The 57,027-nt window shown below is 64.3% G+C and carries 51 protein-coding genes and 1 pseudogene (1 of these 52 only partly in view); 29 read left to right on the top strand and 23 right to left on the bottom strand.

Annotation, left to right across the window (positions count from 1 at the left end; genetic code table 11):
• From LJ655_RS20255 to LJ655_RS20215, 9 genes are all read left to right on the top strand, one after another.
• Positions 1-577, top strand: partial view of a DUF502 domain-containing protein gene (locus LJ655_RS20255; RefSeq protein ID WP_230563005.1) — the 3' portion only. The gene continues 80 nt to the left of window position 1, outside the view; the window shows 577 of its 657 coding nt (coding positions 81-657); the start codon falls outside the window, past its left edge; it ends in the stop codon at positions 575-577.
• Between the two features lie 75 nt (positions 578-652).
• Complete coding sequence (gene aspS / locus LJ655_RS20250) at positions 653-2,452, top strand: aspartate--tRNA ligase (RefSeq protein ID WP_230563004.1); 1,800 nt, start codon at positions 653-655, stop codon at positions 2,450-2,452.
• A gap of 221 nt (positions 2,453-2,673) precedes the next feature.
• Complete coding sequence (gene nudB / locus LJ655_RS20245; RefSeq protein WP_230563003.1) at positions 2,674-3,189, top strand: dihydroneopterin triphosphate diphosphatase; 516 nt, start codon at positions 2,674-2,676, stop codon at positions 3,187-3,189.
• Positions 3,186-4,445, top strand: coding sequence for a cardiolipin synthase ClsB (clsB, locus tag LJ655_RS20240; RefSeq protein WP_230563002.1), 1,260 nt, complete (start codon positions 3,186-3,188; stop codon positions 4,443-4,445). The genes nudB and clsB overlap by 4 nt, the downstream gene beginning before the upstream one ends.
• Positions 4,446-4,666: 221 nt before the next feature.
• Positions 4,667-5,266, top strand: coding sequence for a TetR/AcrR family transcriptional regulator (locus LJ655_RS20235; RefSeq protein WP_230563001.1), 600 nt, complete (start codon positions 4,667-4,669; stop codon positions 5,264-5,266).
• A 96-nt stretch (positions 5,267-5,362) separates the two neighbouring features.
• Positions 5,363-7,150, top strand: a complete 1,788-nt coding sequence (locus tag LJ655_RS20230; RefSeq protein WP_230563000.1) for an acyl-CoA dehydrogenase C-terminal domain-containing protein — start codon at positions 5,363-5,365, stop codon at positions 7,148-7,150.
• Between the two features lie 121 nt (positions 7,151-7,271).
• Entirely contained in the window at positions 7,272-9,707 is a 2,436-nt protein-coding gene (locus LJ655_RS20225) for a 3-hydroxyacyl-CoA dehydrogenase/enoyl-CoA hydratase family protein (protein ID WP_230562999.1), read from the top strand.
• A gap of 121 nt (positions 9,708-9,828) precedes the next feature.
• Positions 9,829-11,028, top strand: a complete 1,200-nt coding sequence (locus LJ655_RS20220) for an acetyl-CoA C-acyltransferase (RefSeq protein WP_230562998.1) — start codon at positions 9,829-9,831, stop codon at positions 11,026-11,028.
• Positions 11,029-11,134: 106 nt separating this feature from the next.
• On the top strand, positions 11,135-11,905 hold the full coding sequence (locus LJ655_RS20215) for an enoyl-CoA hydratase (protein ID WP_230562997.1): 771 nt from the start codon (positions 11,135-11,137) through the stop codon (positions 11,903-11,905).
• 66 nt (positions 11,906-11,971) lie between these two features.
• Here the strand turns inward: LJ655_RS20215 and fdhD are convergent, their stop codons facing one another.
• On the bottom strand, positions 11,972-12,856 hold the full coding sequence (gene fdhD, locus LJ655_RS20210) for a formate dehydrogenase accessory sulfurtransferase FdhD (protein WP_230562996.1): 885 nt from the start codon (positions 12,854-12,856) through the stop codon (positions 11,972-11,974).
• A 158-nt stretch (positions 12,857-13,014) separates the two neighbouring features.
• On the opposite strand from fdhD, the gene LJ655_RS20205 reads away from it, so the two are divergent.
• Positions 13,015-13,491: a nitrate reductase associated protein gene (locus LJ655_RS20205; RefSeq protein WP_230562995.1), complete on the top strand. Its 477-nt coding sequence runs from the start codon at positions 13,015-13,017 to the stop codon at positions 13,489-13,491.
• Positions 13,492-13,716: 225 nt separating this feature from the next.
• On the top strand, positions 13,717-16,827 hold the full coding sequence (locus tag LJ655_RS20200; protein ID WP_230562994.1) for a sensor domain-containing protein: 3,111 nt from the start codon (positions 13,717-13,719) through the stop codon (positions 16,825-16,827).
• Between the two features lie 53 nt (positions 16,828-16,880).
• On the opposite strand, the gene LJ655_RS20195 is transcribed toward LJ655_RS20200, so the two are convergent.
• Positions 16,881-17,492: a glutathione S-transferase family protein gene (locus tag LJ655_RS20195; protein WP_230562993.1), complete on the bottom strand. Its 612-nt coding sequence runs from the start codon at positions 17,490-17,492 to the stop codon at positions 16,881-16,883.
• Between the two features lie 122 nt (positions 17,493-17,614).
• On the bottom strand, positions 17,615-18,010 hold the full coding sequence (locus tag LJ655_RS20190) for an acyl-CoA thioesterase (protein ID WP_230562992.1): 396 nt from the start codon (positions 18,008-18,010) through the stop codon (positions 17,615-17,617).
• A 197-nt stretch (positions 18,011-18,207) separates the two neighbouring features.
• Between LJ655_RS20190 and LJ655_RS20185 the strand changes: the two genes are divergently transcribed.
• Positions 18,208-20,106, top strand: coding sequence for an ABCB family ABC transporter ATP-binding protein/permease (locus LJ655_RS20185; RefSeq protein ID WP_230562991.1), 1,899 nt, complete (start codon positions 18,208-18,210; stop codon positions 20,104-20,106).
• A 3-nt stretch (positions 20,107-20,109) separates the two neighbouring features.
• Here LJ655_RS20185 and murU read toward each other — a convergent pair whose 3' ends face one another.
• Both murU and LJ655_RS20175 read right to left on the bottom strand, forming a co-directional pair.
• Complete coding sequence (murU, locus tag LJ655_RS20180; RefSeq protein ID WP_230562990.1) at positions 20,110-20,823, bottom strand: N-acetylmuramate alpha-1-phosphate uridylyltransferase MurU; 714 nt, start codon at positions 20,821-20,823, stop codon at positions 20,110-20,112.
• Positions 20,824-20,826: 3 nt separating this feature from the next.
• Positions 20,827-21,906: an aminoglycoside phosphotransferase family protein gene (locus tag LJ655_RS20175; protein WP_230562989.1), complete on the bottom strand. Its 1,080-nt coding sequence runs from the start codon at positions 21,904-21,906 to the stop codon at positions 20,827-20,829.
• A 224-nt stretch (positions 21,907-22,130) separates the two neighbouring features.
• Here LJ655_RS20175 and LJ655_RS20170 point away from each other — a divergent pair, with 224 nt between their 5' ends.
• The 4 genes from LJ655_RS20170 (at position 22,131) to rsmA (ending at position 27,900) form a co-directional block, all read left to right on the top strand.
• On the top strand, positions 22,131-24,503 hold the full coding sequence (locus LJ655_RS20170; protein ID WP_230562988.1) for an LPS-assembly protein LptD: 2,373 nt from the start codon (positions 22,131-22,133) through the stop codon (positions 24,501-24,503).
• 65 nt (positions 24,504-24,568) lie between these two features.
• A complete protein-coding gene (locus LJ655_RS20165; RefSeq protein ID WP_230562987.1) occupies positions 24,569-25,933 on the top strand; it encodes a peptidylprolyl isomerase in 1,365 nt (454 codons plus the stop codon).
• Positions 25,934-25,946: 13 nt separating this feature from the next.
• Entirely contained in the window at positions 25,947-26,957 is a 1,011-nt protein-coding gene (gene pdxA, locus LJ655_RS20160; protein ID WP_230562986.1) for a 4-hydroxythreonine-4-phosphate dehydrogenase PdxA, read from the top strand.
• A gap of 100 nt (positions 26,958-27,057) precedes the next feature.
• A complete protein-coding gene (gene rsmA, locus LJ655_RS20155) occupies positions 27,058-27,900 on the top strand; it encodes a 16S rRNA (adenine(1518)-N(6)/adenine(1519)-N(6))-dimethyltransferase RsmA (RefSeq protein ID WP_230562985.1) in 843 nt (280 codons plus the stop codon).
• A 130-nt stretch (positions 27,901-28,030) separates the two neighbouring features.
• Here the strand turns inward: rsmA and gloA are convergent, their stop codons facing one another.
• Positions 28,031-28,426, bottom strand: a complete 396-nt coding sequence (gloA, locus tag LJ655_RS20150; RefSeq protein WP_230562984.1) for a lactoylglutathione lyase — start codon at positions 28,424-28,426, stop codon at positions 28,031-28,033.
• 351 nt (positions 28,427-28,777) lie between these two features.
• On the opposite strand from gloA, the gene LJ655_RS20145 reads away from it, so the two are divergent.
• The 5 genes from LJ655_RS20145 (at position 28,778) to LJ655_RS20125 (ending at position 32,647) form a co-directional block, all read left to right on the top strand.
• On the top strand, positions 28,778-29,614 hold the full coding sequence (locus LJ655_RS20145; RefSeq protein ID WP_230562983.1) for an ABC transporter substrate-binding protein: 837 nt from the start codon (positions 28,778-28,780) through the stop codon (positions 29,612-29,614).
• Between the two features lie 51 nt (positions 29,615-29,665).
• Complete coding sequence (locus tag LJ655_RS20140) at positions 29,666-30,382, top strand: amino acid ABC transporter permease (RefSeq protein WP_230562982.1); 717 nt, start codon at positions 29,666-29,668, stop codon at positions 30,380-30,382.
• Positions 30,383-30,403: 21 nt separating this feature from the next.
• Positions 30,404-31,048 (top strand): amino acid ABC transporter permease, encoded by a 645-nt coding sequence (locus LJ655_RS20135; protein ID WP_230562981.1) that lies wholly within the window; start codon positions 30,404-30,406, stop codon positions 31,046-31,048.
• Positions 31,045-31,797, top strand: a complete 753-nt coding sequence (locus LJ655_RS20130; protein ID WP_329959715.1) for an amino acid ABC transporter ATP-binding protein — start codon at positions 31,045-31,047, stop codon at positions 31,795-31,797. The genes LJ655_RS20135 and LJ655_RS20130 overlap by 4 nt, the downstream gene beginning before the upstream one ends.
• Positions 31,798-31,897: 100 nt before the next feature.
• A complete protein-coding gene (locus LJ655_RS20125; RefSeq protein ID WP_230562980.1) occupies positions 31,898-32,647 on the top strand; it encodes an IclR family transcriptional regulator in 750 nt (249 codons plus the stop codon).
• 40 nt (positions 32,648-32,687) lie between these two features.
• On the opposite strand, the gene LJ655_RS20120 is transcribed toward LJ655_RS20125, so the two are convergent.
• From LJ655_RS20120 to LJ655_RS20085, 8 genes are all read right to left on the bottom strand, one after another.
• Positions 32,688-33,581: a M48 family metallopeptidase gene (locus LJ655_RS20120; protein ID WP_230562979.1), complete on the bottom strand. Its 894-nt coding sequence runs from the start codon at positions 33,579-33,581 to the stop codon at positions 32,688-32,690.
• Between the two features lie 48 nt (positions 33,582-33,629).
• Positions 33,630-34,388, bottom strand: a complete 759-nt coding sequence (locus LJ655_RS20115) for a lysophospholipid acyltransferase family protein (protein WP_230562978.1) — start codon at positions 34,386-34,388, stop codon at positions 33,630-33,632.
• A 40-nt stretch (positions 34,389-34,428) separates the two neighbouring features.
• A complete protein-coding gene (gmhB, locus tag LJ655_RS20110; RefSeq protein ID WP_230562977.1) occupies positions 34,429-34,983 on the bottom strand; it encodes a D-glycero-beta-D-manno-heptose 1,7-bisphosphate 7-phosphatase in 555 nt (184 codons plus the stop codon).
• 10 nt (positions 34,984-34,993) lie between these two features.
• The gene (gene glyS, locus LJ655_RS20105; RefSeq protein WP_230562976.1) at positions 34,994-37,093 is read right to left on the bottom strand and encodes a glycine--tRNA ligase subunit beta; all 2,100 of its coding nucleotides are present in this window, start codon (positions 37,091-37,093) and stop codon (positions 34,994-34,996) included.
• Between the two features lie 15 nt (positions 37,094-37,108).
• Positions 37,109-38,116: a glycine--tRNA ligase subunit alpha gene (gene glyQ, locus LJ655_RS20100; RefSeq protein WP_230563142.1), complete on the bottom strand. Its 1,008-nt coding sequence runs from the start codon at positions 38,114-38,116 to the stop codon at positions 37,109-37,111.
• Between the two features lie 219 nt (positions 38,117-38,335).
• Positions 38,336-39,946 carry an FMN-binding glutamate synthase family protein gene (locus LJ655_RS20095; protein WP_230562975.1) on the bottom strand — a complete coding sequence of 537 codons (1,611 nt, stop codon included), beginning with the start codon at positions 39,944-39,946 and terminating at the stop codon, positions 38,336-38,338.
• Positions 39,947-40,209: 263 nt separating this feature from the next.
• Positions 40,210-41,457, bottom strand: a complete 1,248-nt coding sequence (gene mnmA, locus LJ655_RS20090) for a tRNA 2-thiouridine(34) synthase MnmA (protein WP_230562974.1) — start codon at positions 41,455-41,457, stop codon at positions 40,210-40,212.
• 58 nt (positions 41,458-41,515) lie between these two features.
• Positions 41,516-41,995 (bottom strand): NUDIX hydrolase, encoded by a 480-nt coding sequence (locus LJ655_RS20085; protein WP_230562973.1) that lies wholly within the window; start codon positions 41,993-41,995, stop codon positions 41,516-41,518.
• A gap of 277 nt (positions 41,996-42,272) precedes the next feature.
• Here LJ655_RS20085 and LJ655_RS20080 point away from each other — a divergent pair, with 277 nt between their 5' ends.
• The 3 genes from LJ655_RS20080 to LJ655_RS20070 all read left to right on the top strand — a co-directional run bounded on the left by LJ655_RS20080 (position 42,273) and on the right by LJ655_RS20070 (position 45,266).
• Positions 42,273-43,415, top strand: coding sequence for a Re/Si-specific NAD(P)(+) transhydrogenase subunit alpha (locus LJ655_RS20080; RefSeq protein ID WP_230562972.1), 1,143 nt, complete (start codon positions 42,273-42,275; stop codon positions 43,413-43,415).
• A gap of 70 nt (positions 43,416-43,485) precedes the next feature.
• Positions 43,486-43,815 carry an NAD(P) transhydrogenase subunit alpha part 2 gene (locus LJ655_RS20075; protein WP_230562971.1) on the top strand — a complete coding sequence of 110 codons (330 nt, stop codon included), beginning with the start codon at positions 43,486-43,488 and terminating at the stop codon, positions 43,813-43,815.
• On the top strand, positions 43,812-45,266 hold the full coding sequence (locus LJ655_RS20070) for an NAD(P)(+) transhydrogenase (Re/Si-specific) subunit beta (RefSeq protein ID WP_230562970.1): 1,455 nt from the start codon (positions 43,812-43,814) through the stop codon (positions 45,264-45,266). Before LJ655_RS20075 ends, LJ655_RS20070 begins: the two co-directional genes overlap by 4 nt.
• A gap of 42 nt (positions 45,267-45,308) precedes the next feature.
• On the opposite strand, the gene LJ655_RS20065 is transcribed toward LJ655_RS20070, so the two are convergent.
• From LJ655_RS20065 to LJ655_RS30240, 3 genes are all read right to left on the bottom strand, one after another.
• On the bottom strand, positions 45,309-46,052 hold the full coding sequence (locus tag LJ655_RS20065) for a helix-turn-helix transcriptional regulator (protein ID WP_230562969.1): 744 nt from the start codon (positions 46,050-46,052) through the stop codon (positions 45,309-45,311).
• Between the two features lie 38 nt (positions 46,053-46,090).
• A complete protein-coding gene (locus tag LJ655_RS20060; protein WP_230562968.1) occupies positions 46,091-46,474 on the bottom strand; it encodes a VOC family protein in 384 nt (127 codons plus the stop codon).
• 112 nt (positions 46,475-46,586) lie between these two features.
• On the bottom strand, positions 46,587-47,126 hold the full coding sequence (locus LJ655_RS30240) for a HAMP domain-containing protein (protein ID WP_230562967.1): 540 nt from the start codon (positions 47,124-47,126) through the stop codon (positions 46,587-46,589).
• On the opposite strand from LJ655_RS30240, the gene LJ655_RS30385 reads away from it, so the two are divergent.
• Positions 47,103-47,324 carry a helix-turn-helix transcriptional regulator gene (locus LJ655_RS30385; protein WP_425605824.1) on the top strand — a complete coding sequence of 74 codons (222 nt, stop codon included), beginning with the start codon at positions 47,103-47,105 and terminating at the stop codon, positions 47,322-47,324. The two genes, LJ655_RS30240 and LJ655_RS30385, sit on opposite strands and share 24 nt — an antisense overlap.
• A gap of 285 nt (positions 47,325-47,609) precedes the next feature.
• Positions 47,610-48,677 (top strand): DUF6402 family protein, encoded by a 1,068-nt coding sequence (locus LJ655_RS20050; protein ID WP_230562966.1) that lies wholly within the window; start codon positions 47,610-47,612, stop codon positions 48,675-48,677.
• Between the two features lie 497 nt (positions 48,678-49,174).
• Here the strand turns inward: LJ655_RS20050 and LJ655_RS20045 are convergent, their stop codons facing one another.
• The 5 genes from LJ655_RS20045 to LJ655_RS20025 all read right to left on the bottom strand — a co-directional run bounded on the left by LJ655_RS20045 (position 49,175) and on the right by LJ655_RS20025 (position 54,500).
• Positions 49,175-50,458 carry a THUMP domain-containing class I SAM-dependent RNA methyltransferase gene (locus LJ655_RS20045; protein WP_230562965.1) on the bottom strand — a complete coding sequence of 428 codons (1,284 nt, stop codon included), beginning with the start codon at positions 50,456-50,458 and terminating at the stop codon, positions 49,175-49,177.
• Between the two features lie 225 nt (positions 50,459-50,683).
• Positions 50,684-51,454 (bottom strand): PqiC family protein, encoded by a 771-nt coding sequence (locus tag LJ655_RS20040; protein ID WP_230562964.1) that lies wholly within the window; start codon positions 51,452-51,454, stop codon positions 50,684-50,686.
• The gene (locus LJ655_RS20035; RefSeq protein WP_230562963.1) at positions 51,451-53,112 is read right to left on the bottom strand and encodes a PqiB family protein; all 1,662 of its coding nucleotides are present in this window, start codon (positions 53,110-53,112) and stop codon (positions 51,451-51,453) included. The genes LJ655_RS20040 and LJ655_RS20035 overlap by 4 nt, the downstream gene beginning before the upstream one ends.
• The gene (locus tag LJ655_RS20030; protein WP_230562962.1) at positions 53,105-53,755 is read right to left on the bottom strand and encodes a paraquat-inducible protein A; all 651 of its coding nucleotides are present in this window, start codon (positions 53,753-53,755) and stop codon (positions 53,105-53,107) included. The genes LJ655_RS20035 and LJ655_RS20030 overlap by 8 nt, the downstream gene beginning before the upstream one ends.
• 7 nt (positions 53,756-53,762) lie before the next feature.
• Complete coding sequence (locus LJ655_RS20025; RefSeq protein WP_230562961.1) at positions 53,763-54,500, bottom strand: paraquat-inducible protein A; 738 nt, start codon at positions 54,498-54,500, stop codon at positions 53,763-53,765.
• Between the two features lie 329 nt (positions 54,501-54,829).
• Between LJ655_RS20025 and LJ655_RS20020 the strand changes: the two genes are divergently transcribed.
• The 3 genes from LJ655_RS20020 (at position 54,830) to LJ655_RS20010 (ending at position 56,644) form a co-directional block, all read left to right on the top strand.
• The gene (locus LJ655_RS20020; RefSeq protein WP_230562960.1) at positions 54,830-55,390 is read left to right on the top strand and encodes a cytochrome b; all 561 of its coding nucleotides are present in this window, start codon (positions 54,830-54,832) and stop codon (positions 55,388-55,390) included.
• 8 nt (positions 55,391-55,398) lie between these two features.
• Positions 55,399-55,962 carry a YceI family protein gene (locus tag LJ655_RS20015; protein ID WP_230562959.1) on the top strand — a complete coding sequence of 188 codons (564 nt, stop codon included), beginning with the start codon at positions 55,399-55,401 and terminating at the stop codon, positions 55,960-55,962.
• A gap of 112 nt (positions 55,963-56,074) precedes the next feature.
• Positions 56,075-56,644 carry a YceI family protein gene (locus LJ655_RS20010; protein WP_230562958.1) on the top strand — a complete coding sequence of 190 codons (570 nt, stop codon included), beginning with the start codon at positions 56,075-56,077 and terminating at the stop codon, positions 56,642-56,644.
• 152 nt (positions 56,645-56,796) lie between these two features.
• On the opposite strand, the pseudogene LJ655_RS20005 reads toward LJ655_RS20010, so the two are convergent.
• Positions 56,797-57,027: pseudogene (locus LJ655_RS20005) on the bottom strand (IS5/IS1182 family transposase); the annotation flags it as partial.

Genomic DNA, 57,027 nt, shown 5'->3' with positions numbered 1-57,027 from the left:
GGTGCTCGGCCTCATCATCGGCGAGATGGACCAGACACTCTTGCTGCTGCCTTCCTCGTGGCAGCCGGAACGCGCGATCGGCTATCGCCTGCCCGGCCTCGGCGCGGTGCTCACGCTCGCGTTCATCTTCGTCGTCGGTCTGTTGACGCAGAACTTCATTGGGCAGAAGCTCGTGCAGTGGTGGGAACTGCTGGTCGCGCACATTCCGGTGGTCGGCCCGCTCTACACCAGCGTCAAACAGGTGTCCGACACGCTGCTCTCGAGCAGCGGCAATGCATTCCGCAAGGCGCTGCTGATCGAGTATCCGCGCCGTGGTTCCTATACGATCGCGTTCCTCACCGGCATTCCGGGCGGCGACGTGGTCAACCATCTGAAAGAAGACTACGTCAGCGTCTACGTGCCGACCACGCCTAACCCGACGTCCGGCTTCTTCCTGATGGTGCCGAAAAGCGAAGTGATCGAGCTCGACATGTCGGTCGACGCTGCGCTCAAGTACATTGTCTCGATGGGCGTGGTGGCGCCGTCCGCGCCGCCGCCGGCGCCGGTGCGCCGCACTACCGTCGAGCCTCCGCTGTAATGCCGGCGCGCTACGCTTCACGCAGGATCGTCTGCGGCGCGCCGTTCAACCAATGCAAAACGAAAGACAAACATCATGTCGATGAGATCTGAATACTGCGGTCTGGTGACCGAAGAACTGCTGGGCCAATCCGTCTCGCTGTGCGGCTGGGTAAGCCGCCGCCGCGACCATGGCGGCGTCATCTTCATCGACCTGCGCGATCGCGAAGGGCTCGTTCAGGTCGTCTGCGATCCGGATCGCGCGGACATGTTCAAGGTTGCCGAAGGGGTGCGCAACGAGTTCTGCGTGCAGGTCAAGGGCATCGTGCGCGGCCGTCCGGAAGGCACGACCAACGCCTCGCTGAAGAGCGGCAAGATCGAAGTGTTGTGCCACGAGCTGATCGTGCTGAACGCGTCGGTCACGCCGCCGTTCCAGCTCGACGACGACAACCTGTCGGAAACCACGCGCCTCACGCATCGCGTGCTCGACCTGCGCCGTCCGCAGATGCAGCACAACCTGCGTCTGCGCTACCGCGTCGCGATCGAAGTGCGCAAGTACCTCGACGAGCAGGGCTTCATCGACATCGAAACGCCGATGCTCACGAAGAGCACGCCGGAAGGCGCGCGCGACTACCTCGTGCCGTCGCGCACGAACCCGGGCCAGTTCTTCGCGCTCCCGCAGTCGCCGCAGCTGTTCAAGCAGTTGTTGATGGTCGCGAACTTCGACCGTTACTACCAGATCACCAAGTGCTTCCGCGACGAGGACCTGCGCGCCGACCGTCAGCCGGAATTCACGCAGATCGACTGCGAAACGTCGTTCCTCTCGGAACAGGAAATCCGCGATCTGTTCGAGGCCATGATCCGTCACGTGTTCAAGACGACCATCGGCGTTCAGCTCGACGAGAAATTCCCGGTCATGGAATACGCCGAAGCGATGCGCCGCTTCGGTTCGGACAAGCCGGACCTGCGCGTGAAGCTCGAATTCACCGAGCTCACCGACGCAATGCGCGACGTCGACTTCAAGGTGTTCAGCACGCCGGCCAACACCAAGGACGGCCGTGTCGCGGCGCTGCGCGTGCCGAAGGGCGGCGAGCTGTCGCGTGGCGACATCGACAGCTACACGGAATTCGTGCGCATCTATGGCGCGAAGGGTCTCGCGTGGATCAAGGTCAACGAAGCGGCGAAGGGCCGTGACGGTCTGCAAAGCCCGATCGTCAAGAACCTGCACGACGAAGCGCTGAAGGCGATCATCGAGCGCACCGGCGCGCAAGACGGCGACATCATCTTCTTCGCGGCGGATCGCGCGAAGGTCGTCAACGACAGCCTCGGCGCGTTGCGTCTGAAGATCGGTCATTCGGAATTCGGCAAGGCCAACGGTCTGGTCGAGTCGGGCTGGAAGCCGCTGTGGGTCGTCGACTTCCCGATGTTCGAATACGACGAGGAAGACAACCGTTACGTCGCCGCGCATCACCCGTTCACGAGCCCGAAGGACGAGCACCTCGAGTACCTCGAAACGGACCCGGCGCGCTGCCTCGCGAAGGCCTACGACATGGTGCTGAACGGCTGGGAGATCGGCGGCGGCTCGGTGCGTATCTATCGTGAGGAAGTGCAAAGCAAGGTGTTCCGCGCGCTGAAGATCAACGCGGAAGAAGCGCAGGCCAAGTTCGGCTTCCTGCTCGATGCGCTGCAATACGGCGCGCCGCCGCACGGCGGTATCGCGTTCGGTCTGGACCGCATCGTCACGATGATGGCCGGCGCCGACTCGATCCGCGACGTGATCGCGTTCCCGAAGACGCAACGCGCGCAGGATCTGCTCACGCAGGCGCCGAGCGAAGTCGACGAGCGGCAGCTGCGCGAGCTGCACATCCGTCTGCGTACGCCGGAACCGAAGGTGTAACGCCACGGCCGCTTCGCGCGGCCGGCAAGCCGTCTTGCAGGCGCCGGCCATCGAGCCGGCGGCCGCGAAAAAGCTGCACGAGCTCAACGAAAAGGCGCTGAGGTGATCTCCACCTCAGCGCCTTTTTCTTTTTTTGCGTTACAGTGAAGCCACCGCTTTCCAGACCCTTTCGACCGTCATCCGACATGTACCGCGCGTATCGTCGCGCCCAGTTTTGAGCCATGCCGAAACCGCCGAAAATTCCGCAGTCCGTTCTCGTCATCATTCATACACCCGCGCTCGACGTGCTGCTCATCGAGCGAGCCGATCATGCGGGGTTCTGGCAATCGGTAACGGGTTCGAAGGACCGGCTCGACGAACCGCTCGCCGACACGGCGGTGCGCGAAGTCGCCGAGGAAACCGGCATCGCGATCGGCAGCGCGCAGGTGCCGCGCAGCGCATTGTTCGACTGGCAATACTCGATCGACTACGAGATCTACCCGGAATTTCGTTACCGCTACGAAGCAGGCGTGCTCTACAACACCGAGCACTGGTTCAGTCTGCAGGTCTCCGGGTGCATCGACGTGAAGCTCGCGCCGCGCGAACACACCGCCTATGTATGGCTCCCCTATGAAGAGGCGGCATCGCGCTGCTTTTCGGCGTCGAATGCCGATGCGATCCTGCAGTTGCCGCGCCGGCTCGCCGCGCGCCCGGTCGAGCTGCAAGCCGGTCCGCAGGCCGGGGAGCGCGGCCAGTGAGCGCAGGCGGCTCAGGCCGTTTCGCCCGACTGCGGCAAACGTTGCTCGGCCGCCGTTATTGGCAGCGCTACCGCTTCACCCGTCACAACGAGGTCGAGCTGCTGCGCTCCGGCGACGAGTTCTTCGACGCGCTGATCGGCCGTATCGACGCAGCCGAGCACGATGTCGCGCTCGAAACCTACATCTTCTGCGACGACGATGCCGGCCAGGCGGTCAGCGGGGCGTTGCTGCGCGCAGCCGCGCGCGGTGTCCGGGTCCGCGTGATCACCGACGGCGTCGGCACCGCGCGCCTGAAGATGTTCGAGCAATGGCCGGCCGGCGGCATCGAGCATCGGATCTATAACCCGCATCTGTTTGGCCGCTTCGGCTTTTCCCGCACGCACCGCAAGCTCGCCGTGATCGACGACCAGTTCGCGTTTTGCGGCGGCATCAATATCGTCGACGACTACGAGAACAATGGCGAGAAGCTGCCGTACCGCCGCTGGGACTTCGCGCTCGAGCTGCGTGGGCCGGTGGTCGCGGACGTTCGTTATGCGATCGATGTCCAGTGGCGGCGGATTCACGTCGGCCATCGGCCGCTCGAATCGATGAAACCCGACCTCTCGCCGCACGACGCCTACTCGCTCGGCAGTCTGCGGCGGCGCCGGCGGCGCCGCAACGAGGCGCTGTGGGCGGCCGGCGAGCCGTGCGTCGCGTTCGTCGCGCGCGACAACCTGATCAACCGACGCGCGATCGAAAAAGCCTATCTGGCCGCGATCGGCCAGGCGCGCCACGAAATCCTGCTTGCCAATCCTTACTTCATGCCGGGGCGCAAGCTGCGGCGCGCGCTGGTGTTCGCGGCGCGGCGCGGCGTGGTGGTGAAGCTGATCATCGGGCGCAAGGAGTTCAGGGCGCTCGATTACGCGGTGCCGTTCCTGTACAACGCGCTGCTGCGCGCGGGCGTGCAGATCGCCGAATACGAGAAGACGCTGCTGCACGGCAAGGTCGCGGTGGTCGATTCGAACTGGGGCACGGTCGGGTCCTCGAATCTCGATGCGCTCAGCCTGATGCTCAACAACGAAGCGAACGCAGTGCTCGTGAACGATCCCGCGATTGCCAGACTGCGCGACGCGATTCTCGACGCGTTCGCGGACGCTCGCCCGATCGATGAAGCGCACTACGAATCGCGACCGGCGCGCGTGCGCGCGCTGAGCTGGATCGCGTACACGAGCTACCGCGTAGCGATGAAGCTGCTGACGGTGGGCGGCTACGACTAGCACTGGGCAAAGAACCAGAACGCACGCCCCAATCGGCGAGCAGCGATTCAGGGCAAACGCCTCTAATAATCCGGTTGATCTGATTGTCGAAAGCCGCAAAATTGGAGGCCAGTTAGAAACCGGTTTCTAATAAAGTCCTTGTCGCGCGGACGGCGAGACTCAATAATAGTACGGCCGTTCGATTTTTCATTTCGGTCACATTAGAACGGTAAAAAACAGCTATGCGAAAAGGCGAACAAACCCGAGTCGCGATTCTTGATGCAGCACTCGATCTGGCAAGCCGAGACGGACTGGAAGGTCTGACCATTGGCCTGCTGGCCGAGCGCATGCAGATGAGCAAGAGCGGTGTGTTCGCGCATTTCGGGTCGCGCGAGGACCTGCAACTCGAGGTCGTGCGCGAATATCACCGCCGTTTCGAGGACGAGGTGTTCTTCCCGAGCTTGCGCGAGCCGCGCGGTCTGCCGCGTTTGCGGGCGATGATTTCGCGCTGGATCGACAAGCGCATCCAGGAAGTCACGACCGGATGCATCTACATCAGCGGGGCCGTCGAATACGACGATCGCGCGGACAGCCAGGTGCGCGAGCAACTGGTGACGAGCGTGACGATGTGGCGGGCGGCGCTCACGCGCGCGATCTCGCAGGCGATGGAAGAAGGGCATCTGCGCGCCGATACCGATCCGCAGCTGATGCTGTTCGAACTGTATAGCGTCACGCTCGGCCTGCATCACGACGCGCGCTTCCTGCATCTGCCGGATGCGGTGAGTCTCACGTGGGCCGCACTGGAAAAACTGATTAATTCGTATCAAAGCGAAAGCCGTTAGCAGCGTCGCCGGAACTTACCGAAGGCGCGCAGCGCAGAAGGTCCGTCCACGGACCCGGCCAACGGCCTGGCTTTTTGTCAAACTAGGGAGAGAGTCATGGGACAGTACGCCGCGCCGCTGCGCGACATGCAATTCGTGTTGCACGAATTGCTCAACGTAGAGGCCGAACTTCGGCACATGCCGAAGCACGCCGATCTCGACGCCGACACGATCAATGCGGTGCTCGAAGAAGCCGGCAAGTTCTGCTCCGAAGTTCTGTTCCCGCTCAACCACAGCGGCGACCAGGAAGGCTGCACGTATGTCGGCGACGGCGTCGTGACCACGCCGAAGGGCTTCAAGGAAGCCTATCAGCAGTACGTCGAAGCCGGCTGGCCGGCGCTTGGCTGCGACCCGGAATACGGCGGCCAGGGGCTGCCCGCGTTCGTCAACAACGCGCTCTACGAAATGCTTAACTCGGCGAATCAGGCGTGGACGATGTATCCGGGCCTGTCGCACGGCGCGTACGAATGCCTGCACGCGCACGGCACGCCGGAGTTGCAGCAGCGCTATCTGCCGAAGCTCGTCGCGGGCGTCTGGACCGGCACGATGTGCCTGACCGAGCCGCATTGCGGCACCGACCTCGGCATTCTGCGCACCAAGGCGGAGCCGAACGGCGACGGCTCGTACTCGATCAGCGGCACGAAGATCTTCATCTCGAGCGGCGAGCACGATCTGGCGGAGAACATCATTCACCTCGTGCTCGCGCGTCTGCCGGATGCGCCGAAGGGCACCAAGGGCATTTCGCTGTTCATCGTGCCGAAGTTCGTCCCGAACGAAGCGGGCGAGCCTGGCGAGCGCAACGGCGTGAAGTGCGGCTCGATCGAGCACAAGATGGGCATCCACGGCAACGCGACCTGCGTGATCAATCTCGACAACGCGAAGGGCTGGATGGTCGGCGAACCGAACAAAGGCTTGAACGCGATGTTCGTGATGATGAACGCCGCGCGTCTCGGCGTGGGCATGCAGAGCCTCGGCCTCACCGAGGTCGCGTATCAGAACTCGCTCACGTACGCGAAAGAGCGTCTGCAGATGCGTTCGCTGACTGGCCCGAAGGCGCCGGAGAAGGCTGCCGATCCGATCATCGTGCATCCGGACGTGCGTCGCATGCTGCTCACGCAAAAGGCCTACGCCGAAGCCGGCCGCGCGTTCTCGTACTGGTCGGCGCTGCAGATCGACAAGGAGTTGTCGCACGCGGACGAAGCCGAGCGCAAGGAAGCCGCCGACCTCGTCGCGCTGCTCACGCCGATCCTGAAGGCGTTCCTGTCGGACAACGCGTTCGAAGGCACCAATCACGCGATGCAGATCTACGGCGGCCACGGCTTCATCGCCGAATGGGGCATGGAGCAGTACGTGCGCGACGCGCGCATCAACATGATCTACGAGGGCACCAACGGCATCCAGTCGCTCGACCTGCTCGGCCGTAAAGTGCTCGGCGACATGGGCGCGAAGATGAAGAAGTTCGGCAAGCTCGTCGCCGATTTCATCGAAGCCGAAGGCATCAAGCCGGAAATGCAGGAGTTCGTGAACCCGCTCGCCGACATCGGCGAAAAGGTGCAGAAGCTGACGATGGAAATCGGCATGAAGGCCATGCAGAACCCGGACGAAGTCGGCGCCGCGGCCGTGCCGTATCTGCGCACGGTCGGCCATCTGGTGTTTTCGTACTTCTGGGCGCGCATGGCGCGCATCGCGCTGGACAAAGAGGCATCGGGCGATCCGTTCTACAAGGCGAAGCTCGCGACCGCGCGTTTCTACTTCGCCAAGCTGCTGCCCGAAACGGCGATGACGATCCGCCAGGCGCGCGCCGGTTCGAAGCCGATGATGGACGTCGAAGAAGCGTTGTTCTGACTTTCGCATGGAGAGCGAGGCGCCCGCGGCTAGCGAAACCGCGCTGCCTCGCTCAACGCCACACATCGCGCGAAGCAGGGCTGACGCTTCGCGCCATTGCACAACTCTCCGGAGAAACGACGTGAGCAATCTGATCATTCGCAAGGTAGCCGTGCTCGGCGCCGGCGTGATGGGCGCGCAGATCGCCGCGCACCTGATCAACGCCAAGGTGCCCGTGCTGCTGTTCGACCTGCCCGCTAAAGAAGGCCCGAAGAACGGGATCGCGCTGAAGGCGATCGAGAACCTGAAGAAACTGTCGCCGGCGCCGTTCGGCGTGAAGGAAGACGCGCAATACATCCAGCCCGCGAACTACGACGACGACATCGCGAAGCTCGCCGAATGCGACGTCGTGATCGAAGCGATCGCCGAACGGATGGACTGGAAGCACGACCTGTACAAGAAGGTCGCGCCGCACCTCGGCCCGAACGCGATCTTCGCGACCAACACATCGGGTCTGTCGATCACCGCGCTGTCCGAAGGCTTCGCGGACGACCTGAAGGCGCGCTTTTGCGGCGTGCACTTCTTCAATCCGCCGCGCTACATGCATCTGGTCGAACTGATTCCGACCGCGACGACGCGCCCCGAAATTCTCGACCAGCTCGAAACGTTCCTGACCAGCGTGGTCGGCAAGGGCGTCGTGCGCGCGAAAGACACGCCGAACTTCATCGCGAACCGCGTCGGTATTTTCTCGATCCTCGCGGTCATCACCGAAGCCGCGAAGTTCGGCCTGCGTTTCGACGAAGTGGACGACCTGACGGGCTCGCGTCTCGGTCGCGCGAAATCGGCGACCTTCCGCACCGCCGACGTGGTGGGCCTCGACACGATGGCGCACGTGATCAAGACGATGCAGGACACGCTGCCGGACGATCCGTTCTTCCCGGTCTACGAAACGCCGGCCGTGCTCGCCGAACTGGTGAAGAAGGGCGCGCTCGGTCAGAAGACGGGCGGCGGCTTCTACCGGAAGGAAGGCAAGGCGATCAAGGTGCTCGATCCGAACACGGGCGAGTACGTCGACGGCGGCGCGAAGGCGGACGATCTCATCGGCCGCATTCTCAAGCGCCCGGCCGCCGAGCGGCTCAAGCTGCTGCGCGAAACGCAGCACCGCCAAGCCCAGTTCCTCTGGTCGATCTTCCGTGACGTCTATCACTACATCGCCGTGCATCTGGAGTCGATCGCCGATAACGCGCGCGACGTCGATCTCGCGATCCGCTGGGGCTTCGGCTGGAACGAAGGTCCGTTCGAAGGCTGGCAGACGGCCGGCTGGAAGCAGGTCGCCGAATGGGTGCAGGAGGACATCGCGGCGGGCAAGGCGCTCGCCAACGTGCCGCTGCCGCAGTGGGTGCTCGAAGGCGCGGTCGCCGAGAAGGGCGGCGTGCACACGGCTGAAGGTTCATGGTCGCCGGCCACGCAGACTTTCGTGCCGCGCTCGTCGCTCGACGTGTACCGCAAGCAGGTGTTCCGCGCGCCGCTCGTCGGCGAAACCGGCGCCGATCCGAAGACCTATGGCAAGACGCTGTTCGAGACCGATGCGGTGCGCGCGTGGGTCGACGATCGCGCGGGCGAGGACGATGTGTTGATCGTCTCGTTCAAGAGCAAGATGAACACGATCGGACCGACGGTGCTCGACGGTCTGACGCAGGCGATCGACCTGGCCGAGAAGGACTACAAGGGCCTCGTGGTATGGCAGCCGACCTCGCTGAAGCTCGGTACGCCGGGCGGTCCGTTCTCGGCGGGCGCGAACCTCGAAGAAGCGATGCCCGCCTTCATGATGGGCGGCGCGAAGGGCATCGAGCCGTTCGTGAAGAAGTTCCAGCAGGGCATGCTGCGCGTGAAGTACGCAAACGTGCCGGTGATCTCGGCGATCTCGGGCATCGCGCTCGGCGGCGGCTGCGAGCTCGCGCTGCATAGCGCGAAGCGCGTCGCGCACATCGAGAGCTATCTGGGTCTCGTCGAAGTCGGCGTGGGTCTGGTGCCGGCGGGCGGCGGCTTGAAGGAAGCGGCGCTGCGTGCGGTCGAGGCGGCCACCCAGGTCGGCGCGACCAACGATCTGCTCAAGTTCGTGCAGAAGTCGTTCGAAAACGCGGCGATGGCCAAGGTGTCCGGCTCGGCGCTCGATGCCCGCACGATGGGTTACCTGAAGCCGTCCGACACGATCGTCTTCAACGTGTTCGAACTGCTCGACGTCGCGAAGAAGGAAGCGCGGGCGCTCGCCGCGGCGGGCTACCGTGCGCCGCTGCGCGCGACCCAGGTGCCGGTCGCGGGCCGCTCGGCGATCTCGACGATCAAGGCGTCGCTCGTCAACATGCGCGACGGCCGCTTCATCAGCGAGCATGATTTCCTGATCGCGAGCCGCATCGCCGAAGCGATCTGCGGCGGCGACGTGGAAGCGGGCAGTCTCGTCGACGAAGAATGGCTGCTGCAGCTCGAGCGGCGCGCGTTCGTCGAACTGCTCGGCACGCAGAAGACGCAGGAACGGATCATGGGCATGCTGCAGACCGGCAAACCGGTGCGTAACTGAGCGGCGACCGCACAATGTGCATGGGACCGGAGTAAGCGCTGAAGCGCCAACTAGGCAACCAGTTGCATGGGATCAGAGTAAGGCGCTAAAGCGCCAACTCTGATCGACAGAGGAGATTCAAATGGCAAAGCAATTGCAAGACGCATATATCGTCGCCGCGAGCCGTACGCCGATCGGCAAGGCGCCGCGCGGCGTGTTCAGGAACACGCGCCCGGATGAACTGCTGGTTCACGCGATCAAGTCGGCCGTCGCTCAGGTTCCCGGCCTCGATACCAGCGTGATCGAAGACGCGATCGTCGGTTGCGCGATTCCGGAAGCTGAGCAGGGCCTGAACGTCGCGCGCATCGGCGCGCTGCTCGCCGGTCTGCCGAACACGGTCGGCGGCGTCACGGTGAACCGCTTCTGCGCGTCGGGCCTGACCGCGCTCGCGATGGCCGCGGACCGCATCCGCGTCGGCGAGGCCGATGCGATGATCGCGGGCGGCTGCGAATCGATGAGCATGGTCCCGATGATGGGCAACAAGCCATCGCTGTCGCCGCATATCTTCGATCGCAACGAAGACGTCGGCATCGCGTACGGCATGGGCCTCACCGCCGAGAAGGTCGCCGAGCGCTGGAAGATCAGCCGCGAAGCACAGGACGCGTTCTCGGTCGAATCGCACCGCCGGGCCATTGCCGCGCAGCAGGCCGGCGAATTCAAGGACGAAATCGCCGCGTACACGGTGACCGACCGGGTGCCCGATCTCGCGACCGGCGAGATCAGCGTGAAGACGCGCGAGGTGTCGCTCGACGAAGGTCCGCGCGCGGACACGTCGATGGAAGGGCTCGCGAAGCTGCGCGCGGTGTTCGCGAACAAAGGCTCGGTCACGGCCGGCAACAGCTCGCAGACCTCGGACGGCGCGGGCGCGCTGATCGTCGTATCGGAAAAGATCCTCAAGCAGTTCAACCTGACGCCGCTCGCGCGCTTCGTCAGCTTCGCGGTGCGCGGCGTGCCGCCGGAAATCATGGGCATCGGCCCGAAGGAAGCGATTCCGGCCGCGCTGAAGGCCGCGGGCCTCACGCAGGACGACCTCGACTGGATCGAGCTGAACGAGGCGTTCGCCGCGCAGTCGCTCGCGGTGATTCAGGACCTCGGTCTCGATACGTCGAAGATCAACCCGCTCGGCGGCGCGATCGCTCTGGGCCATCCGCTCGGCGCGACGGGCGCGATCCGTGCGGCGACGGTGGTACACGGCTTGCGTCGCCGCAACTATAAGTACGGCATGGTGACGATGTGCGTCGGTACCGGCATGGGCGCAGCAGGCATTATCGAGCGCCTCTGAGCCGTTGATCGAAGGGGCCCCTTCTTAAAGACCGCACAACGGTTCGCAAGCCGCCCGGCTTGCGAACCGTTTTTACATTCAGCAGTAGCGAAAGGAGATGAACGGGATGACGACGGACATTCTGGTCGAGCGCGCCGACGCGGTGATGACCATGACCTTCAACCGGCCCGGCAGGAAAAACGCGATCACCGCCGCGATGTATCAGACGATGACCGACGCGCTCGTAGAAGCGCAGGGCGACACGTCGGTGCGCGCGATCCTGATTCGCGGCAGCGCGGGCATTTTCAGCGCGGGCAACGATCTCGAAGACTTCATGAAATCACCGCCGGTCGGCGAAACCCCGCCGGTGATCCAGTTCCTGCGCACGATCTGCGCGGCGGAAAAACCGCTCGTGGCGGCCGTGGCGGGGCCGGCGGTGGGGGTCGGCACGACCATGCTGCTGCATTGCGATCTGGTCTACGCGGCCGATAACGCGAGCTTTTCGCTGCCGTTCACGCAGCTCGGGCTGTGCCCGGAGGCGGCGTCGAGCCTGCTGCTGCAGCGCGTGGCTGGCTATCAGGGGGCGGCGGAAAAACTGCTGCTCGGCGAGGCGTTCGACGCGGCGGAAGCGCATCGCATGGGCTTCGTGAATCGCGTGCTGCCGGCGGCCGAAGTCGAGGCGTTCGCGGCGTCGCAGGCTGCGAAGCTGGCGGCGCTGCCGGCGTCGTCATTGCGCGTGACGAAGAGCCTGATGAAGCGTGCAAGCCAGCAGGAACTGCAGACTCAGATCGCCGAGGAAGCGGTGCACTTCGGCAAGATGCTGCTTGCGCCCGAAGCGCGCGAAGCGTTCAAGGCATTCTTCGAGAAGCGCAAGCCGGATTTCCGGCAGTTCGACTAAGGGGCGTGCGGCGCGGCGGGATTCGAGTGCATCAACCGTGAATCGTCGCTTGGCCGCTTCAGCCGTTCAAGCCTGCGGTTGCCACGTGTCGTAATCGACGTAGCCGTCTTCGCGGCAGAAGCTCACGAGCCGCACACCCGCCTCGCGCGCGATCGCAATGGCGAGCGACGACGGCGCCGAGATCGTCGCGACCATCGGCACGTCGACGCGCGCGGCCTTGCGCACCAGCTCGTAGCTGGCGCGGCTCGACAGAAACACGAAGCCGTCGCGCGTATCGACACGCTCGAGCACGAGCTGGCCGATCAGTTTGTCGAGCGCGTTGTGCCGGCCGACGTCCTCGAACGCGTAGCGGACCGCGCCTTGCGCATCGCACCACGCGGCCGCATGCAAGCCGCCTGTCAAACGCGTGAGTGCCTGGTGCTCGGGCAACGCGTGCGCGGCGCGCGCGATCGCGTCGGGCGCAAGCCGCTGCAGAAAGCCGGTGTCGGGTACACGCTGCGGTTTCAGATCGAGCAGATCGATGCTTTCGATCCCGCACACGCCGCAACCGGTGCGCCCGGCGAGCGCGCGGCGCTTTTCCTTCAGACCGGCGAACGCCTGCTGTACCACCTGCAACTGGACCTCGGCATGCGGCAGATTGCCGTGATCGTGCAATTCGACCTCGATGTCCTGAATGTCGCTGCCGCGCGAGACGATCCCCTCCGAAATCGCGAAGCCGACCGCGAACGCTTCGAGATCGCGCGGCGTGCACATCATCACCGCGTGTGAAATGCCGTTGAACACGAGTGCGACCGGCCATTCCTGGGCGACGTGATCGATGAGGGTTTCGACCGCCGTGCCGCGACGACGGCGCACTTCGAGTTGCACCGCGCCGGGTTGTTCGTCGGTGTCGAGAGCGTGGGGCTGGCCGATCGCCTGAGCATTTTCCCGCCCGTTTTCCTGTCTGTTCAAGCTGCGTTACTCCTGTGCCATGCCGCGCGTTCAATGGTCCGCCCGGCTCGCCGGGTGCATCGCGGCAGGCGCCGCGCGGGCCGCTGTCGCGCGAATAAGGTTCTAAAATACCTCAAGCGACGCCCGCACGCTGTTCGATACCGACAAGGAGCACTGTCATGGGACTCAACGAAGCACCGCTTCTGTTCGACTTCGAAGTCGCGTCTTCGGAGAATTTCACGTATATCCCCATGTCGGTGCGCTTCAATCTCGACCGTTTCGGGCTGCGCATCACGCTCGCGCAGTGGCAGCAACTGCCGCTCGAAGACCGCAAGCTGCTCGCGCGTTTCCCGGTCGACGAAGACACGCAGATCGAACCGAATTTCGATCACGCGCTGTTCGAGATGCTGCGCACCCACGCGAACATCGAACCGGAGTGGTTCACGCCGGAGGAGTCGCCAGCCTGGCGGCGCACCGACAGCGTGCCCGAAGGCGTCGCGCAGCAGGCGGGGCTGGCCGGTCTTGCCTCGCCGAGCGTCGCGTGCTGGGCCGGGCTCGATCCATTCAAGCGCTACGTGCTCGCGAAGCTGTCGCGCAAGCCCGAGGCGAACCACGATTTCCTCCCGGCGATGAAGGAGTTTGGCGCGGCCGGCTAGGCGCTGCCGGCTAGGCGCGGCCGGCCAGGCGCCCCCGGCCAGGCGCCCCCGGCCAGGCGCGGCCTTTCACCCAATCCTCATATTTTTTCACCCCCAACCCTCAACTTGCTTCCGGACGCTGCCGATATCCAAAGGATGGCGCGTAAAAGACCTGCATCGATGCGGCCCGACGCACCGACAGCTAGCACGCGCTCCCGCCCTCGGAACGATTGACGTTCGGAACCCATGATTCCTTTCTTATCGAAGCGGCTGCTGATCAACCTTGCAGTCGTGGTCATCGCGATCGGTGCAAACGCGTTCGTCGCGTACACGCAGATTCGCGGGCAGCGCGATGCGGACGAGCGCCTGCAGCGCTCGACCAGCGTGCGCCAGAATCTCGATGCGTATCACGCCGTGCTCGATGACGGGCTCGCCGTGCTGCACCGCCTGAAGGAAGCGGGCAAACCGGCGCCGCCGGACGCGGCCGATTCGATGACGAAGGCGCTCGCGAACCGCGAGCGCGCGCTGAGCGACGAGCTGGCGAGCGAGCCGCGCATGTCGGACGCGCTAGCCAGCCTGAGCGCGGCGCGGCAGGAACTGCAACAAGATATCGACGACACGCTGCGCAACAACGGCAGCGAAGCGCCCGGCGCGGCAGCCCTCGACACCCCACCTTCCCGCTTGCATCTCGCCCCCGCGCTCGAGCGCGTCGAAGCCGCGCTCGCCGCATTGCGCCGCGAGGAAGACCGCTCGCTGCAGACGTCGCTCGCGGCATCGGCGAGCGACAGCCAGCGTGCGATGTTCATGCTGCTCGTGACGATGCTCGGCGGCGGCACGCTGCTGCTCTTCACGTTCGGCGCGCGCGAGAACAGCGCGCGCAAGAAGCTGCGCAGCGCCCGCGCGCTGGTGCGCAACGACGACCGCTTTCGCAGCCTGTTCGACGATCACTCGGTACCGATGTACATCTTCGACCGCGCCACGCTGCGCTTTCTCGCCGTCAACGCGGCCGCGATCCAGCAATACGGCTATACGGAAAGCGAGTTTCTGGGCATGACGATCCGCGCGATTCGCCCGGACTCCGAAGTCGCGCGTCTCGAGAAGCACCTGCAGCGCGTCGCCGAACTGCGCCAGAGCCACACGATGGCGGGCATCTGGCGGCATCAACGCAAGGACGGCTCGATCATCAGCGTCAACGTGTCGTATCACGCGCTGAATTTCATGGGCCGCGACGCATCCTTCGTGCTGGCGGACGACGTGACCGACCAGATCAACGCCGAAGCCGAAGCACAGCGTTCGAACCAGATGCTCGAAGCGGTGATCGACAACATTCCGCAGCGCATTTTCTGGAAGGATCTGAATTCGCGCTACCTTGGCTGCAACATGGCGTTCGCTCGTGACGCGGGGCTCGCGTATCCCGAGCAGGTGGTCGGCAAGAGCGACGCCGAGCTGCCGTGGCGCGCGTTCGCCAATCTGCTGAACGAGCACGACCACGAAGTCGCGAGCACCGGCGTGCCGAAGATGAACTTCGAGGTCGACTTCGTGATCGACGGCGTCCATCGTACGAGGGTCGTGAGCAAGCTGCCCTTCACCGACGGCGACGGTCAGGTGATCGGGGTGCTCGGCTCGTACACCGACATCACTGAGCGCAAGCGTGCCGATCTCGCGCTGCGTCTGCAAAGCCGTGCGCTCGACGCGAGCGTCAACGCGATTTTGATTACCGCGCCGTCGCCGTCGGGCAATCTGATCGAATACGTGAATCCGGCGTTCATGCGCATCACCGGCTACGATCCCGCCGAAGTGATCGGCCAGGACTGCCGCGTGCTGCAACGCGACGACCGGGACCAGGAGGGCGTCGCCTTGATCCGCGAGGCGCTCGCGGCTAACCGTGAGGTCAGCGCCGTGGTGCGCAATTATCGCAAGGACGGCGCGCTGTTCTGGAATCAGCTGTTCATCGCGCCGGTGCCGGACACGGACGGCGTGATCACCCATCATATCGGCGTCATCAACGACGTGACCGAGCTGATCCGCTATCAGGAGCAGCTCGAATATCAGGCCAACTATGACGGCCTCACGCGGCTGCCGAATCGCAACCTGCTGCGCGACAGGCTCGAACATGCACTCGTCGTCGCCCAGCGGCATCAAGCGGGCGTCGCGGTCGTGTTCCTCGATCTTGATGGCTTCAAGAACGTCAACGACAGCCTCGGCCACAGCGTAGGCGACCGTCTGCTCAGCGTGGTCGCCGAACGGCTCGCGCGCTGCTCGCGCACCACCGACACGGTCGCACGCCACGGCGGCGACGAGTTCGTGATCGTGATGACCGACGTCGACGACGAGCAATCACTGATTGCGTGGATGGAGCGCGTGCGAGCGTCGATCGCCGAGCCGGTGTGGCTCGACGGCACCGAGCTGTACGTCGGCTGCAGCATGGGCGCGAGCGTGTTCCCGCAGGATGGCGACGACGCCGAGACGCTGATGAAAAAGGCCGACGTCGCGATGTATCGCGCGAAGGACATGGGCCGCAACACCTTCCAGTTCTATCAGCCGGAGATGAATGCGAGCGCGGGCGCGCGCCTGAATTTCGACCGACGCCTGCGCCGCGCGCTGCGCGACAACGAGTTCCTGTTGCACTATCAGCCCCAGGTCGATATCGGCAGCGGACAGATCGTCGGGATCGAAGCACTGGTGCGCTGGCACGATCCCGAGGTCGGGCTCGTGCCGCCGTCGTCGTTTATTCCGCTCGCCGAGGAGAGCGGGCTGATTGGGCCGCTGTCGGAATGGGTGCTGCGCGAGGCGTGTCGTCAGAACAAGGCGTGGCAGGACCAGGGACTGCCGCCGGCACGTGTGTCGGTCAACCTGTCGGCGCGGGTGTTTCAGCAGCGCGACATCGCGAAGCTCGTGATGCAGGTGCTCGCCGAGACCGGGCTCGAACCGAAGTATCTCGAACTCGAGCTGACCGAAAGCACGATCATGCGCAACGCGGAAGAAGCGGTGTCGATGCTCGAGGAACTGCACGCGCTCGGCATCGGTCTCGCGATCGACGACTTCGGCACCGGCTATTCGAGCCTCAGCTATCTGAAGCGCTTCCCGGTGGACCGCTTGAAGATCGACCGCTCGTTCGTGTCGGATATCGGCGTGTCGGGCGACGACGAGACCATCACGTCGGCGATCATCGCGCTCGCACACTCGCTGAAACTGCAGGTGATCGCCGAGGGCGTGGAGACGTCCGCCCAACTCGACTTCCTGAGGGAACGCGCGTGCGATGAGATGCAGGGCTATTACTTCGCGAGACCGCTATCGACCGAAGCGATTTCGGAGTTGCTGCACGGCGGGTTGGTGCGGGAGCTGGAGCCGGCGTGAGCGGGGCGTGACGCGCAATGGCCCCTCTCGCCCCGTGCTGAGTCAAACGCCGGTCATTGCGCCGGCGTGTCCTTGAAGACCGGCAGGCTCTCCGCGAATGCGGAAAACTGCTCGAGCCGCGGATGATCTGCCTTGCTGACCAGCTGCGGCAGCATCATGTGGGTGAACTGCCACGCGACGGCGACCGCCACGTCCGCCGCGGTGAATTGCTCCGGAGTATCGGGCAGCGGCGCTTTGCCCAACTCGCGTTCGAGTTCGTCGTAAGCGGCGAACAATTGCGTGCGCACGCGCTCGACCCACGGTTCATACTGCTTGTCCTGCGGCCGCAGATTGCGCTCGTAGACGATCTGCACGCTCTTTTCGCACGCGGCGAGCGCGAGGCCGGTCAGACGCGCGGCGCGCAATGCCGCGTCGGCTTGCGTCGGGAACAGCGGGCTGGGACCGGCGAGCGTCGCGAGATACTGCAGGATCACCGTCGAGTCCATCAGGGTCGCGCCGTTGCCGGCGACGAGCGTCGGCGCCTTGACGACCGGGTTGATCTTCGCGAACTGTTCGTAGGTGCGGAATACCGAAATCGACTCGTGTTCGAAGTCGAGCTCGAGCAGCTTCATGCAGATGGCGACACGCCGCACATAGGGCGAGTCGAGCATTCCGATCAGTTTCATCTCGTTTCCGTTAGAAGATCGACAATCGGGCGGCAGCGCCTCGCGCGCCAGGCGGCTGAATCGGCTAGCTGGCGGCGCGGCGCATGACGCGTGGAATCGCTAGCTTAAGCATCCTCGGCGGCTCAGTCCAGCACGGGCAGCGCACGCGGACGACGATCGCTGTCGGTGGCGACGTAGGTGAGGATCGCTTCCGTGACCTTGACGACTTCCTGGGTGGCGCTCATCCGCTGCGCGTAGACCTCGACCGACACCGTTATCGAAGTATTGCCGGTCTTCACGACATCCGCGTAAAAGCTCAGCAGATCGCCCACGAACACCGGTTGCTTGAAGAGGAACGAATTGACCGCGATCGTTGCGACGCGACCGTTTGCGCGACGGCTTGCCGGAATCGAGCCGGCGATATCGACCTGCGCCATGATCCAGCCGCCGAACACGTCGCCGTGAATGTTCGCGTCCGAGGGCTGCGGCATCACGCGCAGCGCGCAGGGCTTGGACGGAAGTTTAAGAGAATCGGTCATTGGGACATCCTTGAGAAACGTGCTCGCGCAGATTGCCGTACTGGGCTGGACCGGCTCGACCGTGGGCCATGAGAAGCGCCGCCAGCCGGCTTCTGCGACAATACAAAGTTCGGGAATTGTACGGGAAAGCGCCCAGTGAAGCGCGCGAGCCGCGCGCCGCTGCGAACTCCGGCAGTTCCGTCCTCTCTCCACGATCCATGCGCCGCTCGCTTCCGTCCGAACCCTCGCCGATCTCCACCCAACCCCGCAACGACTGGCAGACGATCCTGTCGCTGCTGCCGTATCTCGCGACCTACAAATGGCGGGTCGGCTTCGCGCTCGGCTGCCTGATCGGCGCGAAAGTCGCGAATCTCGGCGTGCCGATCGTGATGAAGCACATCGTCGACAGTCTCGCGTCGGTCCGGCATCTGACCGCGCTCGGCCGCGCGCAGGACGCGCCCGGCATCGTGCTGCTCGGCGGCGTCGGCCTGCTGGTGGTCGCGTATGCGGTGGTGCGGCTGTCCACTTCGTTTTTCACCGAGCTGCGTGAGATCCTGTTTTCGAAGGTGACCGAAAGCGCGGTGCGCCAGCTCGCGCTCAAGGTGTTCCGCCATCTGCATGGGCTGTCGCTGCGCTTCCATCTGGAGCGGCAGACGGGCGGCATGTCGCGCGATATCGAACGCGGCACGCGCGGCATCACCCAACTGATTTCCTATTCGCTGTACAGCATCCTGCCGACGCTCGTCGAAGTCGGGCTCGTGCTCGGCTTTTTCGTCGTCAAATACGAGGCCTATTACGCGATCGTCACGTTCATCGCCCTCGCTGTGTACATCGCATTCACGGTGAAGGTCACGGAGTGGCGCACGCACTTTCGCCGCACGATGAACGAGCTCGATTCGAAGGCGAATTCGCGCGCGATCGACTCGCTGCTCAACTACGAGACCGTCAAGTACTTCGGCAACGAAGAGTGGGAGGCGCGCCGTTACGACGAAAACCTGAAGCGCTATCGCGCGGCGGCGATCAAGTCGCAGCGTTCGCTGTCGGCGCTGAACTTCGGGCAGCAGGCGATCATCGGCACGGGGCTCGTGTTCATCCTGTGGCGCGCGACCCTGGGGGTGATGGCCGGGCGCCTGACGCTCGGCGATCTCGTGCTGATCAACACGTTCATGCTGCAGCTTTATATTCCGCTGAATTTTCTCGGTGTGGTCTATCGCGAGCTGAAGCAGAGTCTGACCGACATGGACCGCATGTTCTCGCTGCTCGGCGCGCCGCAGGAGGTGCCCGACGCGCCCAACGCGGTGGCCTTGCGGGTGAGCGGGGGGCAGGTGCGCTTCGACAATGTGAGCTTCTCATACGAGCCTTCGCGCGCGATTCTGCACGACGTGAGCTTCACGATCGCGGCGGGCACGACGACGGCGGTGGTCGGCCATAGCGGCTCGGGCAAGTCGACGCTCGCGCGGCTGCTGTTCCGTTTCTACGATCTCGACCGCGCGACGGGCGGTGCGATCCGCATCGACGGGCAGGATATTCGCGACGTCACGCAGGACTCGCTGCGCGCGTCGATCGGCATCGTGCCGCAGGACACGGTGCTGTTCAACGACTCTATCTATTACAACATCGCGTACGGGCGGCCGTCGGCGACGCGCGACGAGGTGGTCGCGGCGGCGCGCGCCGCGCATATCCACGAGTTCATCGAGAGCTTACCGAAGGGCTATGACACGCCGGTCGGCGAGCGCGGGCTCAAGCTCTCCGGCGGTGAAAAGCAGCGCGTCGCGATCGCGCGGACCATCCTCAAGAATCCGCCGATCCTGCTGTTCGACGAAGCGACGTCCGCGCTCGACTCGCGCTCCGAGCGCGCGATCCAGCACGAGCTCGACCAGATCGCGCGCGAACGCACGACGCTGATCATCGCGCACCGGCTCTCGACGGTCGTGCACGCGCAGCAGATCATCGTGATGGACAAGGGGCGCATCGTCGAGCGCGGCACGCATGCCGAGCTATTGCGCGCGAACGGCCTGTTCGCGCAGATGTGGGCATTGCAACAGCGCGCCGCGCAGACCACGGACGCGGCGGAGAGGGCGGAAGCGGTCGGCGCCGGAGAGAGCGCGGCGAAGTGAAGCTCAGCGCGCGCGCAGCAGTTGATCGAGTGCGTCCAGTTGCGCCTGCGTGCCGACGTTCTCCCACAAGCCTTCATACAGCTCGCCGCTCGCGAGACCACGCGCGATCGTCTCGCGGTAGTACGGGCTCAGCGCGCGGCGCGTGCCGCGCGGCAGATCGCGGAACATGCGGGTGTCGTACAGCCCGAAACTGCCGAACGTGAGGCGGGGCTGCGATTCGAGCGACAGCATGCCGTTGACGAGACCGAAGTCGCCGTTCGGGTGAAACACTGGGTTCGGTACCATCACCAGATGCATGCCGGGCTCGGGCAGCGCCTTCAACCCGCCGGCGCGCGCGTGCAGCGCGGCGTAATCGTATTCGGTGTACACGTCACCGGCCACCGCGACGAAAACTTGATCCGCGCCGTCGTCGGTCAGTAGCGGCAGCGCCTGTGCGATGCCGCCCGCGGTCTCCAGCGCCTCGTGCTCGGGCGAGTAACGCAACTCGACCTGCCAGCGCGAACCGTCGCCGAGCGCGTCTTCGAGCTGCGCACCGAGCCACGCATGATTGATCACGATGCTGCGGATGCCGGCCCGCGCGAGCCGTTCGATCTGCCACACGATCAGCGGCTTGCCGCCGACTTCGAGCAAAGGCTTCGGGCACGCGTCGGTCAACGGGCGCATGCGCTCGCCGCGGCCCGCGGCGAAAATCATTGCTTTCTTCACGGACATCGTCATCGGTCAGAAGGTGTAGCCGACTTCCTGCGCGCGGCCTTCGAGGTCGTCGAGCAGTTTCGCGAACCCGCGCAGCGGCGCGTAACGCTGCGCCACCTTGCGCGCATAGCCGATGAAGCGCGGCAGATCGTTCAGGTAATGCGCCTTGCCGTCGCGGTAGTTGATGCGGCAAAAGAGGCCGAGCACCTTGATGTGGCGTTGCAGGCCCATCCATTCGAGCTGGCGGTAGAACTCGCCGAAATCGGCATCGACCGGCAGGCCGGCTTTTTTCGCGCGCTCCCAGTAGTACGCGAAGCAGTCGAGTTCGAACTCCTCGTCCCAACTGAGGAACGCGTCGCGCAGCAGCGACACGACGTCATAAGTGATCGGGCCGTACACCGCGTCCTGGAAGTCGAGCACGCCAGGGTTCGCGGGGTTGGGCGCTGAGGCGATCAGCAGATTGCGCGGCATGAAATCGCGCAGCATGAAGCATTGCGGCTGCGCGCGCGCGCTCGCGATCAGGAGCGCGAACGTGCGATCGAGCAGCGCGCGGGTAGCGGCGTCGACCTCGCGCCCAAGGTGCCGGCCGATGAACCACTCGGGCATCAGCTCCATTTCACGATGCAGGAACGCGTCGTCGAACGGCGGCAGCACGCCTTCGCGCGAGCTGAGCTGCCAGCGGATCAGCGCGTCGAGTGCGTCGCGCATCAGCGTGCGGGCCGCGCGCATGTCGCCGGCGGCCTGCGCGCTGGTCAGCGCGTCGAGGTACGAGGCGGTGCCGAGATCGGTGACGAGCATGAAGCCCGCGTCGAAGTCGGCTTCGAGCACGCGCGGCACGTGCACGCCGGCTGCATCGAGCAACTGCGCGATCTGCGCGAATTCGCGGCATTTTTCGGGCGGCGGCGCGTCGACGGCGATCAGCGTGGCCGCGCCATTGCCTTGCGGCGGCTTACCGGCGAGCCGGAAATAACGGCGGAAACTGGCGTCGGACGAGGCAGGAACGAGGGTGTCGGGCTCGAGCGCATGGCGCGCCGCGTGGCCTTGCAGCCAGGCCTTGAGCAGGGAGAGACGGGTGTCGGTGAAGTCTTGGGTGGAAGGCAGCGTCATGAAAAGCGGCAGCAAATTCTTGGGGACAACGTCTTGCCATATAATACCCCACGACTTTTTTGACGCGACTCACACGCCAGCTTTCGCGTGCTCCGTTTTACCGCCCGCCTTATCATTCGGCAAATTGGATATCCAGACGTGCAGCCGACTCTAACGGTCGCGGTGTGCAGGCGGTGGATCGTGATGACGGAAGCTTGCGCACGAGTCGACTCGCCAAACGATACATGCCGCCCAGACAGCTTTCCGATACCACTCCTTCCTGTGCAGTAGTGCCGCGCAAAAGGCGGCTCGTCGCGGCGCTCATCGCCGTTCCGGGCCTGGTGCCCGCGCTTGCGCACGCCCAGTTGACGGGGGAAGCTGCACAGCCGCAACCGGTCTACCCGCCGTGGGGCATGCAACTTGCCCCGCAGCTCGAAGAGCATCCGTTGCAAACGGGCCAACGGCCGGCCACCTTCGTGCTCGGCGATCACGCGAGCGGCACGGTGGACCAGGATCTGACTGCCAAGGGATCGGCCGAAGTGCGTCACAACACGTCCGTGATCAGGGCCGACAACCTGCACTACGACCAGGACACGGACATGGCCGATGCGTACGGCAATGTCCACGTGATCAATGCCGGCAACACCTTCATCGGACCCGAAGTGCATTTGCGCGTCGATTCGACCGAAGGCTTCATGACCGCACCGAAGTACCACTTCACGCTCACGGGCGGTTCGGGCAGCGCGCAGCGCGTCGACCTGCTCGACGCCGAGCGCTCGGTGTTCACGAAGGGCACCTACACGGCGTGCGCGTGCGCGGACAATCCGGCCTGGTACATCAAGGGTAGCGAGTTCGATTTCGACACCGGCGCGGACGAAGGCGTCGCCTACAACAGCGTGCTGTTCTTCCAGGGCGTGCCGGTGTTCGCGTCGCCCTGGCTGTCGTTTCCGCTGTCGGGCGAGCGCCGTAGCGGCCTGTTGCCGCCCACGTTCTCGCTGAGCTCGACGAACGGTTTCGAGCTGTCGGTGCCGTATTACTTCAACATCGCGCCGAATCGGGATCTGACGGTCACGCCGCGTCTGATCTCGAAGCGCGGGGTGCAACTGCAGAGCACGTTCCGTTACCTTTCGCCGACGTATTCCGGGTCGATCACCGGTGAATTTTTGCCCGACGATCGCCTGACAAAGACCAACCGCTACGCGCTGTACATCCAGCACAACCAGAATTTCGGTAACGGCTTCGGCGGCTACATCTACTACAACAGGGTTTCGGACAACACCTATCCGCAAGACCTGTCGTCGTCGGTCAACCAGTTCATGAACGGCACCCAGCTCCTGTACCAGCAGGAAGCCGGGTTGACCTACAACAACGGACCGTGGTCCGTGCTCGCGCGCGAGCAGCACTGGCAGACGCTGCAGCCGTCGGTCGCGCCGTACGGCCGCGAGCCGCAGTTGAACGTGAAGTACGCGAAGTACAACATCGGTGGCTTCGACTTCGGCGCCGAAGCCGATTACACGAATTTCCGCATCACCACCGCGGATCTGACCGAAGGCCAGCGGGTGCTGTTCAACCCGTACCTGTCGTATTCGGTGGTGGGGCCGGGCTACTTCGTCACGCCGAAAGTGCAGTGGCACTTTGCGTCGTACAACCTGAACAACATCGGCAGCGATCTGGCGAGCGTGCCGAACGCGCAGAAGAATTTCACCGAGTCGATCCCGACCTTCTCGTTCGATACGGGCCTGACGTTCGAGCGCTCGGTGCGCGTTTTCGGCGCGGACTATATCCAGACGCTGGAGCCGCGCCTGTACTACGTGTACACGCCGTACCGCAACCAGAACAACGCGCCGCTGTTCGATACCGCCGAATCCGACTTCGGTCTCGCGGAAATCTTCACGCCGAACACGTTCGTCGGTAACGACCGGATCGCCGATGCGAACCGCCTGACCGCCGGTCTCACCACCCGCTTCATCAACCCGGCCACCGGCGACGAACGCGCGCGGTTCGTGATCGCCCAGCAGTATTTCTTTCGAGATCAGCGCGTCACGCTGCTGCCGACCCAGACCAGCACGCAGGCCACGCATTCGGACCTGATCGCGGGTGCGTCGCTCAAGCTGGGCGCCGGTTTCGCCTCGGAAACGGCGTTCCAATATAATGCGGACAATAACCAGTTCACGAAGGCGAGCATCGGCTTCGGGTTCAGTCCGGCGACCGGCAGAGTCGTCAACGTCGCGTATCGCTACACCCGCGCCAATACCACGCTCGACAACCAGCCGATCAATCAGGTGCTGATTTCGGGCCAATGGCCGCTGTCGCATCGGATGTACGGAGTCGGCCGGTTCAACTACGACCTGGGTGGGCACCGTATCGTCGACGGCCTGATAGGCCTGCAATACGACGCGGACTGCTGGACGCTCGGCGCCGGCATCCAGCGCTATGCGAACGGCCTGAACACGTCGGGGCAGAATCAGTCGAGCACGCGGTTTCTGGCGCAGTTGACGTTCAAGGGCCTGTCGAGCGTCGACAACGGACTGATGACCGCGTTCCGCAGCAGTGTGGCCGGCTATACGCCGTTGCCGCCGCCGCCACCGCCGGAGTCCCGGTTCACCAACCTCGAATGACGGTCGCCCGGTCATTCATCGCTTGCGAAAAGACGGGCGAAGCGCCCGACATCACTGGAGTATTTGTGGCAATCATGAAACAGCTTCGCTTGGCAACGCTCGCGGCGAGTCTCGTCGCCGCCGCGTCTTTCCTTCCGGTTGCGCCGGTGCAGGCGCAGGCGTTGGGCGGCAATAGCGGCCAGACGGTCGACACCATCGCCGCGGTGGTCAACAACGGTGTTATCACGCAGCGCGAACTCGACGAGCGGGCCGACCTGATCGCGCACCGGCTGAACCAGCAGAACGCCCCAGTGCCGCCGATGGACCAGCTGCGCCAGCAGGTGCTCACGCAGATGGTGCTCGAGCGCATCCAGCTGCAAAAAGCCAAGGAAGACGGCATCACCATCGACGACGCAGCCGTGCAGCGCACGCTCGAGCGTCTCGCGCAGGCGAACAACATGTCGCTCGAAATGTACCGCGCGCGCATCGAGGCGCAAGGCGTGCCCTGGACTACCTTCACGAGCGACGCGCGCACGGAGTTGACGCTGTCGCGTCTGCGCGAGAAGGAAGTGGACAGCAAGATCACGGTCACGGACGCCGAGGTCGCGAACTACATCGCCAGCCAGCGCGGCCCGGGCGCCGGCCAGACGAATGATTTGCACATGCAGCACATTTTCGTGAAGGCGCCGCTGAATGCGTCGCAGACCGACATCGAGGCGGCGCAGAAGAAAGCCGAGGCGCTGCTCGCCGAGGCGAAGGGCGGCGCGGATTTCGAAAAGCTGGCGAAAAACAATTCGCAGGCGCCGGACGCGTCGAAAAACGGCGGCGATCCCGGCTTCCTCGCACCATCGAAGCTGCCGCCTGAGTTCGTGAAAGCCGCGGCGGCGTTGCGTCCGGGTCAGGTCAATCCGGATCTGATCCGCACCAACGACGGCTTCGAAATCGTGCGTCTCGTCGACCGCCGCGCCGGCCAGGGCAACAGCTCGGACGCGCCGAAGCTCGTGCAGACGCACGTGCGACACATTCTGCTGCGCGTCGGCGACGGCCAGTCCGAACCCCAGGCACGCCAGAAGCTGCTCGACATCCGTAACCAGATCGCCGCGGGTGGCGACTTCGCAAAGTTCGCGCGCACTTACTCGCAGGACGGCTCCGCGTCGCAAGGCGGTGACCTCGGCTGGGTCAGCCCGGGCGAGACCGTGCCCGAATTCGAGCGCGCGATGAACTCGCTGCAGGACAACCAGATCAGCGAGCCGGTGCGCAGCGAATACGGCTACCACCTGATCCAGGTGCTCGGCCGTCGCGATGCGGAAGGCTCGATTGCCCAGCAGATGGATCTCGCGCGCCAGGCCATCGGCCAGCGCAAGGCGGAGCAGGCATACGCCGACTGGCTGCGCGAGCTGCGCGATACGGCCTATGTCGAAGTGAAGCCGAGCACGGCGAGCCTGCAGTAATAGAGTCAATGTCATGACAAGCGCTGCCGAGTCCGCCCACCGCCCGGTGCAGATCGCGATCACCACCGGCGAGCCCGCCGGTGTCGGTCCCGAGCTGACCGCGCAGGCGCTGGCCGGTGCGGCGGCGCACTGGCCCGGCGCGCAGTTCACCGTGCTCGGCGATGCTGCGCTGCTCGCTGAGCGGGCACGCGCGGTTGGCGTCGACTGGGACGCGCTGCTCGCACAGGGCCCGCGCGTGCGGGTCGAGCATCGCTCGCTCGGCGCGCCGTCGCGGGCGGGTAAGCTCGACGCCGCGAACGGCCGCTATGTGCTCGATCTGCTCGATGCGGCCATCGACGGCGCGCTGGCCGGCACATATGACGCGATCGTCACCGCACCACTGCAAAAAAGCACGATCAACGATGCCGGCGTGCCGTTCACCGGCCACACCGAATATCTGGCCGAGCGCACCCATACGCCGCGCGTCGTGATGATGCTCGCGGGCACCGGCAAGCGGCCGTTGCGCGTCGCGCTCGCAACCACGCATCTGCCGTTGAAGGACGTGCCGGCGGCCTTGACGATCGAAAGCCTCGTCGAGACGCTGCGTATCATCGATCACGACCTGCGTCACCACTTCGGCTTGCCTGCGCCGCGCATCCTCGTGACGGGGCTCAATCCGCATGCGGGCGAAAACGGCTATCTGGGCCGCGAGGAAATCGACGTGATCACGCCTGCGTTGCAGCGGGCGAACGGCGAGGGCATCGACGCGCGTGGTCCCTATCCGGCCGACACGCTGTTCCAGCCGCGTTATCTCGAAGAAGCCGACTGCGTACTCGCGATGTTTCACGACCAGGGCCTGCCGGTGCTGAAGTATGCGACGTTCGGCGAAGGTATCAACGTGACGCTCGGCTTGCCGATCATCCGCACCTCGGTCGACCACGGCACCGCGCTCGATCTGGCCGGCACCGGCCGCGCCGACGCAGGCAGCCTGATGGCCGCGATCGACACGGCGGTGTCGATGGCGCAGCAGCGTCGCGCGGGCTGAGGCCGACGCCCCGGTTACGTGAGCGGTTGCGGCGCGCGGCGCCGTATTTCCACCGTGACGTATTTCATTCTCAAGCAGTTTTCTATCTAGCGTTTCTCCGATGTCCACCAGCAGACAGCAAGGCCGGCACCAGGGCCATCTCGCGCGCAAGCGTTTCGGTCAGAACTTTCTGGTCGACATGGGCGTGATCGACTCGATCGTCGACGTGATCCGGCCGCAGCGCGGCGAGCGCATGGTCGAAATCGGGCCGGGCCTCGGCGCGCTGACCGAGCCGCTGATCGAGCGGCTCGCAACCCCCGAGGCGCCGCTGCACGCCGTCGAACTGGACCGCGATCTGATCGGCCGTTTGAAGAAGAAGTTCGGCGACCTGCTCGAACTGCACGCGGGCGATGCGCTCGCCTTCGACTTCGGGTCGCTCGCGGCGCCAGGCGAGAAGGCGTCACTGCGCATCGTCGGCAATCTGCCGTACAACATCTCGAGCCCGCTGCTGTTTCATCTGGCGACGTTCGCGGACCGCGTGATCGATCAGCACTTCATGCTGCAGAACGAGGTGGTCGAGCGGATGGTCGCGGAGCCGGGCACGAAGGCGTTCAGCCGCCTGTCGGTGATGCTGCAATACCGTTACGTGATCGACAAGCAGCTCGACGTGCCGCCCGAGGCATTCCAGCCACCGCCGAAGGTCGATTCGGCGATCGTGCGGATGATCCCGTACGAGCGGCATGAATTGCCGGTGGTCGATGAAAACGTGCTGGGCGAGGTGGTGACGGCGGCTTTCTCGCAGCGTCGCAAGATGCTGCGCAATACGCTTGCCGCACTGCGCGATACGGTCGATTTCGATGCGCTCGGCTTCGATCTGCAACGGCGGGCGGAGGACGTGCCGGTCGCCGAATACGTGAGCGTTGCGCAGGCGGTGGCGGCGCGCTCGGCGGCTGCGCCGGAATGATCTCGACCGGCGCTTACCGCTTCGCCGGTGCGTTGACGAGTGCGATGCCGGCCGGCCATCCGCAGCCCCGCGCCGGCGGGCAGGGCGGGGGTCGTGCTCATGGGCGAGGTGGCGGCGAGCCCCGAACCTCTCAGTCGACTCGCCCCTTCTTCTGTATCAGCTCGATCTTGTAGCCGTCCGGATCGGCGACGAAGGCGATGACGGTCGTGCCGTGTTTCATGGGGCCCGCCTCGCGAGTCACGACACCGCCGCGTTTCTTCACCTCCTCGCACGCCGCGTAGGCGTCGTCGACCTCGAGGGCGATGTGGCCGTACCCGGTTCCGAGGTCGTACTTGCTCGTGTCCCAGTTGTACGTCAGTTCGATCGCCGCGCCTTTGGATTCGTCCTCGTAGCCGACGAACGCAAGAGTGAACTTGCCGTCCGGGTAGTCGCTCTTTCGAAGCAGGCGCATGCCCAGAACTTCGGTGTAGAAACGGATCGATGCCTCAAGATCACCGACTCGAAGCATGGTATGCAAAATGCGCATGATTAATCCTTTGATGGTTTGTCGATAAATGCTCTGACTTGCGGCGATTGTAAATGATCGCCACAAACCTCGCGTGGAGCCGCGCGTACAAGCCGGTACGCAGCAAACCTCATACGCGGTGCGGAGGCATTAAATCCGGCTTATTCGAACAAAAATGGCATCGCAATAGGTGTTGTGTCCAGTTGTCCATTTGATATTAGCGTCCAACACTCGGTATCAATCCGGTTTGTCAGATAGGAGTCTGATATATCGGACACTCGATGCGTGACCCGGCGAATGTCGAACGTTGCCGACAGGTGCCGAAGCCGGTTCGTCGCCCCGGAATACTCCTCTCCGCTTAGGACCCTGCCCATGAAACTTGCCCAACGAGGCGCCAAGGCCGCCTATCTGTTCGCCGTCGCCGGACTGCTCGCCATCACGGGCTGCACCAAGGTTGCCACGCCGGAGCAGGGTGCGGCGGCATCTCCGTCCACGCTTCAGGCCGTGCTGCAGCGAGGCACGCTGCGGGTCGGCGACTGCCTGACGTTCGCGCCATTCGGGTTCTACAACAAGGACGGCCAGGCGGACGGCTATGACGTGGACCTGGCGAAGGAACTCGCGAAGCAGATGGGCGTGAAGCTCGAGATCGTAAATACGACGAGCGCGAACCGGATTCCGAATCTGCAGACCAGCAAGGTGGACGTCGTGTTCTGCAACTTCACGCGCAATCTGGAGCGCGCGAAAGTGATCGAATTCACGACCCCCTACGTGGTTGCCAGCGAAGCCCTGCTGGTCAGAAAAAATAGCGGCATTCAGTCGATCAAGGACATGGGCGGTCGCACGATTGCAACGGTCAAGGGCTCGACCAATGGCGACGAAGTTCGCTCGCTGAACATCCCGGTCAAGATCCAGGAATACGACAGCTCGCAGGCCGCGATTCTCGCCGTCAAGCAGGGGCAGGCCGACGCGATGATCGAGGACAACAACTTCCTTGCATATCAGGCCAAACTCGATCCTGCGCTCGCGGTGACGAACGAAGCGCTGGTCCCGCTCGAATACAACGCGTTCGGCATCAAGGCCGGCGATCAGGAATGGCTCAATTACCTGAATCTGTTCCTCTTCAACATCAACGCGTCGAAGCTCAACGCGCAGCTCTACAACAAGTGGTTTGGCACCGATCCGCGCTACCCGCTCAATCCGCAGTCTTGAAGAGCGGGCGATGCCGATATCCGACGAAGCCCGAACGCTTGGGAGTACGCGATGAGTTACGAGTGGCTGACTTTGTGGGGCTACGTGCCTGAGTTTTTGCGTGCGAGCTGGCTGACGTTGCAGGTGACCGTGCTGGCATTCGTATTGGCGATACTGCTTGGTCTGCTGACCGCGGTTGCCGGTGCTTCCCCACTCGCGCCGATTCGGTGGATCGCCCGCGGCTACGTTGAAGTCATCCGCAATACGCCCGTCCTTCTGCAGATTTTCATCGTATTCTTCGGTCTGCCATCGGCGGGTATCTCGCTCGACGCTTACTGGGCGGGCGTGATTGCACTCGGGCTGAACGTCGGTGCTTACCTATCGGAAGTGTTCCGCGCCGGCATCCAGTCGGTGCCGCGCGGTCAAATCGAGGCCGCCGGCATTCTCGGCCTCGAGCGCGCGCAGATCTTCGCGGAGGTCGTGCTGCCGCAGGCGACGCGCGCGGTCTATCCGGCCATCGTCAACTACCTCATCCAGCTGCTGCTCGGCACGTCGCTGCTGTCCGCCATTGCGTTGCCGGAGCTAACCGGCACGGCGACCGTGATCAACTCGCGCACGCTTCTGTACCTTCAGACGTTCAGTGTGACGCTCGTCGCGTATCTCGTGCTCAGTAACGTACTGTCCTGGCTCGCGGGCCAGCTCGGAGCGCGGATCTTTCATCCTCCCCTCGTCATGCCAGAGCGCACCGGTTTCGGGCGAGGTTTCATGCGCCGGACGAAGCGGGCCTGATTTCCGGAATGGAGTTGGATCATGTCAGTCGAATTGCTGAAAACCAGTCTCTCGATCCTGCTGCAGGGTCTGGTGACGACGCTGCTGCTCTCCGTTGCGGCCATCGTGGGCAGCACCCTGATCGGCCTGTTCGCCGCGGTGCTGCGCGCGTTCGGGCCGTGGGGCACTGGGCGCATTGCCAAACTCTATACGGAGCTGTTTCGCGGCACGCCGGTACTCATCACGCTGATGTTCATCTATTTCGGCGTGTCGTACTTCGGTTATGCGATCGATGTCTTCGCAGCTGGCGTCATTGGCTTGAGTGTGTACCAGGGCGCCTACATCGCCGAAATCTTCCGCTCGGGGATCGAGTCGGTGCCCAAGGGCCAATGGGAGGTATCGCAGATCCTTGGCCTCTCACGTGTTCAGGCGTTCTCGTTCGTCGTGCTGCCGCAGACCGGAAAGATCGTGCTGCCGCCTCTCATCGGCCAGTATCTATCGCTCATCAAGGACACGTCGATCGTCAGCATGATCGGCATGTCCGAGTTGATGCACGGCGGCCAGGCCATCGTCGACCGGATCGGAAAGCCCGCCGAAATCTACGGACTCGTCGCGCTCATTTACTTCGTCGTGTGCTTCCCGCTCTCGCAATGGGTGCGCCACCATGACCGCAGGAGATTGTCGTGAGTAATCAAAGCCAGCCCCGGCCCATCATTTCACTGACGGGCGTCAGCAAAGCGTTCGGTTCAACCCGCGTGTTGAACGAAATCAATCTCGAGGTCCGTCCGGGTGAGGTGCTGGTGCTCATTGGCGCGTCCGGTTCCGGCAAGAGCACCGTCCTGCGCATCATGGCGGGACTCGAGACGACCGATTCCGGCGAGGTCTGGGTCAACGAAGTGCCGTTGCATGATCTGCGTCGGGCGCGTGAGATCCGTGGCCACGTGGGTATGGTCTTCCAGCAGTTCAATCTGTTTCCGCACAAGACCGCGCTCGGCAATGTCACGCTTGCGCTCATCAAGGCGCGCCGCATGAGTCCGGCCGACGCGCGCAAGCGCGCGATGGAGGTGCTCGGCCGCGTTGGACTCGCGGACCGCGCGGAACACTATCCGAGCCAGCTGTCGGGCGGTCAGCAGCAGCGCGTGGCGATTGCGCGAGCGCTCGCGGTCGAGCCCGGCATCATGTTCTTCGACGAGGCGACGTCCGCGCTGGACCCGGAACTAGTCGGCGAGGTCACCGAGGTGATGCGCGGACTCGCCCGCGACGGCATGACGATGGTCGTCGTCACGCACGAAATGGGCTTTGCCCGCAAGACCGCCGACCGGGTCGTGTTCATGGACAAGGGCGTCATCGCCGAGCAGGGCGATCCGGAACAGATCTTCGTCAATCCCGCGAACGAACGCACGCGGCAGTTTCTGCACAGAGTTCTCGACCATTGACGCAGCACGGCCTGAAAGTCGCTTTCGCAGCTTCGCCGCGAGATACACTCACGTCGCTTGAAACACAACCGGTCGGATGTACGCTTCATGGAGCGAATGCATGGCTGTTACAGAATCGTCACGGGCGAGAGGCGTGGACCGCGTCATTGCGATCTTCCGGCAATTGCATCTCGCTCAACGCCCGCTGACGATGCGCGAGTTGATCGAGGCAACCGGCGCGCCGCGTTCGAGTATTTACGAGCTGGTGGCGATTCTCGCGGAGGTGGGCTGGATCGAGACGGCCGCGGATGGAAGCGTGTTCTTCGGGCGCGAGATGCACTACTACGGGTCCGACTACGCAACGCACAACGATCTGATCAGCCGCGCGCATCAATCGATCCTGGCATTGGTGAGGAAGTACGACGAGACCACGCAGTTGTGCATGCTGGAAGGCAACAAGTACACGGTTGTATTGTCCGAGCATAGTGCCCGGCCATTCAACATCAGTTCGGACATCGGTGTCAGAGTGCCGATTCCGTGGACCGCCACGGGCCGTCTTCTGCTAGGTCACCTGAGCGCCGACGAGATTCGCGCGCTCATTCCGGCCGAGGATTTCGTCCTCGACAACGGGGTAAGTATCGGATTCGACGACTTCCTGAAGGACGTGCAGGCGGCAAAGGAACACGGCTACTGCTGCACGGAAGGACTCTCGAATGCCTTCAGGCTTTGCATGGCGGCGCCGATTCGCGATCGCGCGGGCTTGCCGATTGCCGCGCTGTGTTTCATGACCGGCCGCGACACGAGCCCGGACAGACGCGGCGCGATGCTCGACGATCTTTTGCAATCCGCGAAGGCGCTCTCGCGCAGATAGCTTGCGGTCGATGCGCGGGTGCGCGGTTCGCTGCCGGGCCTCAAAGCGTCGGCAACAACTCCGGTGGATGCGACTTCAGCGTCTGCCGCGCCTCGCGGAACTCCGGGAAGATCGATTCGACCGTCTGCCAGAAGCGCGGACTGTGATTCATCTCGCGCAAATGGGACAACTCGTGTGCGACGACGTAATCGATGATCGACAGCGGAAAGTGAATCAGCCGCCAGTTCAGGCGGATCTTGCCGTCGCTCGAACAGCTGCCCCAACGCGTCGCGGCGGACGACAGCGCATACGCGCGATAGTTGACGCCGAGCTTTTGCGCGTAAATCGCAAGACGCTCGCCGAACAACCGCTTCGCTTCGCCCTGCAGCCAGCCCTGCACCCGATCCTTGATCTGCTGCGGATCGGCTTGCAACGGCAGCGGCAATTGCAGCGCCGCGTGCTCGGCGCTGAACGCGAGCGTGCCTTGCGGCGCGCCGAGCGTCACGCGCACTGGTTGACCGAGGTAGGGCACTTGCGCGCCGTCTTTCCAGTCGATTTTCGGCAACGCACGCTGTTCGACGCGCGTTTGCCATTCGATCAATTTCGTGAAAATCCAGCGCTGTTTTTCGGCGATCGCGGTTTCGATATCGGCCAGCGTGACCCAGCGCGGCGCGGTGATCGTGAGGCCGGTGCTGTCGATCGCAAAGCCGATCGAGCGGCGTGAGGAACGCTTGAGCGCGTAATGGAGCGTGCGCGAACCGATGGTGAGACTGCGCAGCTTGCTGCCGTCCGGCGCGAGCGGCACGGCGGGCGGCATGACTGGCGCCGGGTCCGATGAACGAGGCGCGGAAGGTGAAGGAGACGACGAGGTGGACCCCGGCTCGGCGAAGAGCGGGAGATCGAGCTGCCGGTTTTCGAGCGCCGCGGCGGGCTGCGGCGTGGGAGACTTCTGCATCGGCTTCGCTTCGCGCAAAACGCCTTCGGGCTTCGAAGGCGTGGCGCGTCAGATGGGCGCGGCGGCGGAACTACCTGCCGCTTCGCTATAGGCAGTCGGATCGATGCGGCGCATTTCGGCTTCGATCCACTGTTCGACGCGCGTGTTCACTTCTTCGGGCGTGAGACCCGTCGTGTCGATCGGCTTGCCGATCGACACCGTGACTATACCCGGATATTTCGTAAACGAGTTACGCGGCCACACGCGGCCCGCGTTGTGCGCGATCGGCACGACGGGCGCGCCGGTCGCGATCGCGAAGCGCGCGCCGCCGGTCTTGTACTTGCCCTGCTTGCCGGTCGGCGTGCGCGTGCCTTCCGGAAACATGATGACCCACGCGCCTTCGGCCATGCGCAGCTTGCCCTGGTTCGTGACCGATTCGAACGCGTATCTGCCTTCCTTGCGGTTGATGTGAACCATCTTCAGCAAGCCGAGCGCCCAGCCGAAGAACGGCACGTACAGCAGTTCGCGCTTGAACACGTAGCACAGCGGGCGCGGCATGATCGCTGGAAACGCGATCGTTTCCCACGCCGACTGATGCTTCGACAGCAGCACGGCCGGGCCGGCGGGCAGGTTCTCGAAGCCTTCGATGCGGTAGCGGATGCCGTTCAGGTAGCGCACCGTCCACAGTGTCAGACGGCACCAGCCGGCCGCCATCCAGTAGCGGTTTTCCGCCCGCAGAAACGGAAACGCGATGAAGCACGCGGTCGCGTACGGCACGGTGACCAGAACGAAATAGATCAGCAGCAGCAGGGAGCGGATAGAGCGCATCGGCGTGATCGGTGAGGGTGGGGAGCGCGCGGTGAGCGGGTCACTCGTGGACGTTGGCGAGGAAGTCGAGCGCGAACGCGCGCAGGTCGTCGTGCACGATCGTGCCTTCGGGCAGGCCGCCGGACGCGAGGGTCTTGCGGCCCTTGCCGGTCAGCACGAGGTGGGTCGGATGACCGAGCGCGGCACCGGCCTGCAGATCGCGCAGCGAATCGCCGACCGTCGGCGTATGTGCCGGATCGATCTCGAATCGTTCGGCAATCATCTTCAGCAGGCCGGGCTTCGGCTTGCGGCACTCGCAGTGGTCTTCCGCCGTGTGCGGGCAGAAGAAAACCGCGTCGATGCGCGCGCCGACGGCCGCCGCCATGCGATGCATCTTCAGATGCATCGCGTTCAACGCGTCCATGTCGAACAGACCGCGGCCGATGCCCGACTGATTCGTCGCGATCGCCACGCGATAGCCCGCCTGGTTCAGGCGCGCGATCGCTTCCAGTGCGCCGGGCAGCGCGACCCATTCCTCCGGCGACTTGATGAACGCGTCGGAGTCGACGTTGATCACGCCGTCGCGGTCGAGAATCACCACTTTCTTCATCGGCATGGCGCGGTGCTCAGGCGGCGAGTCGGGAAATGTCGGCGACGCAGTTCATCTGCTGATGCAGCGCGCCGAGCAGAGCCAGACGGTTCGCGCGCAACGCCGGGTCTTCGGCGTTGACCATCACGTCGTTGAAGAACGTGTCGACCGGTTCGCGCAGCGCGGCGAGTGCCGTGAGCGCGCCGGTGTAGTCGCGTGCGGCCAGTTGCGACTGCACGCGCGGCGTTACCTGTTCGAGCTGCGCGTTCAGTGCCTGCTCCGCTGCTTCGGTGAGCAACGCAGGCTGCACGCCGCCGTTGGTCACGCCTTCCGACTTCTTCAGGATGTTCGAGATGCGCTTGTTGGCCGCTGCGAGCGATGCGGCTTCCGTGAGCAACGCGAATTCGCGCACCGCGTCGAGGCGCGCGACGATGTCGTCGAGCCGCGTCGGGTTCAGCGCGAGCACCGCGTCGATCTCACCGGCCGCGTAGCCGCGTTCGCGCAGCAGGCCGCGCAGGCGATCCATGCTGAATTCGTAGATCGCGCTGGTGGAATCGGCGACGTTCGGCACGCTGGCGAATTGCGCATAGGCCGCACGCAGCAGCTCGACGAAGTCGACGTTCAGCTGCTTCTCGACCAGAATGCGCAGCACGCCGAGCGCATGACGGCGCAGCGCGAACGGGTCTTTCTCGCCGGTGGGCTGCAGGCCGATGCCCCAGATGCCGACCAGCGTTTCGAGTTTGTCCGCGAGCGCGACGACCGTGCCGGTCGCGCTGGTGGGCAATGCGTCGCCGGAGAAGCGCGGCTGATAGTGCTCCGAGCACGCGAGCGCGACTTCTTCCGGTTCGCCGTCGTGGCGCGCGTAGTACGTGCCCATCGTGCCTTGCAGCTCGGGGAATTCGCCGACCATGTCGGTGATCAGGTCGGCCTTCGCGAGACGCGCGGCGCGCTTCGCGAGCGCGACATCGGCGCCGATCAGCGTCGCGATCGCGCCGGCCAGCCCTTCGAGCCGTTCCACGCGTTGCAGCGCCGAGCCAAGCTTGTTGTGATACACGACGTTCGCGAGCAGCGGCACACGCTCCGCGAGCGGCTTCTTCTTGTCCTGCGTGAAGAAGAACTTCGCGTCGGCCAGTCGCGGACGCACCACGCGCTCGTTACCTTCGACGATCTCGACCGGCGTCGCCGTCTCGATGTTCGACACGATCAGGAAGCGCGAGCGCAGCTTGCCGTTCGCATCGGTCAGCGCGAAATACTTCTGGTTCGTCTGCATCGTCAGGATCAGACATTCCTGCGGCACTTGCAGGAATTCGTCCTCGAAGCGGCACTCGTAGACGACCGGCCACTCGACCAGCGACGTCACTTCGTCGAGCAGCGCTTCGGGCATCACGACTTTGTCCTCACCGGCCTGCGCGAGCAGTTGCGAGCGGATCGCTTCCTTGCGCTTCGCGAAGCTCGCGATCACGCGGCCCCGGTGTTCGAGCGTTTCCGCATACGACTGCGCGTGCTGGATATTCACAAGGCCTTCGGACAGGAAGCGATGACCGAGCGTGGTGTCGTCGGCATCGATGCCGAGCGCGCTGACCGGCACGATCTCTTCGCCGTGCAGCGCGGTCAGACGATGCACCGGGCGCACGAACTGCACGCTCGAGCCGTCCGGGCGCTGATACGTCATCACCTTCGGAATCGGCAGCTTGGCGAGCGTTTCGTCGAGCGCGCCCTGCAGGCCCTCGGCGAGCGTTGCGCCGGGCGCCGCGTAGCGCAGGAAGAACGCTTCGGTCTTGCCGTCCGGCGCGCGTTCGAGGTCGTTCACGGTGAAGTCGGGGAAGCCGAGCGCGGCGAGCTTCTTCGCGAGCGGCGCGGTGGGCTGGCCGTCTTTATCGAGCGCGACGGAAACCGGCAGCACTTTCTCGCGCACGTGTTTTTCCGGCGCGAGCGCGCGCACGTTGTGAATCGTCACCGCGAGGCGGCGCGGCGTGGCATAGCGTTCGAACGACGGCTCGCCTTCGATCAGGTCGCGCGCCGCGAGGCGCTGCGCAATGCCTTCGGCGAAGGCGTCGCCGAGCCGCGCGAGCGCCTTCGGCGGCAGTTCTTCGGTCAGCAGCTCGACGAGCAGGGTAGCGTGTTGAGATTGAGTCATTGGTTGAAGTTCTCGTCAGTCCTGGTCGATCTTGCGTTCGACTTTCAGCGGCGGCGCCCACGCGGGCATCGCGGCTTCCTGCTCGTCGGTGGTGAGCCCAGGCACGCCGTGCACCGGGTTGCCGAGCATCGGGAAGCCGAGCTTTTCGCGCGAGTCGTAGTAGGCCTGCGCGACCAGACGCGACAGCGCGCGAATCCGGCCGATATACGCCGCGCGTTCCGTGACCGAGATCGCCCCGCGCGCGTCGAGCAGGTTGAAGGTGTGGCCGGCCTTCAGCACGAGTTCGTAGGCGGGCAGCGCGATCTGCGCGTCGATCATGCGCTTCGCTTCGGCTTCGTAGCTGTTGAAGAACGTGAACAACAGATCGACGTTCGCCTGTTCGAAGTTGTAGGTGGACTGCTCGACCTCGTTCTGGTGATACACATCGCCGTAGGTCAGGCGGCGCAGTTCGGGGCCGTTCGGGCCTTGCTCTTCCCACTCGGTCCAGACGAGGTCGTAGACGTTCTCGACCTTCTGCAGATACATCGCGAGGCGCTCGAGACCGTAAGTGATTTCGCCGAGCACCGGCTTGCAATCGAGACCGCCGACCTGCTGGAAGTACGTGAACTGCGTCACTTCCATGCCGTTCAGCCACACTTCCCAGCCGAGGCCCCACGCACCGAGCGTCGGGTTTTCCCAGTCGTCTTCGACGAAGCGCACATCGTTCTGCTTTAGGTCGAAGCCGAGCGCTTCGAGCGAGCCGAGGTACAGGTCGAGAATGTTTTCTGGCGCGGGCTTGAGCACGACCTGGTACTGGTAGTAGTGCTGCAGACGGTTCGGGTTCTCGCCGTAGCGGCCGTCTTTCGGGCGGCGCGACGGTTGCACGTAGGCGGCGCGCCACGGCTCGGGGCCGATCGCGCGCAGAAACGTATGGACGTGGGACGTGCCCGCACCGACTTCCATGTCGATCGGCTGGAGCAACGCGCAGCCCTGCTTGTCCCAGTAGGACTGCAAGGTCAGGATGATTTGCTGAAACGTGAGCATGAAGTGCCTTTCGGGCATGAGGCCATGCCGCGTGCGCCTAAGCGCGCGAGGGGGCCGTGGAGCGAAGTGCTGAAGCCGGGATTTTAACGGAAAGGAAAGGGGGCGGCCCGATTTGCGGGGTCGGACGGGCCGCGATGCGGTTTGCGGGCGACAGAGGGGATGAGACGGGCCGTGAAGGGCCCGTCAAGGCCGCCGCAACGCTGGCCCACGCGTGGCCTCTCAGGTCGCCGCCAGCTCCGCCTTCGGCGCAAACGAATCGCTTTGCGCGACCGGCCAGTACTTCTCGAACAGCGTATAGCGATAGTTGCCGTTGAGCAGGTCGTTCGGTTCGAGATACTTGAGCAGATCCGACATCAGCCGCACCTCATGCGACGACACGCGCCGCACGATGTGATGCGCGCGCAACTCCGCCGGATGCCTGAGCCCGGCCGCCTGGATGATCTCCTGCAACGCATGCAGCGTGTTGTGATGGAAGTTGAACACGCGATCGGCCTTATCCGGCACGACGAGCGCGCGCTGGCGCACCGGGTCCTGGGTCGCGACGCCGGTCGGACAGCGGCCGGTGTGGCAGGTCTGCGCCTGGATGCAGCCGACCGCGAACATGAAGCCGCGCGCCGCGTTGACCCAGTCCGCGCCGATCGCGAGCGTCTTCGCGATATCGAATGCGGTGATCATCTTGCCGCTCGCGCCGATGCGGATGCGCTGCCGCAGACCAATGCCGACCAGCGTGTTGTGCACGAGCAGCAGCCCCTCCTGCAACGGCACACCGACGTGGTCGGTGAATTCGAGCGGCGCCGCGCCCGTGCCGCCTTCCGCGCCGTCGACGACGATGAAGTCCGGCAGAATCCCCGTTTCCAGCATCGCCTTGGCGATGCCGAAGAATTCCCACGGATGCCCGATGCACAGCTTGAAGCCGGTCGGCTTGCCGCCCGAGAGCGTGCGCAGCCGTTCGACGAATTCGAGCAGCTCGCGCGGCGTCGAGAACTCCGAGTGGGTCGCTGGGGAGATGCAATCACGGCCCATCGCCACGCCGCGCGTTTCGGCGATTTCGGGGGTGATCTTCGCGGCCGGCAGCACGCCGCCGTGACCCGGCTTCGCGCCTTGCGAGAGCTTCACCTCGATCATCTTCACCTGCGGCTCGGCGGCCTGCTTCGCAAATCTTTCGGCGTTGAAGGTGCCGTCGTCGTTACGACATCCGAAGTAACCCGACGCGATCTCCCAGATGATGTCGCCGCCATGCTCCCGGTGATACTTCGACATCGAGCCTTCGCCGGTGTCGTGCGCGAAGTTGCCTTTTTTCGCGCCGAGGTTCAGCGCCATGATCGCGTTGGCCGACAGCGAGCCGAAGCTCATCGCCGACACGTTGAAGATCGACATTGAGTACGGCTTGGCGCGATCGGGGCCGACCACGATGCGAAAGTCGTGACCGTCGAGCGTGGTCGGCGCGAGCCAGTGGCTGATCCACTCGTGCGCGACCGCCTTCACGTCGAGTTCGGTACCGTATGGGCGGCTGTCGACGTCGTTCTTCGCGCGCTGGTAGACGATGCTGCGCTGCGCGCGCGAGAACGGCTTTTCATCGGTATCGTCTTCGACGAAATACTGACGGATCTCCGGGCGGATGAATTCGAAAATGAAGCGCAGGTGGCCCCACAGCGGGTAATTGCGCAGGATCGCGTGGCGCTGTTGCGTCAGGTCGAACACGCCGAGCGCGATGAGCGCGGCCGGCACGACGATCCAGAACCACGACAGATGATGGCTCGCGGCGAGCGCGGCGCAGATCGCGAACAGCCCGATTGCGCACCACATGGCCAGATAGCGTCGAGAAAACATGGGGACTCCAGTGCAGTGAAGATCAATGCGACGGGATAGTCCGCGCGTGCGGCGCGGGCGGAATCCGTCACGAAGGAAAACTGGCGCCTGCGGGCCGCCGCGCGGCGTGGACCGGGAAAGCGTGAAGATGAGGCGTGCGAATGAAGGTCAAGCGTCGCACGCGGAGGTGAAGCGGGTATGACTGCCCGAGGCGGGGAAAACCGGCTGAACGGCGCGCGCGTGTCGGAGTGGAACGACCCGTTGCGCTCGCCGCTGTGCATCGTTCAACGGCCGCCCAGCAGCGCCGCTTTTTGCCGCGCGGTTTGCGGCGCGTCCTGCGATTGGCCTTCCGGCCTCGTCTTGTGCGCCTGCTTGCGCCGCTGGGATCGCGTCTGTTTCGGCGCCTGATCCTGCGGCAGCTCGGCCGGTTGCCCGGTCATCGCGCGCTCGATGATGCCGCCGCCGAGGCACACGTCGCCGTCGTACAGCACCGCGGATTGGCCCGGCGTGACCGCCCATTGCGCGGCGTCGAAGGTCAGCTCGAACAGGCCTTCGCTCGCGCCCTCAGCCGCCGCATTGAACGTGCACGGCGCATCGGCTTGCCGGTAGCGCGTCTTCGCGCCGCACGCGAAGCCGTCGGCCGGCGGCTCGCCCGCGATCCAGCTCGTATTGCCCGCCAACAGCGTATGGCACAGCAGCCACGGATGGTCGTGCCCCTGCGCGACGTACAGCGTATTCGTCGGAATGTCCTTGCCCGCGGCGAACCACGGTTCGCCGCTGCCGTCCTTGCTGCCGCCAAGGCCGATGCCCTTGCGCTGGCCGAACGTGTAGAACGCGAGGCCGATGTGTTCGCCGACGGTCTTGCCGTCGGTGGTTTTCATCGGACCGGGTTTGGTCGGCAGATAGCGGTTCAGGAAGTCGCGGAACGGCCGCTCGCCGATGAAGCAGATGCCGGTCGAATCCTTCTTCTTCGCATTCGGCAAGCCGATCTGCGCGGCAATTTCGCGCACCTTGGTCTTCGGAATCTCGCCGAGCGGGAACAGCGTCTTCGACAATTGCGCCTGGTTCAGCCGATGCAGGAAGTACGACTGGTCTTTCGTATGATCGAGCGCCTTCAGCAGCTCGAAGCGGCCGTCGTTCTCGCGCACGCGCGCATAGTGGCCAGTCGCGATGGTTTGCGCGCCGAGCGACATCGCGTGATCGAGGAAGGCCTTGAACTTGATTTCGGCATTGCACAGCACGTCCGGGTTCGGCGTGCGGCCGGCCGAATATTCGCGCAGGAACTCGGCGAACACGCGGTCTTTGTATTCGGCGGCGAAGTTGACCGCCTCGACGTCGATGCCGATCAGGTCCGCGACCGACACCACGTCGATCCAGTCCTGCCGCGTCGAGCAGTATTCGCTGTCGTCGTCGTCTTCCCAGTTCTTCATGAACAGGCCGACCACGTCGTAGCCCTGTTCCTTCAGCAGCCACGCGGTGACCGACGAATCGACGCCGCCCGACATGCCTACTACGACTTTGCGCTTGCTCATAAGGTACTCACTGGGTGCTGCATGACTGCATGGATCGTGGGGGCCGCTCGTGACGGCCTTATCGCTTCGGCCCGACCGAATGCGTATGCACGAAGTCGAGCGGGAAACGCCGGCCTGCCAGGTAATCGTCGATGCACTGCATCACGAGCGGCGTGCGATGCCGCTCGGGGCACGCGCGCAACTCTTCGGCGCTCATCCACAGCGTGCGGACGATGTCGGCATCGAGCGCACTCGCCGGGTCCGGTTCGCCGCCCGCGCCGCAATAGGTGAAGCGAAGGTACGTGATGCCCGCGCGGTCCGGCCGCTCGAAGTGGGTCATGTACATGCCGACGAGCGCTTCGGGCTCGAACGGATGGGCGGTTTCCTCGAGCGTTTCGCGCACCACCGCTTCCAGCAGCGTTTCGCCCGCCTCGAGGTGGCCGGCGGGCTGGTTCAGGCGCAGGCCGGCGGCGGTCTGTTCCTCGACCAGCAGGAAGCGCCCCTCACGCTCGACGATCGCCGCGACGGTGACGTGCGGCAGCCAGGTTTCCGGTTTCATGGGTGCGCATTTTACCGGTTATGCGCGCCTGTTGCCGGGTGGTGGCTCGGCGCCGGCCCGCGCCACGGCCGGTGGCGGCCAGCCGCCGGTTCTGGGCCGTGCGCGACCGCCCGAAAGGCGTTTGGCGGTCTGCCGCTCATTCGCATCGACCCCGATATTGGCGAGGCGGCCGTTTCGGTTAAAGTGGGGCCTGCGTTAGCCGTTGCATTTGCGTTTGCGTGCCGGCGTGCCTCGTCGGCAGCTCTGTCGTCAAACAGGAAGTCGAGGAGGAACAACGATGCACATCGGAGTGCCAGTCGAGACGCGCGCGCATGAAACCCGCGTTGCCGCGACGCCCGAAACGGTCAAGAAGTACGTGGCGCAAGGCCATCGGGTCACCGTCCAGAGCGGCGCCGGCGCTGGCGCGAGCTTTCCCGATGATGCCTATACGGCCGTGGGCGCGGAAATCGTCGATGCCGCCACGGCGTTCGGCGCCGATCTCGTCCTCAAAGTCCAGTCCCCTACCGATTCCGAACTGCCGCTGCTGAAGCGCGGCGCGACGCTCGTCGGCATGCTCGACCCGTTCAACGCTGAAAACGCCCAGAAGCTCGCCGCGGCCGGCGTCACCGCGTTCGCGCTCGAAGCGGCGCCGCGCACGACGCGCGCGCAAAGCCTCGACGTGCTGTCCTCGCAGGCGAATATCGCCGGCTACAAGGCGGTGCTGCTCGCGGCGACGCTCTACCCGCGCTTCATGCCGATGCTGATGACCGCGGCCGGCACGGTGAAGGCCGCGCGCGTGCTGATTCTCGGCGCGGGCGTAGCGGGCCTGCAGGCGATCGCCACCGCGAAGCGCCTCGGCGCGGTGATCGAGGCCTCCGATGTGCGCCCGGCCGTCAAGGAGCAGATTGAATCACTCGGCGCGAAATTCCTCGACGTGCCCTACGAAACCGACGAAGAGCGCGAGGCCGCGCAGGGCGTCGGCGGCTATGCGAGGCCGATGCCGCCGTCGTGGCTCGCGCGCCAGTCGGCGCTCGTCCACGAGCGCGCGAAACAGGCCGACGTGGTGATCTCCACCGCGCTGATTCCGGGCCGCGACGCGCCGACGCTGCTTTCGGTCGAAACCGTGCGGGCGATGAAGCCGGGCTCGGTGCTCGTCGATCTCGCGGCCGGTCGCGGCCCAGAGATCGACGGCAAGCGCGGCGGCAACTGCCCGCTGACCGAGACGGACCAGGTGGTGGTGCGCTACGGCGTGCAGATCGTTGGCTATACGAACCTAGCGGCGATGGTGCCCGCCGACGCTTCGTCGCTGTACGCGCGCAATCTGCTCGACTTCCTGAAGCTGATCGTCACGAAGGAAGGCACGCTTAACATCGATCTCGCGGACGACATCGTCGCGGCCACACTGCTGGCCCGCGACGGCGCAGTCACACGCACGGCATGAAGCAACAGTGATGCATGGGACCGGAGTAAGCCCTAAAGCGCCAACTCCGGGCGACAAAGGAGAAACGGCAATGGAAGTGCTCAACCACACCGTCATCAACCTGATCATCTTCGTGCTGGCGATCTACGTCGGCTATCACGTGGTCTGGAACGTTACGCCCGCGCTGCATACGCCGCTGATGGCGGTGACCAACGCGATCTCGGCGATCGTGATCGTCGGCGCGATGCTCGCGACCGGCCTCACGCTCGGCGGTCCCGGCAAGTTCTTCGGCACGATCGCGGTCGCGCTCGCGGCCGTCAACGTGTTCGGCGGCTTTCTCGTCACGCGGCGCATGCTGGAGATGTTCAGGAAGAAGGAACCGAAGAAACTCCCGGCAGCCGGTAAGGAGGGCGCGCAATGAGCCTGAACGTCGTCACACTGCTGTATCTGGTCGCCTCGGTCTGCTTCATCCAGGCGCTCAAGGGGCTGTCGAATCCGAAGACCGCGCGCGTCGGCAATACCTTCGGCATGGTCGGCATGGCGATCGCGATTCTGACGACCATCGCGCTGATCTCGCGGCAGGCCGAGGCACTCGGCTCCAATCTCGGCCTCGGGCTCGGCCTGCTGCTGTTCGGGCTCGTGATCGGCGGTGCGGTCGGGGCGTTCGTCGCCGCGCGCGTCGAGATGACGAAGATGCCCGAGCTCGTCGCGGCGATGCACTCGCTGATCGGTCTCGCGGCCGTGTGCATTGCGTACGCGGTCGTGTCGGAACCGGCCGCGTTCGGCCTCGTCGATCCCGATGTGCCGATCGAGGGCTTCCTGCCGTACGGCAACCGCATCGAGCTGTTCATCGGCACGTTCGTCGGTGCGATTACTTTTAGCGGCTCGGTGATTGCGTTCGGCAAGCTGTCGGGCAAGTACAAGTTCCGGTTGTTCCAGGGCGCGCCGGTCGTGTACGGCGGTCAGCATCTGCTCAACCTGATGCTCGCGCTCGCGATGATCGGCTTCGGCATCCTCTTCTTCCTCACGCAGTCGTGGCTGCCGTTCATCATCATGACGATCATCGCGTTCGTGCTCGGCGTGCTGATCATCATTCCGATCGGCGGTGCGGATATGCCGGTGGTCGTGTCGATGCTGAACTCGTACTCGGGCTGGGCGGCGGCGGGCATTGGCTTCTCGCTGAACAATGCGATGCTGATCATCGCGGGGTCGCTGGTGGGTTCATCGGGTGCGATTCTGTCGTACATCATGTGCAAGGCCATGAACCGCTCGTTCTTCAACGTGATTCTCGGCGGCTTCGGCAGCGAACCCGGCGCGGCGGCGGCAGGCAGCGCGGCCGAACAGCGTCCGGTGAAATCCGGTTCGGCCGACGACGCGTCGTTCATGCTCGGCAACGCGGAAACCGTCGTGATCGTGCCGGGCTACGGGCTGGCCGTCGCGCGCGCGCAGCATGCGCTGAAGGAGCTGACCGACAAGCTGGTCGAGAAGGGCATCGAGGTGAAGTATGCGATTCACCCGGTGGCCGGCCGCATGCCGGGTCACATGAACGTGCTGCTCGCCGAAGCCGAAGTGCCGTACGACATGGTGTTCGAAATGGACGACATCAATGGCGAGTTCGGTCAGATCGACGTGGTGCTCGTGCTTGGCGCGAACGACGTCGTGAATCCGGCGGCGAAGAACGATCCGAAGTCGCCGATCGCGGGCATGCCGATCATCGAGGCGTACAAGGCGAGGACCGTGATCGTCAACAAGCGCTCGATGGCGGCGGGCTACGCCGGGCTCGACAACGACCTGTTCTACATGGACAAGACGATGATGGTGTTCGGCGACGCGAAGAAGGTGATCGAGGATATGGTGAAGTCGGTCGAGTAGATCGTTAGCCGTGAGGATCGCGGCGCGTGGCCGCGATCCCTGTTATCTGTTGGGCTTCGCGTTCAGATGCCGCAGCAGATCCGCGAGCCGCCTGCCTTCCTGATCCGGATACGTGTCGAGCACTTTGAGATCGCGCATCTTCTCCAGTCCGAAATTGCGGAAATCACCACGCAGTTCGCACCACGCGCCGAGCGTCCAGCGCGCGCCCCAGTACGCGAGCGCGAGCGGCCAGACGCGGCGCTCGGTGTCGGCGCCGTTGGCGTCGGTGTAGGCAAAGCGCACCACCTGGCGCGTATCGATCGCGCGATGCAGCGTATCGAGCTGCGCCGAAAAATCTCCCTTGATGTGAAACGACGGTGCAAAGATTGCGAGCCGTTCGAGCGCCGCACGCTTGTCGGCGGGCATCGCCGATGCGATCTTCGCCAGTGCTCCACGCGCGCCGCTCGCGAAGCCCGCGCCGCCCCACGATTCGAGCATGCGCGCGCCGGCGGCGAGCGCGGCGAGCTCGTCTGCGGTGAAGGTGAGCGGCGGCAGACTCGCCGAGCGCGACAGCCGATAGCCGATGCCCGCTTCGCCTTCGATTGGCACCCCTGACAATTGCAGATCGCGCACGTCCCGATAGACCGTGCGCAGCGAGACGTTCAGCCAGTCGGCCAGTTGCTGCGCGGTGGTCAGACGCCGCCCGCGCCGCAGCTCGGCGATCTGGAACAGGCGGTCGGCGCGGCGCGTCATCGTGGGCGTCGGGTCAGGGAGGAGGGGGACGGTCCCGCGATGATAGCGCCGCATGGCGGCCTTGGGTCGGGGCGCGACGGCGTCAGGCGCGCCTAGCCGTTGCTGCGCGAATGCAGACCGAGCCGGTTGCCTTCGGTATCGGTGAAGAACGCGATATAGCCGATGTCCTGCGGCAGCTTGATCACCGGGCCGTCGGTCTTACCGCCCGCCCGTTCGATTCGCGCCAGCGCGGCGTCGACGGTGGGCTGTGCGTTCAGGTAGACGATCACGCCGTCGTCGGCGGGCGTCATCGACGGACTATGGACGATCGCGCCGCCGGTCGCGGGCTCCTCGTAGCTGAACACGGCGATGGGCTGGCCGCCGAATTCCTGGCGGTTCAGCGTGGTGTCGAGCGCGGCTTCGTAAAAGCGCACGGCGCGATCGAAATCGACGGACGGAATCTCGAACCAGGCAACGAGTTTGGGCAAAGCGGACATAACACTCTCCTTTGGTTGGCAGTAGGCCGTTCAAGCGCCGGATGGCGTGAGAAGGAGTGTGCGGGGGTGCTGCTGACCGCGTAGTGGCAGCAGGGTCGGAAAGGCGACAGCCTCACTGCGCCGGCAACTGAAACACGCCCACCACCTCGCTCATGTGCGTGGCCTGCTCTTCGGTGCGTTGCGATAGATCGGCGTTGCTCGCCGGAATCTGCGCGGTCGCCGTGGAAATGGACTGCGTGCCGTCGCGTACCGAAAGCAGCGCTTGCCTGAGGCGCGATTGCATCATGCGCAGGTCTTCCATCATGCGGCCCATTTCGTCGCGCGAACGCACGTCGATGCGCCGGTTCAGATTGCCATCGGCAATCGCGCGGAAGTGGCCGGTGGCTTCTTCGAGCAGACTGGCGATCGACTTGCGCAGCGCATGCCATGCGAACGCGGCCATCGACAATCCCAGCAGAAGACCGACCCCGGCGATCGCGAGAATCGCGCGGAAGCGGTCCTGCGCCGCCTCGTAGCGACTGCGCGCGTTGCCGCTCTGGATCTTTTCGAGCTTCGCGGAACGGTCTGTGACTTCGTTGAACGGATCAGTCATCTTGTTCGAAATCAGCTCGGCGAGCTGCGTGGTGTCGTGCCGCTCGATCGCGGCGAACACCTGCGCGACCGCGCCGTTCAGAAGATCGCGAAAGGCACCTTTCCGAAGCCGATCAGGATCGGAACGGCCTCGGTGCGGTGGCGTGCGAGTGACATCAATGAATGGATCGCGCAGTGCGCAGAGGATCAGCAGGCACCGCGCGAGGTTCAGCCTGCGCTTTCTGCTGCCACGCAGTCACGCAGACGAAAAAAGTCATGATCAGCGACCCCGAGACCCGCCGAGCGCGGGTCTTTTTTATCTGCGTGCGCTCTCTTTTTGAGTGAAATTGACAATTCTTTGCAGACATACGGACTACTCTGATTGACTCTTTTTTTCCGTTCGCGGTAGCGTGGCTACGCTTCGGATTGCGCCATTTATCTAACAAGGAAAGAGAAGAATATGTCCGGAAAAATCCCTTACTATGAAACCAATAACTTGATATGGCGATGGAGATTATGTGACGGTGACGACGGATGTGTGCTTTGTCCGACAGTGTCTATGTCAATGGACAGACTCCCGCCTGCGCTGCCTGCGCCACTCGAGCCACCTGCGCCACCTGCGCCCAAGCCGCCAAAGGTCGATCCGTATGCTAAGGCGGTAATGGACGTGATCGACGGACTCTCGCGCTTCAAGACGTGGCTTGACACGCCTAATCCTCCGAAGCCGCCTAAAGCACCGCCTGTGAAGAGGGATTACATGGCGGTGCCGCCGTTCGATATTCAGGAAATTCCGGGTGCAATGCGCAAGGAATTTTTGACCAACTCCGCGAAACTGATGGAGCGATGGTTCAATGGTGAACTGAATTACGGCCCAACCGAAACAGACGTACAGGCGGAAATTAACCAGAAAGGTGATCCATACCCACCCAGCATGTACGATATGATGACTATCAAGCTTGAGTGGGTTCTGAAGTATCGGCGCGCCAAGGAAGCTTACGACTATTTGATAAATACCGGGGCTCGGAGTCCCCGCGCCTATCAAGCACTTCAGCGAATTCTACGGCGTTACGTAGGTCGGGTTAGTGTCAATACGTGGACAGCATGCGGCGAAAAACTTCCCAGCCTTCATCGACACTTTCAGTTTACTTTTGCGAATGTCGGAAGCACGTTCGCTCAGAAAATTGGTGAATTGCTCATCGCCGCGCAAAACAAAAATGTTCCTGATGACCTAGTCGGTGTATTGGGCTCGTTTAACATCTATGCTGCAATCGCCTATGCAACCTTTCGCAGGATGGATGAAGTAGAAATCAGCGGGATTTATGTCTACATCAAAGATAGTTACGACTTTACTGATAAGGCTGGCGAGGTATCCCAATATCTCGGACATTGGAGCAAGAACGGAGTAGTTGTTGTTCCCTACAATGGAGCCGCCGCAGCACTTAATAATCCCGCGCTTTACATCGAATATCCCGTCGCGGTAGGTAATGCTCAGGTAGCGGGAAACGTCTATTATCCTGTTCAAAACAAGGATTTCCGGCAATGGGCACTCAAGCATCAACGAGGGGGAGACTTTATTGTCTACTCCGACTATAGATTTGTCCCTCTCAATCCCCCAATGACGGTGTACCTATGACCGTGAAGCGCGTGATTGTGTGGATGGTGCTCGTGATCGGATTGCCAATCGTGGGCTTCTATTTGCTCCTGTATCGGTCGGATTCATCGGCTAGCGATTGCTCCCGCACGATTTCGCCTGATACGAATTATCTGGCGGAACTGTGCCTAATCGAGTGGGGCGGCGGGTCTAACCCTGTGTATCTCGGTCGGGTCTACGATGCGAAAACAGGGGAATTGCTAGTACGGCGGCGATTCGCTACTCCTGTCCCTGAGCTTGAATGGTGGAAAGACGAGATTTCATTTTCTCGGGGCGGCAATGAGGCGTCGTATGTGAAATTGCCGCCAACACTATATGACCGGCTAACCGCGAGATTGCCCTAGGCCGCGCACGGAAAGTGGCGCGGCGCTGCCGAGCTCGAGCAATCAGAGACATGATCGCACTACCACCGGACCCGCATGACGCGGTTTTTTTTTAGGTTCATCACAACGACAGCGCGTTGCCCGACAGACCCAGCCTCAAGCCGCCGGCGTCTCCCCCTGAGGACGCTGCCGCACGCTGCCCGCAATCAGATCGAAGCGGAACAGCCGGCATTCGAGCGCGCCGTTGAAAAGCGGGGTCTTCGTCGATTCGCGCAAGCGCAGTTGGCCCGGCAGTTTGCGATCCGACGTCAGGATGAACGCATGCCATCCGGCAAAGCGCTGCTTCAACGCATTGCCGAGCATCTGGAAAAATTCGCTGTCCGGCGCTTCTTCCTGAACGCGGCGAAAGCCCTCGTCGTCGCGATTGCCGCGGCCTTCGCGAAGCTCGCCGCGTGCATTGCGCCCGCGCACTTCGATCCGCTCGCCATACGGCGGATTGGCGACGAGGATGCCGGCCGTCGATGTCGGCGGCGTCATGTCGCGCGCGTCGAGCTGCTTGAGCGGAACAGACGGCAAGCCGGCGCGCTCGAAGTTGGCGCGCGCTTTCTCGAGCATGTCGCCGGAGATGTCGCTGCCGAAAATCTGCAGGTCGGCGCGCATGCTGCGTGCCGCGTTTTTCGCTTCGAGCGCGGCCCCTCTCAGCGCTTGCCACGCTCGCGCGTCGAACTGTTTGAGCTTCTCGAAGCCGAAGCGGCGCTCGACGCCCGGCGCGATGTTCAACGCGACCTGCGCCGCTTCCGCGAGGAACGTGCCGCTGCCGCACATCGGATCGTAGAGCGGCGTGCCGGCCTGCCAGCCGGTCAGACGCAGAATGCCCGCCGCGAGGTTTTCGCGCAGCGGCGCCGCGCCCTTGTCCAGACGCCAGCCGCGCTTGAACAGCGGATCGCCCGAGGTATCGAGGTAGAGCGTGCAGTCGGTCGCGGTGAGGAACGCGAACACGCGCACGTCGGGCATGGCGGTGTCGATGCTCGGCCGCGCGCCGCTTTTTTCGCGCAGACGATCACAGATCGCGTCCTTCACGCGCAGCGTCGTGAATTCGAGGCTGCGCAGTGGCGATTTGATTGCGGTGACGTCGACGCGCAGCGTCTCGTGCGCGGAAAACCACTGCTCCCAGCGCTGTTCGAGCGCGAGTGCGTAGATGTCCTGCTCGCTGCGATAGGGGCGCTGCGCGATTTTCAGCAGCACGCGGCTCGCCAGACGCGAGTGCAGGTTGGCGGCCATGCCGGCAGCCCAGCCGCCGCGGAAATGCACGCCGCCCGGCACCTGGGCGCCGGCCGTGAAGGCGGCGCCGTTCAGATGTTTGGCGGCAATTTCGGCGAGTTCGGCCGCGAGTGGAGCTTCGAGCCCGCGCGGGCAAGGAAGGAAGAAATCGAAGGACATTGAGATTGCCGCAAGGCGTTGGATAAGGCGCTATTGTACGCGGTCGGGCTCGGCGGACCGGCCGGCGCGTCGTTCTATCTCGCCTCGCGACCGCTTTGGACGGCCATACCGATCCGTCGGGTTGGCGCGCGAGCGTCGCCGCGCTCATCGCGGGCCAGCCTCGTCGCGGCACGCATGTTCACGCGTGCACCGGGCCCGCGCCAGCCGGGCCTTCAGCCGGGACTGTCAGGCGCCTGCTGCCACTGGCGTTCCCGCGGCAGGACAGGGCGGCACCACCGGCGCCGCTGCTCTGGTCGACGACGCATTCCTGCCCGTCGAGGCCGTAGCAGCGACGGGCATTGCCGCCATCGCCCGCACCGCCGCCGCGATCTGCGTCGAGACTTCCGCGAGCGCGCGCCGATGTCCATCGACGAGCGCGTCATACCCGCCGCCAACCGTCTCGCTGACCACGCTGCGGCACGTCATCACCGCGTTGCTGCGCACGGCCCGCACGCTCCACACCGCATCGATCAACGCATGCGAGCCTGGCCACGACTCGAAGCGCTGCACATTCATCGCGATCCGGTACACGGCCACGTCGTCGGGCCGCGCGGTGCCGAATGCATCGATGGTGTCGAGCTGCTGCGTCAGATTCGTCGACAGCGCGCGACGGATTTCGTCGCCGGGCAGCGACGCCCAGCGCTCCTCTTCGAGCAGCTGCACCTGGGTCGGCCCGGTCTGCACGACCAGCTGATTCCGCGACACTTGCGGCGGCACGTTGACCGGCGCGACTTCGATCAGCCACGCGGGCGCCGCGCCGGTGCGCGCGGCAGCCGGTGCGGCGCCATTCGCGGCAACGCCCGCGCTATCCGCGCCGCCCAGCGTATAAAAACGGCTCGACGGCGACGAGCACGCCGCGATCGCGAGCGCCGCGGCCAGCGCGCCGCCATACACGACGCTGCGTACGGCACCGCGCACGAACGCGCGCGGCGAGCGGGGGAGCCGGGCAACCATCATGGTTTATCTCCTGATTTACCGCGCAACAGCGCTTCGGGATGACGCTCGAGGTAGTCCGACAGCGCGTTGAGCGATTGCAACGTGCGCGTCAGTTCCTGCAACGCCTGATGAACGTCGGATTGCATCGGCGAGTCCTGCTGCAAGGTCGCCTGGGCCGAATTGAAGGTCTGTTTCGCGGCAGTCAGCGTATCGCGCGCCTGCGGCACCACATCCTTGTCGAGACGCGCGAACAGCTGGTCCGCGTTCTTCAGCGCGCTATTGAGGTTGCCGCCGATCTGGTCGAACGGCACCTTGTCGAGCTTCTTCGCGATGTCGGCAAGCTGCAGCTGCAATTCGTCGAGCGTGTTCGGAATGGTCGGCAGCTCGAGCGGATCCTTCGTCACGTCGACCTTGGCCTGCGCCGCCTTCGGGAAGATATCGAGCGCCACGTACAGCTGGCTCGTGATCAGGTTGCCGGTGCGCAGCTGGGCGCGCAGGCCGCGTTTGACGAGCTCCTGCAGCATGTTCTCGCCGGCGAGCGTGCCCGGCTGCGGCGCGCTCTCGCGGAAGCGCTTGCCGAGGCGGTCCGGATACAGGTTCACCGTGACCGGCATCGTGAAGCTCTGCGTCTTCGGATCGTAGTCGATGCCGATATTGGTCACCTGGCCGAGCACGATACCGCGGAAGTCGACCGGCGCGCCGATCGACAGCCCCCGCAGCGACTGGTTGAAGTTCATCACGACGCGCAAGGGGGTGCCGTCCGGTTCGCGCATCGCGTCCGCTTCGTCCGAGGCGAGACGGAACGTCTGGTCGTTCGGCGCCTGCGGGCCCATGTTCTGGCCGGGCGGCGACTGGAACGACAGACCGCCTACGATCACCGTCGCGAGCGACTGCGTGTTCAGCTTGAAGCCGCTCGAATCGAGCCGCAGATCGACGCCGCTCGCATGCCACCAGCGCGTGTTGGTGCCGACGTACTGATCGAACGGCGCCGACACGAACACCCGCATCGTCACGCCGGTGCCGCTCTTGTCGAGCGAGAAGCCGACCACCTGGCCGACCTGCACGCGCCGGTAGAAGATCGGCGAGCCGATGTCGATCGAGCCGAGCGAATCGCCGTGCAGCGTGTACTGATGGCCTTTCTGATCGCCGGTGATGGGCGGCGGCGTTTCGAGGCCGACGAAGTTGCTCTCGCTATCGGTCGAACGGCCCGCATCGGCGCCGATGTACGAACCCGACAGCAGCGTCGTCAGACCCGACACGCCGCTCGCGCCGACGCGCGGACGCACCACCCAGAAGCGCGAGTCCTTCACCGCGAACTTTCCGCCTTCCTTGGTCAGCTGCACCTGCACGAGTACGTGCGACAGATCCTGCGACAGCGTGATCGTCTTCACCGAGCCGACGGTGACGTCCTTGTACTTGACCTGGGTCTTGCCCGGCTCGAGGCCTTCCGCGCTGATGAAGCTAATGGTGATCACGGGTCCGCGCTCGGTCACCGACTTGATGACGAGCGCGATGCCGATCAGCGCGGCGATCAGCGGAATGACCCAGACGAGCGACGGCAGCCAGCGGCTGCGTGGCTCGATCTCGGGGTCGGGCAGGTGGGGCGGTAGTCTGGGTCCGTTCGAATCGTTGCGCGGCGCGTCATCGGAAGCGGGCGTCGGTCCTTGCGGGCTAGTCATGGTGAAGATCCTGAGGTGTTGGGGTACTGCCTTCCACGGGGTCCCAGATGAGTCGTGGATCGAATTGCATGGAGGCCATCATGGTCAGGATCACGACCGAGCCGAACGCGATCGCGCCCGGCCCGGCCGTGATCACGGCCAGCGATTTGAAACGCACGAGCGCCACGGTGAGCGTGATGACGAACACGTCGAGCATCGACCAGCGGCCGATCCGCTCGACCATCCGGTACAGCGTCGTGCGCTGCTGCGGACGCCAGCGCGAGCGGCGCTGCGCCGTGACGGTGAGCAGCACGAGCACCGTGAGCTTCAGCATCGGCACCATGATGCTGGCGATGAACACGATCACCGCGAGCGGCCAGTCGCCGGAGGTCCAGAAATAGACGACACCGCTCATGATCGTGTCGTCCTCGGAGCCGAGCAGCGAGGACGTGTGCATCACCGGCAGCAGGTTCGCCGGAATATACAGCAGCGCGGCTGCGATCAGCAGCGCCCACGTGCGCATCAGGCTGTCGGGGTTGCGCGAGTGCAGATGCGCGCCGCAGCGGCCGCAGTGCTGCGGCGTGACCGAGCGGATGCGCGGTTCGACGCGCCCGCACGCATGACAGGAGACGAGGCCCGAGCGCCTTGCGGTGACGTATTTCATCGCGGACTCATCCTTCGCGCGACGTGGGCGGCAAGCTCGGCGGGGCACTGCCTTCGGGTGGCGCGGCCGGACCGGCGAGCGAGCCGAGCGCGACCGCCGCGCTGTCGGCCGCCGTGCGCGGCAAGGGCCGGTCGGCACGCGCGTCGATCTCGCCGGCGATATCCCACAGCACGCGCGGATCGAACGTGAGGACGACCGCGAACATCAGCGTCAGCGCACCGAAAGCGAACAAGGCTGCCTCGGGAATCACGCGCGCGAGGCTCACCATCTTCACGAGTGTGACCAGCACGCCGAGCATGAACACTTCAATCATGCCCCACGGGCGCACGAACTGGATCGCGCGAAGCACGCGGTTGAAGTACGGAGGTACGTAGCCGGCGCGCAGCGGCACCAGCAGGTACAGCAGCGCGACGAGTTCGGTGAGGGGAAAGAGGATCGTCGAGCAGAACACCATCACGGCGACGATCTGCATGTCCTCGCCCCACAGCGCGACGAGCGCGCCGAACAGCGTGGTCTGCGAGGTGATGCCGTTGGTTTCGAGTTCGACGATCGGAAAGCCCTGGGCGATCACGAACGTGATCAGCGCGGCGAGCGTCAGCGCGCAGATTGCGTCGAGCTTGCGCGAGACGGCGAGATAGAGCGTCGCGCCGCAGCGCGGACAGCGCGCGGCGGTGCGCCCGACAAGCCTTGGCTTGCTAAACAGCGTATCGCATTCATGGCACGCGATCAGGTTGTCATGTTCCATGCGGCGGGTGGGCTAACGACGTGGTGGCGGGGTGCGAGGTACTTTCTTGACGATGGGTTAGGCGGAAGCGAGCAGCAATGGTACCAAACGCGGCCGCGCGACCGGCGCGGACCGCTGCAGCGCAATATTCGGGCCTGCACCGCCGGTGCGCTTCAGCCAGCTTTTCGTGCTTGGGGTAGCATGGCGGCCTTGGCGTGCGCGGCGGCCCCTTCGGGCGATGAAGCCGGCCGGATCGGCCGCGCGCCGCGCCGATGCCCCGAGGTGACCGCGGAATAGGCGGCCGCCGGGCGTCGTTAACTTCTATCTGCCCGCGTTGGTCCTGATCTGTCATGACACTGAATCCATCGTTCGGTACCCGCGAGTCGTACACGCGGACCGCCATCGCTTTTCACTGGCTGATCGCGCTCCTGATCGTCTGCGGCTTTGCGCTCGGCTGGGTGATGACCGACATTCCGGGCTTCACGCCCACCAAGCTGCGCTACTTCTCGTGGCACAAATGGATCGGCGTGACGGTGTTCGCGCTCGCGATCGTGCGCATCGTATGGCGCGCGACCCACGGCGCGCCGCCGATGCCGCGCCGCATGCCGAGCTGGCAGCGTGGCGCCGCGCATCTCGTGCATCTGTTGCTGTACGCGCTCATGATCGCGATTCCAGTCTCCGGCTATCTGTATAGCTCGGCGGCGAACGTGCCGGTCGTCTACCTCGGGCTGATACCGCTGCCGCGCCTCATCGCGCCCGATCCGCAGCTGAAGGAAGTGCTGAAGACGGTGCACATCGCGCTGAACTATACGCTGCTCGTGTTGGTCGGTCTGCACGTCGCGGGCGCGCTCAAGCACCAATGGCTCGATCGCGACGGCCTGCTGTCGCGCATGCTCCCCTTTCTAAAATAAGGACAACCATGAAGGTCTCGTTTTATCGCTACATGCTCGCCGCGTTTGCGGCGGCGTCGTTGAGCGCCGCTGGCGCGGCGCTCGCGCAGGTCGACGTCGCGAAGAGCTCGGTGACGGCCACCTCCAAGCAGATGAACGTGCCGGTCGAAGGCAGGTTCGGCAAGTTCACCGCCCAGCTCAGCTTCGATCCGGCGAGGCCCGAGACCGGCAGCGCGCAGATCAACATCGACGTCGCCAGCTACGATCTCGGTGACGAGAGCTACAACGAGCAGGTGCGGGGCAAGGAATGGTTCGATGCGAAGACCTATCCGGGCGCGACGTTCGTGTCGAGCGCGATCGCGCCGGCGGGCGGCAACAAGTTCAATGTGACGGGCAAGCTGACCATCAAGGGCAAATCGCAGACGGTCGTCGTGCCGGTCACGGTCAGCCAGCAGGGTGCGACCCAGACCTTCGACGGCGTGTTGCCGATCAAGCGCTCGCAGTTCGACATCGGCACCGGCGAATGGAAGGACACGTCGGTCGTCGCCGACGAAGTGGTGATCAGGTTTCATATCGTCGCCGCGCACACATAACCCACGCGGCGTTCGCGATGTCGGCCACGCTACGTGGGGGCTCGGCGATTTTTTCACCGCAGGTTGCACCGCGATTTTCAACGCAAAACAGGAGCATGAATTGAAAACGTCCATGTTGATCGCTGTTGGCGCGCTGGCTTCTTCGCTGTCGCTCGGCGCCTTCGCCGCCGATACCTATGTGCTCGATCCGATGCATACGTTCCCGAGCTTCGAGGCCGACCACTTCGGCGGTCTGTCGATCTGGCGCGGCAAGTTCACGAAGACCACCGGCACGGTGACGCTCGATCGCGCGGCCAAAACCGGCAGCGTCGACGTGAGCGTCGATCCCGCTTCGGTACAGACCGGCAATCCCAAGCTCGACGATCATCTGAGGGCCGCCGAGTTCTTCGACGTCGAGAAGTTTCCTGCCGTGACCTACAAAGGCACTCAGATCAAGTTCGATGGCGACAAGCCGGTCGAGGTGATCGGCAATCTGACGATTCGCGGCATCACGAAGCCGGTGAACCTCAGGATCGATTCGTTCAAGTGCATGCAGCATCCGGTGCTCAAGCGTGAAGTGTGCGGCGTCGAGGCGAGCACCGAATTCAATCGCGCCGATTACGGCATGGATTTCGGCGCGAAGTACGGCTTCAGCATGCAGACGCGCCTGCATATCCAGTCGGAAGGCATCAAGCAGGAGTAAGCACACTCGCGGCTTTGCGCTGCGCCGCAAGCTGGGGTTCCGTTAGACGCTGCGTCATCACGGTGGAGTAAACGCAAAAAAGGCCGGTTCGCAGGAACCGGCCTCAGACTGCTGACCAACCCCACGTTTTTCGGAGCGTGGGGTTTTGTTTTTCAGGCGAGGCGAGTTTTGTCGTGGGGTCCGAGAATTTGTGCGATGAAGGCCAGTATCGAGCTGGCGAGGCGCTGCACCCGGGTGCCAGCGCCGTAAGACGCGCATAAACACGCCCGCAGGCGTGCCACCAGCAGGGCGATCTTCTTGATGTTCTGCGCGGCCGCGCCCAGCAGGCACTGCTCGGCCACCTTGCGCAGCCCGCGCATCCTCGCATAGCGATGCCCGTGCAA

It is taken from the genome of Paraburkholderia translucens (genome assembly GCF_020881035.1).
In the GTDB taxonomy this organism is placed as follows: Bacteria; Pseudomonadota; Gammaproteobacteria; order Burkholderiales; family Burkholderiaceae; genus Paraburkholderia; species Paraburkholderia translucens.
Note: the sequence above shows the minus strand (reverse complement) of the source record. Positions and strands in the feature narration are given on the sequence as shown.

Coding starts and splice junctions, on each gene's coding strand:
- nudB (WP_230563003.1), top strand. CDS start 2,674: ATGCCGAAACCGCCGAAAATTCCGCAGTCCGTTCTCGTCATCATTCAT.
- LJ655_RS20045 (WP_230562965.1), bottom strand. CDS start 50,458: ATGTCCTTCGATTTCTTCCTTCCTTGCCCGCGCGGGCTCGAAGCTCCA.
- LJ655_RS20135 (WP_230562981.1), top strand. CDS start 30,404: ATGTCAGTCGAATTGCTGAAAACCAGTCTCTCGATCCTGCTGCAGGGT.
- LJ655_RS20030 (WP_230562962.1), bottom strand. CDS start 53,755: ATGAAATACGTCACCGCAAGGCGCTCGGGCCTCGTCTCCTGTCATGCG.
- LJ655_RS20235 (WP_230563001.1), top strand. CDS start 4,667: ATGCGAAAAGGCGAACAAACCCGAGTCGCGATTCTTGATGCAGCACTC.
- LJ655_RS20035 (WP_230562963.1), bottom strand. CDS start 53,112: ATGACTAGCCCGCAAGGACCGACGCCCGCTTCCGATGACGCGCCGCGC.
- LJ655_RS20060 (WP_230562968.1), bottom strand. CDS start 46,474: ATGTCCGCTTTGCCCAAACTCGTTGCCTGGTTCGAGATTCCGTCCGTC.
- LJ655_RS20070 (WP_230562970.1), top strand. CDS start 43,812: ATGAGCCTGAACGTCGTCACACTGCTGTATCTGGTCGCCTCGGTCTGC.
- glyQ (WP_230563142.1), bottom strand. CDS start 38,116: ATGCTCACGTTTCAGCAAATCATCCTGACCTTGCAGTCCTACTGGGAC.
- murU (WP_230562990.1), bottom strand. CDS start 20,823: ATGACGATGTCCGTGAAGAAAGCAATGATTTTCGCCGCGGGCCGCGGC.
- LJ655_RS20220 (WP_230562998.1), top strand. CDS start 9,829: ATGGCAAAGCAATTGCAAGACGCATATATCGTCGCCGCGAGCCGTACG.
- gmhB (WP_230562977.1), bottom strand. CDS start 34,983: ATGCCGATGAAGAAAGTGGTGATTCTCGACCGCGACGGCGTGATCAAC.
- LJ655_RS20025 (WP_230562961.1), bottom strand. CDS start 54,500: ATGGAACATGACAACCTGATCGCGTGCCATGAATGCGATACGCTGTTT.
- pdxA (WP_230562986.1), top strand. CDS start 25,947: ATGACAAGCGCTGCCGAGTCCGCCCACCGCCCGGTGCAGATCGCGATC.
- LJ655_RS20040 (WP_230562964.1), bottom strand. CDS start 51,454: ATGATGGTTGCCCGGCTCCCCCGCTCGCCGCGCGCGTTCGTGCGCGGT.
- LJ655_RS20170 (WP_230562988.1), top strand. CDS start 22,131: ATGCCGCCCAGACAGCTTTCCGATACCACTCCTTCCTGTGCAGTAGTG.
- LJ655_RS20140 (WP_230562982.1), top strand. CDS start 29,666: ATGAGTTACGAGTGGCTGACTTTGTGGGGCTACGTGCCTGAGTTTTTG.
- mnmA (WP_230562974.1), bottom strand. CDS start 41,457: ATGAGCAAGCGCAAAGTCGTAGTAGGCATGTCGGGCGGCGTCGATTCG.
- LJ655_RS20095 (WP_230562975.1), bottom strand. CDS start 39,946: ATGTTTTCTCGACGCTATCTGGCCATGTGGTGCGCAATCGGGCTGTTC.
- LJ655_RS20015 (WP_230562959.1), top strand. CDS start 55,399: ATGAAGGTCTCGTTTTATCGCTACATGCTCGCCGCGTTTGCGGCGGCG.
- LJ655_RS20190 (WP_230562992.1), bottom strand. CDS start 18,010: ATGACCGATTCTCTTAAACTTCCGTCCAAGCCCTGCGCGCTGCGCGTG.
- LJ655_RS20115 (WP_230562978.1), bottom strand. CDS start 34,388: ATGCGCTCTATCCGCTCCCTGCTGCTGCTGATCTATTTCGTTCTGGTC.
- glyS (WP_230562976.1), bottom strand. CDS start 37,093: ATGACTCAATCTCAACACGCTACCCTGCTCGTCGAGCTGCTGACCGAA.
- LJ655_RS20010 (WP_230562958.1), top strand. CDS start 56,075: ATGTTGATCGCTGTTGGCGCGCTGGCTTCTTCGCTGTCGCTCGGCGCC.
- LJ655_RS20065 (WP_230562969.1), bottom strand. CDS start 46,052: ATGCGGCGCTATCATCGCGGGACCGTCCCCCTCCTCCCTGACCCGACG.
- LJ655_RS20125 (WP_230562980.1), top strand. CDS start 31,898: ATGGCTGTTACAGAATCGTCACGGGCGAGAGGCGTGGACCGCGTCATT.
- LJ655_RS20205 (WP_230562995.1), top strand. CDS start 13,015: ATGGGACTCAACGAAGCACCGCTTCTGTTCGACTTCGAAGTCGCGTCT.
- LJ655_RS20080 (WP_230562972.1), top strand. CDS start 42,273: ATGCACATCGGAGTGCCAGTCGAGACGCGCGCGCATGAAACCCGCGTT.
- rsmA (WP_230562985.1), top strand. CDS start 27,058: ATGTCCACCAGCAGACAGCAAGGCCGGCACCAGGGCCATCTCGCGCGC.
- LJ655_RS20230 (WP_230563000.1), top strand. CDS start 5,363: ATGGGACAGTACGCCGCGCCGCTGCGCGACATGCAATTCGTGTTGCAC.
- LJ655_RS20075 (WP_230562971.1), top strand. CDS start 43,486: ATGGAAGTGCTCAACCACACCGTCATCAACCTGATCATCTTCGTGCTG.
- LJ655_RS20050 (WP_230562966.1), top strand. CDS start 47,610: ATGGACAGACTCCCGCCTGCGCTGCCTGCGCCACTCGAGCCACCTGCG.
- LJ655_RS20215 (WP_230562997.1), top strand. CDS start 11,135: ATGACGACGGACATTCTGGTCGAGCGCGCCGACGCGGTGATGACCATG.
- aspS (WP_230563004.1), top strand. CDS start 653: ATGTCGATGAGATCTGAATACTGCGGTCTGGTGACCGAAGAACTGCTG.
- LJ655_RS20195 (WP_230562993.1), bottom strand. CDS start 17,492: ATGAAACTGATCGGAATGCTCGACTCGCCCTATGTGCGGCGTGTCGCC.
- LJ655_RS20085 (WP_230562973.1), bottom strand. CDS start 41,995: ATGAAACCGGAAACCTGGCTGCCGCACGTCACCGTCGCGGCGATCGTC.
- LJ655_RS20120 (WP_230562979.1), bottom strand. CDS start 33,581: ATGCAGAAGTCTCCCACGCCGCAGCCCGCCGCGGCGCTCGAAAACCGG.
- LJ655_RS20175 (WP_230562989.1), bottom strand. CDS start 21,906: ATGACGCTGCCTTCCACCCAAGACTTCACCGACACCCGTCTCTCCCTG.
- LJ655_RS20145 (WP_230562983.1), top strand. CDS start 28,778: ATGAAACTTGCCCAACGAGGCGCCAAGGCCGCCTATCTGTTCGCCGTC.
- LJ655_RS20200 (WP_230562994.1), top strand. CDS start 13,717: ATGATTCCTTTCTTATCGAAGCGGCTGCTGATCAACCTTGCAGTCGTG.
- LJ655_RS20020 (WP_230562960.1), top strand. CDS start 54,830: ATGACACTGAATCCATCGTTCGGTACCCGCGAGTCGTACACGCGGACC.
- gloA (WP_230562984.1), bottom strand. CDS start 28,426: ATGCGCATTTTGCATACCATGCTTCGAGTCGGTGATCTTGAGGCATCG.
- LJ655_RS20185 (WP_230562991.1), top strand. CDS start 18,208: ATGCGCCGCTCGCTTCCGTCCGAACCCTCGCCGATCTCCACCCAACCC.